At 71.7% G+C, this 48,269-nt stretch carries 45 protein-coding genes and 1 pseudogene; 34 read left to right on the forward strand and 12 right to left on the reverse strand.

The window, feature by feature from the left end:
* A pseudogene (locus ABZ945_RS29930) lies at window positions 1-244 on the reverse strand (rhomboid family intramembrane serine protease); the annotation flags it as partial.
* Window positions 245-550: 306 nt separating this feature from the next.
* Between ABZ945_RS29930 and ABZ945_RS29935 the strand changes: the two are divergent.
* The 7 genes from ABZ945_RS29935 to ABZ945_RS29965 all read left to right on the forward strand — a co-directional run bounded on the left by ABZ945_RS29935 (window position 551) and on the right by ABZ945_RS29965 (window position 6,771).
* A complete protein-coding gene (locus ABZ945_RS29935) occupies window positions 551-1,243 on the forward strand; it encodes a UbiX family flavin prenyltransferase (protein ID WP_361275956.1) in 693 nt (230 codons plus the stop codon).
* Window positions 1,244-1,385: 142 nt separating this feature from the next.
* Window positions 1,386-1,841, forward strand: a complete 456-nt coding sequence (locus ABZ945_RS29940) for an Lrp/AsnC family transcriptional regulator (RefSeq protein WP_361275870.1) — start codon at window positions 1,386-1,388, stop codon at window positions 1,839-1,841.
* A gap of 108 nt (window positions 1,842-1,949) precedes the next feature.
* Complete coding sequence (mqnE, locus tag ABZ945_RS29945) at window positions 1,950-3,113, forward strand: aminofutalosine synthase MqnE (protein WP_248637004.1); 1,164 nt, start codon at window positions 1,950-1,952, stop codon at window positions 3,111-3,113.
* A gap of 62 nt (window positions 3,114-3,175) precedes the next feature.
* On the forward strand, window positions 3,176-3,700 hold the full coding sequence (locus ABZ945_RS29950) for a GNAT family N-acetyltransferase (protein WP_361275873.1): 525 nt from the start codon (window positions 3,176-3,178) through the stop codon (window positions 3,698-3,700).
* A gap of 89 nt (window positions 3,701-3,789) precedes the next feature.
* A complete protein-coding gene (locus tag ABZ945_RS29955; RefSeq protein ID WP_361275876.1) occupies window positions 3,790-4,104 on the forward strand; it encodes a DUF4229 domain-containing protein in 315 nt (104 codons plus the stop codon).
* Between the two features lie 465 nt (window positions 4,105-4,569).
* The gene (locus ABZ945_RS29960; RefSeq protein ID WP_361275879.1) at window positions 4,570-5,916 is read left to right on the forward strand and encodes a dicarboxylate/amino acid:cation symporter; all 1,347 of its coding nucleotides are present in this window, start codon (window positions 4,570-4,572) and stop codon (window positions 5,914-5,916) included.
* A 204-nt stretch (window positions 5,917-6,120) separates the two neighbouring features.
* Entirely contained in the window at window positions 6,121-6,771 is a 651-nt protein-coding gene (locus ABZ945_RS29965; RefSeq protein WP_361275959.1) for a TetR/AcrR family transcriptional regulator, read from the forward strand.
* 14 nt (window positions 6,772-6,785) lie between these two features.
* Here ABZ945_RS29965 and ABZ945_RS29970 read toward each other — a convergent pair whose 3' ends face one another.
* Both ABZ945_RS29970 and ABZ945_RS29975 read right to left on the reverse strand, forming a co-directional pair.
* A complete protein-coding gene (locus ABZ945_RS29970; protein ID WP_361275885.1) occupies window positions 6,786-7,607 on the reverse strand; it encodes a MaoC/PaaZ C-terminal domain-containing protein in 822 nt (273 codons plus the stop codon).
* Between the two features lie 3 nt (window positions 7,608-7,610).
* Complete coding sequence (locus ABZ945_RS29975; protein ID WP_361275888.1) at window positions 7,611-8,933, reverse strand: 3-oxoacyl-ACP reductase; 1,323 nt, start codon at window positions 8,931-8,933, stop codon at window positions 7,611-7,613.
* Between the two features lie 71 nt (window positions 8,934-9,004).
* On the opposite strand from ABZ945_RS29975, the gene ABZ945_RS29980 reads away from it, so the two are divergent.
* From ABZ945_RS29980 to ABZ945_RS29990, 3 genes are all read left to right on the forward strand, one after another.
* A complete protein-coding gene (locus ABZ945_RS29980; RefSeq protein WP_361275890.1) occupies window positions 9,005-10,270 on the forward strand; it encodes an acetyl-CoA C-acetyltransferase in 1,266 nt (421 codons plus the stop codon).
* A 35-nt stretch (window positions 10,271-10,305) separates the two neighbouring features.
* Complete coding sequence (locus tag ABZ945_RS29985; protein WP_361275893.1) at window positions 10,306-12,210, forward strand: AMP-dependent synthetase/ligase; 1,905 nt, start codon at window positions 10,306-10,308, stop codon at window positions 12,208-12,210.
* A gap of 65 nt (window positions 12,211-12,275) precedes the next feature.
* Window positions 12,276-12,887 (forward strand): dihydrofolate reductase family protein, encoded by a 612-nt coding sequence (locus ABZ945_RS29990; protein WP_361275895.1) that lies wholly within the window; start codon window positions 12,276-12,278, stop codon window positions 12,885-12,887.
* A gap of 18 nt (window positions 12,888-12,905) precedes the next feature.
* Here the strand turns inward: ABZ945_RS29990 and ABZ945_RS29995 are convergent, their stop codons facing one another.
* Together ABZ945_RS29995 and ABZ945_RS30000 are read right to left on the reverse strand one after the other, a co-directional pair.
* Window positions 12,906-13,313: a DUF1992 domain-containing protein gene (locus ABZ945_RS29995; protein WP_361275897.1), complete on the reverse strand. Its 408-nt coding sequence runs from the start codon at window positions 13,311-13,313 to the stop codon at window positions 12,906-12,908.
* Between the two features lie 137 nt (window positions 13,314-13,450).
* The gene (locus tag ABZ945_RS30000; RefSeq protein ID WP_008738468.1) at window positions 13,451-13,654 is read right to left on the reverse strand and encodes a cold-shock protein; all 204 of its coding nucleotides are present in this window, start codon (window positions 13,652-13,654) and stop codon (window positions 13,451-13,453) included.
* A 260-nt stretch (window positions 13,655-13,914) separates the two neighbouring features.
* Between ABZ945_RS30000 and ABZ945_RS30005 the strand changes: the two genes are divergently transcribed.
* The 5 genes from ABZ945_RS30005 to ABZ945_RS30025 all read left to right on the forward strand — a co-directional run bounded on the left by ABZ945_RS30005 (window position 13,915) and on the right by ABZ945_RS30025 (window position 19,397).
* Window positions 13,915-14,781, forward strand: a complete 867-nt coding sequence (locus ABZ945_RS30005) for a menaquinone biosynthesis protein (RefSeq protein ID WP_361275900.1) — start codon at window positions 13,915-13,917, stop codon at window positions 14,779-14,781.
* Between the two features lie 265 nt (window positions 14,782-15,046).
* On the forward strand, window positions 15,047-16,798 hold the full coding sequence (locus tag ABZ945_RS30010) for a protein kinase (RefSeq protein WP_361275903.1): 1,752 nt from the start codon (window positions 15,047-15,049) through the stop codon (window positions 16,796-16,798).
* A 121-nt stretch (window positions 16,799-16,919) separates the two neighbouring features.
* Window positions 16,920-18,119, forward strand: coding sequence for a cyclic dehypoxanthinyl futalosine synthase (gene mqnC / locus ABZ945_RS30015; protein WP_248636051.1), 1,200 nt, complete (start codon window positions 16,920-16,922; stop codon window positions 18,117-18,119).
* Window positions 18,120-18,126: 7 nt separating this feature from the next.
* Window positions 18,127-18,642: a hypothetical protein gene (locus ABZ945_RS30020; RefSeq protein ID WP_361275906.1), complete on the forward strand. Its 516-nt coding sequence runs from the start codon at window positions 18,127-18,129 to the stop codon at window positions 18,640-18,642.
* Between the two features lie 56 nt (window positions 18,643-18,698).
* Window positions 18,699-19,397: a demethylmenaquinone methyltransferase gene (locus ABZ945_RS30025; RefSeq protein ID WP_361275908.1), complete on the forward strand. Its 699-nt coding sequence runs from the start codon at window positions 18,699-18,701 to the stop codon at window positions 19,395-19,397.
* Between the two features lie 61 nt (window positions 19,398-19,458).
* Here the strand turns inward: ABZ945_RS30025 and helR are convergent, their stop codons facing one another.
* Both helR and ABZ945_RS30035 read right to left on the reverse strand, forming a co-directional pair.
* Window positions 19,459-21,648 carry an RNA polymerase recycling motor ATPase HelR gene (helR, locus tag ABZ945_RS30030; RefSeq protein WP_361275961.1) on the reverse strand — a complete coding sequence of 730 codons (2,190 nt, stop codon included), beginning with the start codon at window positions 21,646-21,648 and terminating at the stop codon, window positions 19,459-19,461.
* A 159-nt stretch (window positions 21,649-21,807) separates the two neighbouring features.
* Window positions 21,808-22,353 (reverse strand): GNAT family N-acetyltransferase, encoded by a 546-nt coding sequence (locus ABZ945_RS30035; RefSeq protein ID WP_361275910.1) that lies wholly within the window; start codon window positions 22,351-22,353, stop codon window positions 21,808-21,810.
* Between the two features lie 95 nt (window positions 22,354-22,448).
* Here ABZ945_RS30035 and ABZ945_RS30040 point away from each other — a divergent pair, with 95 nt between their 5' ends.
* The 3 genes from ABZ945_RS30040 to ABZ945_RS30050 all read left to right on the forward strand — a co-directional run bounded on the left by ABZ945_RS30040 (window position 22,449) and on the right by ABZ945_RS30050 (window position 24,492).
* Window positions 22,449-23,741 carry a geranylgeranyl reductase family protein gene (locus ABZ945_RS30040; RefSeq protein ID WP_361275913.1) on the forward strand — a complete coding sequence of 431 codons (1,293 nt, stop codon included), beginning with the start codon at window positions 22,449-22,451 and terminating at the stop codon, window positions 23,739-23,741.
* Window positions 23,742-23,818: 77 nt separating this feature from the next.
* On the forward strand, window positions 23,819-24,097 hold the full coding sequence (locus ABZ945_RS30045) for a hypothetical protein (protein WP_361275915.1): 279 nt from the start codon (window positions 23,819-23,821) through the stop codon (window positions 24,095-24,097).
* The gene (locus ABZ945_RS30050) at window positions 24,094-24,492 is read left to right on the forward strand and encodes a DNA-binding protein (RefSeq protein WP_361275917.1); all 399 of its coding nucleotides are present in this window, start codon (window positions 24,094-24,096) and stop codon (window positions 24,490-24,492) included. The genes ABZ945_RS30045 and ABZ945_RS30050 overlap by 4 nt, the downstream gene beginning before the upstream one ends.
* Window positions 24,493-24,564: 72 nt before the next feature.
* Here the strand turns inward: ABZ945_RS30050 and ABZ945_RS30055 are convergent, their stop codons facing one another.
* A complete protein-coding gene (locus ABZ945_RS30055; RefSeq protein WP_361275919.1) occupies window positions 24,565-25,746 on the reverse strand; it encodes a hypothetical protein in 1,182 nt (393 codons plus the stop codon).
* A 148-nt stretch (window positions 25,747-25,894) separates the two neighbouring features.
* A complete protein-coding gene (locus ABZ945_RS30060; protein ID WP_361275921.1) occupies window positions 25,895-26,779 on the reverse strand; it encodes a C40 family peptidase in 885 nt (294 codons plus the stop codon).
* Window positions 26,780-27,573: 794 nt separating this feature from the next.
* On the opposite strand from ABZ945_RS30060, the gene ABZ945_RS30065 reads away from it, so the two are divergent.
* The 14 genes from ABZ945_RS30065 to nuoN all read left to right on the forward strand — a co-directional run bounded on the left by ABZ945_RS30065 (window position 27,574) and on the right by nuoN (window position 43,854).
* Entirely contained in the window at window positions 27,574-27,933 is a 360-nt protein-coding gene (locus ABZ945_RS30065) for an NADH-quinone oxidoreductase subunit A (protein ID WP_248636062.1), read from the forward strand.
* 21 nt (window positions 27,934-27,954) lie between these two features.
* A complete protein-coding gene (locus ABZ945_RS30070) occupies window positions 27,955-28,509 on the forward strand; it encodes an NADH-quinone oxidoreductase subunit B family protein (RefSeq protein ID WP_361275926.1) in 555 nt (184 codons plus the stop codon).
* A 145-nt stretch (window positions 28,510-28,654) separates the two neighbouring features.
* Window positions 28,655-29,386 (forward strand): NADH-quinone oxidoreductase subunit C, encoded by a 732-nt coding sequence (locus ABZ945_RS30075; RefSeq protein WP_361275928.1) that lies wholly within the window; start codon window positions 28,655-28,657, stop codon window positions 29,384-29,386.
* A complete protein-coding gene (locus ABZ945_RS30080; RefSeq protein ID WP_361275930.1) occupies window positions 29,383-30,723 on the forward strand; it encodes an NADH-quinone oxidoreductase subunit D in 1,341 nt (446 codons plus the stop codon). The genes ABZ945_RS30075 and ABZ945_RS30080 overlap by 4 nt, the downstream gene beginning before the upstream one ends.
* Window positions 30,724-30,749: 26 nt before the next feature.
* Complete coding sequence (gene nuoE, locus ABZ945_RS30085) at window positions 30,750-31,598, forward strand: NADH-quinone oxidoreductase subunit NuoE (protein ID WP_361275964.1); 849 nt, start codon at window positions 30,750-30,752, stop codon at window positions 31,596-31,598.
* Complete coding sequence (gene nuoF, locus ABZ945_RS30090) at window positions 31,595-32,953, forward strand: NADH-quinone oxidoreductase subunit NuoF (RefSeq protein ID WP_361275932.1); 1,359 nt, start codon at window positions 31,595-31,597, stop codon at window positions 32,951-32,953. The genes nuoE and nuoF overlap by 4 nt, the downstream gene beginning before the upstream one ends.
* On the forward strand, window positions 32,950-35,469 hold the full coding sequence (locus tag ABZ945_RS30095) for an NADH-quinone oxidoreductase subunit G (protein ID WP_361275935.1): 2,520 nt from the start codon (window positions 32,950-32,952) through the stop codon (window positions 35,467-35,469). Before nuoF ends, ABZ945_RS30095 begins: the two co-directional genes overlap by 4 nt.
* Entirely contained in the window at window positions 35,466-36,857 is a 1,392-nt protein-coding gene (gene nuoH / locus ABZ945_RS30100) for an NADH-quinone oxidoreductase subunit NuoH (protein WP_361275937.1), read from the forward strand. Before ABZ945_RS30095 ends, nuoH begins: the two co-directional genes overlap by 4 nt.
* Window positions 36,841-37,476, forward strand: a complete 636-nt coding sequence (gene nuoI / locus ABZ945_RS30105; RefSeq protein ID WP_361275967.1) for an NADH-quinone oxidoreductase subunit NuoI — start codon at window positions 36,841-36,843, stop codon at window positions 37,474-37,476. The genes nuoH and nuoI overlap by 17 nt, the downstream gene beginning before the upstream one ends.
* A complete protein-coding gene (locus ABZ945_RS30110; RefSeq protein ID WP_361275940.1) occupies window positions 37,473-38,366 on the forward strand; it encodes an NADH-quinone oxidoreductase subunit J in 894 nt (297 codons plus the stop codon). The genes nuoI and ABZ945_RS30110 overlap by 4 nt, the downstream gene beginning before the upstream one ends.
* Complete coding sequence (gene nuoK, locus ABZ945_RS30115; RefSeq protein WP_004927567.1) at window positions 38,363-38,662, forward strand: NADH-quinone oxidoreductase subunit NuoK; 300 nt, start codon at window positions 38,363-38,365, stop codon at window positions 38,660-38,662. Before ABZ945_RS30110 ends, nuoK begins: the two co-directional genes overlap by 4 nt.
* 11 nt (window positions 38,663-38,673) lie before the next feature.
* A complete protein-coding gene (gene nuoL, locus ABZ945_RS30120) occupies window positions 38,674-40,614 on the forward strand; it encodes an NADH-quinone oxidoreductase subunit L (protein WP_361275942.1) in 1,941 nt (646 codons plus the stop codon).
* 4 nt (window positions 40,615-40,618) lie between these two features.
* Window positions 40,619-42,190 (forward strand): NADH-quinone oxidoreductase subunit M, encoded by a 1,572-nt coding sequence (locus ABZ945_RS30125; protein ID WP_361275944.1) that lies wholly within the window; start codon window positions 40,619-40,621, stop codon window positions 42,188-42,190.
* Window positions 42,191-42,204: 14 nt separating this feature from the next.
* Entirely contained in the window at window positions 42,205-43,854 is a 1,650-nt protein-coding gene (nuoN, locus tag ABZ945_RS30130; RefSeq protein WP_361275969.1) for an NADH-quinone oxidoreductase subunit NuoN, read from the forward strand.
* 84 nt (window positions 43,855-43,938) lie between these two features.
* On the opposite strand, the gene ABZ945_RS30135 is transcribed toward nuoN, so the two are convergent.
* The gene (locus ABZ945_RS30135; protein WP_361275946.1) at window positions 43,939-45,321 is read right to left on the reverse strand and encodes a hypothetical protein; all 1,383 of its coding nucleotides are present in this window, start codon (window positions 45,319-45,321) and stop codon (window positions 43,939-43,941) included.
* 253 nt (window positions 45,322-45,574) lie between these two features.
* Between ABZ945_RS30135 and ABZ945_RS30140 the strand changes: the two genes are divergently transcribed.
* Window positions 45,575-45,970 (forward strand): hypothetical protein, encoded by a 396-nt coding sequence (locus ABZ945_RS30140; protein ID WP_361275949.1) that lies wholly within the window; start codon window positions 45,575-45,577, stop codon window positions 45,968-45,970.
* 21 nt (window positions 45,971-45,991) lie between these two features.
* Window positions 45,992-46,516, forward strand: coding sequence for a hypothetical protein (locus ABZ945_RS30145; RefSeq protein WP_361275952.1), 525 nt, complete (start codon window positions 45,992-45,994; stop codon window positions 46,514-46,516).
* A 9-nt stretch (window positions 46,517-46,525) separates the two neighbouring features.
* Here the strand turns inward: ABZ945_RS30145 and ABZ945_RS30150 are convergent, their stop codons facing one another.
* Window positions 46,526-46,945, reverse strand: a complete 420-nt coding sequence (locus ABZ945_RS30150; protein ID WP_361275971.1) for an NUDIX domain-containing protein — start codon at window positions 46,943-46,945, stop codon at window positions 46,526-46,528.
* A gap of 92 nt (window positions 46,946-47,037) precedes the next feature.
* A partial coding sequence (locus tag ABZ945_RS30155; RefSeq protein ID WP_361275954.1) for a tetratricopeptide repeat protein occupies window positions 47,038-48,269 on the reverse strand: 1,232 nt, incomplete at its 5' end.

The following is a 48,269-nucleotide window of genomic DNA, read 5'->3' on the forward strand; positions in this document are numbered from 1 at the left end:
GCGGGATGGTGTTGGCCATCAGATGGTCGAAGCCGTAGTGGAGGAAGGCGGAGGGCACGATGTCGCGCAGCTCGCCGGTGTCCCGCGGGCTGACCCCGTAGCCGTCCAGGGCGTGCCCGGTGGCCGTGTCCACCAGCTCCAGGGCCCAGAGCAGGGCGATCCAGCACGCCATCAGCCAGGCGGCGGCCTTCGCCCGGGAGACGTGCCTCCAGCCGGTGAGCTCGCCGGTCGTCGTCCGTGCCATGGAACCCCCTCGCGGCGTCGCGGTCGTCGCGGTCCTGTGTGCGGGGAACGTGCGGGCGGGGTGGGTGGTTCCCCCCGGGCGGTTCCCCCCCGGCGGTTCTCCCGGCGGTTCTCCTGGCGGTTCTCCCGGCGGTTCTCCTGGCGGTTCTCCTGGGGGTCCTCCCGGCGGTTCTCCCGGGGGTTCCCTCGGCGGGTCCCCCGGCGCGGCGGACCGCGCGTCCGGGGCGCCGACCCGGCGGATAGGCTCGGGGCCATGACCAGCAGCCCCGCCACCGGCCCCACCGCCGGCTCCGTCAGCGGCCCGCGTGTGCCCTGGGTCGTCGGCGTGTCCGGGGCCTCGGGGACCCCGTACGCCGCCGCCGTGCTGCGGGGGCTGCTCGCGGCCGGGGAGAGCGTGGACCTGGTGGTGTCCCGGGCCTCCCGGCTGACCCTGCTGGACGAGACCCGGATCGCCTTCCGCGACGCCCACTGGCAGGAAGACCTGCGCGAATGGCTGGCGCGCGGGGCGGACGGCAAGCCGGGCACCTTCGACGTGGACGTGGCGGCGGTACGCCACTGGGCGGCGGGCGACCTCGCGGCCGGGCCGTCCTCCGGCTCGTACCCGGTCAAGGGGATGCTGGTGGTGCCGGCCTCCACCGCCTGTGTGGCGGGCGTGGCGCTCGGCCTCTCCAAGGACCTGCTCCAGCGGGCCGCCAGCGTCACCCTCAAGGAGCGCCGCCCCCTGGTGATGGCGGTACGGGAGACCCCGCTGAACGGCCAGACCCTCCGGCACCTGGTGGCGCTGGACGAGGCGGGCGCGGTGGTGCTGCCGGCCTCCCCGGCGTTCTACGCGGGCGCCACCCATATCCAGGACCTGGTGGACTTCGTGGCCGGCCGGGTGCTGGACGCGGCGGGCGTGCGGCACGGGCTGTACCGGCGCTGGAAGGGTGAGCTGGGCGGCGGCTCGGCTCCGGGGCCGGGGCCGGGGTCGGAGCCGGAGCCGGGGGAGTCCCGCGACTGACGCCCCCGCGCGACCCGTACCGACTGCTTCGACGCCCCCGTCACGCCGGCGGGGCCAGGCGCGCACCGCGCGTGATCGCTGGGGCGCCTTTCTTTCTACACTTGTCCTGCCGGATCGATGAACAATGGAAGGCTTCACGTCTATGGACGCCGTGGATAGGCAGCTCATCCAGGCCCTTCGGGAGAACGGTCGCGCCTCGTACGCCGAGCTCGGCCGGCTCGTCGGGCTCTCCGGGCCCTCCGTCACCGACCGGATCAACCGCCTGGAGGCCGCGGGGGTCATCACCGGCTACCGGGCCACCGTGGACTCCGCCTCGCTGGGCCTCGGCGTGACCGCGCTGATCGGTATCTCGCTCTCCGACGCCGCCGACCACGAGGACGTGGCGCGCCGACTGCGGGACCTGGCGGAGATCGAGGACTGCTGGTTCATCGCCGGCGACGACTCGTACATGCTCAAGGTGCGGGTCAGCGATGTGGACGGGCTGGAGAAGACCATCCGCCGGCTCTCCGGCACCCGGGGCGTCTCCCGTACCCGTACCACCATCGTGCTCTCCACCAAGTGGGAGAACCGGGTCGGGGAGCTGCCCGAGGAGGAGTGACCTCCGGGGAGTACCGTGGGGACGGCCCGATCAGGACAGACGCGGGTGGACGCGGGCAGACGCAGGTAGACGCGGCAGACACGACACACGTAGGAGAGGCGGCCGGATATGGACGCGGGACTCAAGCGCGAGCTGGAGGAGAAGGTCCGGTCCGGGGAGCGGCTGACCCGCGAGGACGGCATCGCCCTCTACGAGTCCGACGATCTGGCCTGGCTCGGCGGCCTCGCCCACGAGGTGCGCACCCGCAAGAACGGTGACGTGGTCCACTTCAACGTCAACCGCCACCTCAACATGACGAACGTGTGCACCGCGTCCTGCGCGTACTGCTCCTTCCAGCGCAAGCCGGGCGAGAAGGACGCGTACACCATGCGCATCGAGGAGGCCGTCCGCCTCGCCAAGGCGATGGAGAACGAGAACCTCACCGAGCTGCACATCGTCAACGGGCTCCACCCCAACCTCCCCTGGCGCTACTACCCGCGCTCGCTCAGCGCCCTCAAGGAGGCGCTGCCGAACGTCTCGCTGAAGGCCTTCACCGCCACCGAGATCCACCACTTCGAGACCATCTCCGGCATGTCCGCCTCGGACATCCTGGACGAGCTGATCGAGGCCGGTCTGGAGTCGCTGACCGGCGGCGGCGCGGAGATCTTCGACTGGGAGGTCCGCCAGCACATCGTGGACCACCGCACCCACTGGGAGGACTGGTCCCGCATCCACCGCCTGGCGCACGAGAAGGGCCTGAAGACCCCGTCCACCATGCTGTACGGGCACATCGAGGAGCCCCGGCACCGGGTGGACCACGTGCTGCGGCTGCGCGAGCTCCAGGACGAGACGGGCGGCTTCCAGGTCTTCATCCCGCTGCGCTACCAGCACGACTTCGTGGACATGCAGGACGGCAAGGTCCGCAACAAGCTCCAGGCGCGGACGACCATGGCGACCGGGGCGGAGGCGCTGAAGACCTTCGCCGTCTCCCGGCTGCTCTTCGACAACGTCCCGCATGTGAAGGTCTTCTGGGTCATGCACGGGGTGCAGACCGCGCAGCTCGCACTCCAGCACGGCGCCGACGACATGGACGGCTCGGTGGTCGAGTACAAGATCACCCATGACGCCGACAACTACGGCACCCCGAACAAGCTGACCCGCGACGACCTGCTGGACCTCATCCGGGACGCCGGCTTCCGCCCGGTCGAGCGGAACACCCGCTACGAGATCATCCGCGAGTACCCGGGCCCGGACGCCGACCGCCGCGAGTCCCCGCAGCCGATGCGGGTCTGAGATCGTCGAGGGGGTGGGTGCGGCCCCGGTTGGGGTGCGCGGGCCCGGTTAGGGTCGGGGGCATGCCGCTCACCTTCCAGCTGGATCCGCCGGTGGACGGCGCGCTGCGCGACGGAGTGCTCGCCCTGTGGGCGGACGTCACCAACGCGGGCGGCGCCGTCGGTTTCGTCCCACCCGTCACCCCCGAGGACATCCGCCCCGAGTGGGTGCGCCACCTCACCGCCCTCTCCGAGGGCCGCAACCGGCTGCTGGTCGGCTGGGACGAGCGCGGCGCGGTGGCCGCCACCGCCGTCATCGCCTTCAACACCCACCGGCTGATGCGCCACTGGGTCTGGCTCTACACCGTGATGGTCCACCCCGCCCACCAGGGCAAGGGGTACGGGCGGGAGCTGATGGCGGCGGCCGAGAAGGCGGTTCGCGGCTTCGACTCCATCGAGGCGATCCGGCTCGGCTGCCGGGGCGGCCTCGGCCTGGAGCGGTTCTACGCCGCCTGCGGCTACCGCGAGGTCGGCCGGGTGCCCGGCGCCATCCGGGTCGCCGACGGCGACGACCGCGACGACATCCTGATGCTGCTGCCCCTGGGCTGACCGAAGTGCTCCAAAGGGGACGTGCTTCACTGGACGGGCGGTACCCCGCACCGCCACGAGAAGGAACACCAGAAGGAAGAGGCCCAGCCGTGCCCGCTGCCGATGCCGCTGCCGAAGCCAGGAAGAGCGCCACTCTCCGCTACACCCTGATGCGCTTCGGCGTGTTCGCCGGCTGCTTCCTCGCCGTCTGGGGCCTGGTCTACGCCGGTGTGATCCCGCGCGGCCTCGGCGACTCCAACCTGCTGTGGGTGCTGCTGCTCTCGCTGGTGGTCTCCGCCCCGCTCTCCTTCGTCCTGCTGCGCAAGCAGCGCGACGCCATGTCCCAGCGGATCGTCGAGCAGGTCGACACCGCCAAGGCGCGCCTGGAGGCCAACCGCAGCCGTGAGGACAGCGTCACCTCCTGAACACTCCCCCGCCGTCGCCGTACGGGCTCGTGACCTCGGTCACGCCCGCCTGCGGCCCACTCCGCACCCCAGCGCAGAAGCTCCGCTTTTGCCTGGGGTGTTGGTGTTCCTCCGCCCTTTCGGCCTTCGTTCCTGTCCCAAAGAAGTCCTTTGAGCTTCTCAAAGTACGGGTGTTACCGTGAGGGCATGACGACCGCAGTGCGCCTCCGCGAAGACGCCGCGAGCATCCCGCTCGTGGCGCGCCTGCACGTCGATCTCTGCCGCTGTATGTCCGCGGTCTGTTGCCGCGCCTCCTAGAAAGCCTTCCGAGCGGCCTGCTGGAAGGCCTCCTGGAGAACAACCGGCATCGCAGCGGCGCCACCCCCTCATCCACCCTCATCGCGAGAGCGCCGCACCCCTCCCCGTATTTCCCCGATACGCACCACTGGAGTGTGTCCGTTGTCCGCGTCCGCGAGCTCCGCCTCCGTGAGCCCCGAGCCCACCGCGACCCCCGCGCCGGCCCCCAAGCGCCGGCTGCCCAAGGTCCCGTTCTGGGCCCAGATCGTCGCCGGCCTCGTCCTCGGCGTCCTTCTCGGCTGGATCACCCGCAGCTACGAGGTGTCCTGGCTCTACACCACTCTCGACCAGGTGGGCTCGATCTTCGTCCAGCTGCTGAAGCTGGCCGTCGCCCCGCTCGTCTTCTTCGCGATCCTGGTGTCCATCACCAACCTCCGCAAGGTCAACAACGCGGCCCGGCTGGCCTCCCGCACCCTGCTCTGGTTCATGATCACCTCGCTGGTCGCGGTCGCCATCGGCCTCGCGATCGGCCTGCTCACCAACCCCGGCGCCGGCACCGGCCTCACCCCGGCCGACGGCAAGAAGCCCGAGAACGCCGGCTCCTGGCTGGACTTCCTCACCGGGATCATCCCCACCGACGTCATCACGCCGTTCACCGAGCTGAACGTCCTGCAGATCGTCTTCATGGCCGCCGTCGCCGGTATCGCCGCGCTGAAGCTCGGTGAGAAGGCGCAGCCCATCCTCACCTTCAGCGAGTCCGTGCTGGCGCTGCTCCAGAAGGCCCTGTGGTGGGTCATCCGGCTCGCCCCGATCGGCACCGTCGGCCTCATCGGCTACGCCATCGCCGACTACGGCTGGAACCTGATCGGCAAGTACGCCACGTTCACCGCCGACGTCTACATCGGCTGCGCGCTGGTCCTCTTCGGCGTCTACCCGCTGCTGCTGGCCACCGTCGCCAAGGTCAACCCGATCCAGTTCTTCCGCGGTGCCTGGCCCGCCATCCAGCTGGCCTTCGTCTCCCGCTCCTCGGTCGGCACCATGCCGGTCACCCAGCGGGTCACCGAGCGCCTCGGCGTGCCGAAGGAGTACACCTCCTTCGCCGTCCCGTTCGGCGCCACCACCAAGATGGACGGCTGCGCCGCGATCTACCCGGCGCTCGCCGCGATCTTCATCGCGCAGATCTTCGACGTGCAGCTGGGCATCAGCGACTACCTGCTGATCGCCTTCGTCTCGGTCGTCGGCTCCGCCGCCACCGCGGGCCTCACCGGCGCCACGGTCATGCTGACGCTGACCCTGTCCACGCTGGGCCTGCCGCTGGAGGGCGTCGGCCTGCTGCTGGCGATCGACCCGATCCTGGACATGATCCGCACCGCCACCAATGTGGCCGGGCAGGCGCTGGTCCCGGTGATCGTCGCCGCCCGCGAGAACATCCTCGACCGCGAGGCCTACGACCGCGCCACGTCCTCCCCGGTGGACGAGCGCGAGCCGGAGTCCGAGGACAGCCGTTCGGGGGCGGCGGTGCCGGCCGCCGCGTAGCGGTCCCGCCCGCGCCGCCCCTGACAGGCGCCCCTGCCGCGATGAGCGGCGGGGGCGCCTGTTCGCATACCGGTGCGGTCGGTTGCCGCGCCCCGTACGCTTACCGGTCGGTACGGGCGGCGGAAGTGCGGGTGCGCGGCCGCGGGGCGGGAAGGACGGGCTGGCGTGGGCGAGAGCAATGGGGACGGCGGGGTCGGTGGGGGCGTGCCGGGGGTCCGGGGCAAGCGGATGCCGCGGGCGGTGCGTGAGCGGCAGATGATGGACGCGGCGGTGCGGACCTTCGGGCAGCGCGGCTACCGGGCCGCCTCCATGGACGAGATCGCCGAACTCGCGGGAGTCTCGAAGCCGTTGGTGTATCTGTACCTCAACTCCAAGGAGGAGCTGTTCACCGCCTGCATCCGGCGGGAGGCGGCCGCGCTGGTCGCGGCGGTACGGGCCGGGGTGGACGGCGCCGACGGGGAGCCGGGTCTGACGGCCGACGGACAGCTCTGGGCGGGGCTCACCGCGTTCTTCACCCACACCGCCGAGCACCCGGACGGCTGGGCGGTCCTGCACCAGCAGGCCCGCACCCATGGGGAGCCCTTCGCCGCGGAGGTGGCGGTGATGCGGGACGAGCTGGTCGCCTTTGTGACCGGGCTGATCGGGGTCGCCGCGCGGGACGCCCGCCAGGACCCCGCCTTCACTGACCGCGACCTCTCCGGGCTGGCCCATGCCCTGGTCGGCGCGGCGGAGTCGCTGGCCGACTGGGCGAACCACCAGCCCGGCGTCACGGCCAAGGAGGCGGCGGGGACGCTGATGAACTTCGCCTGGACGGGGCTGGGCGGGTTGATGGAGGGGCGTCGCTGGTCGCGCTGAGCGAGGCGGGTCCTCTACGGGGCCGTCACCGCGCCCCGCAGGTGGGTTCGGCCGTCGGGTGAGCGGAGCTCGAAGGAGTGGGCGTCGGCGGCGTACACGGCCGTGCCGGGAAGGGGTACGGGGGCGGTGAAGGACGCCTCCACCCGTACTGCTTCCGGCAGTTGGTGCTGGGAGAGGCAGCGGGCGAGGGTGTACATGCCGTGGGCGATGGGGCGGCGGAAGCCGAAGGGGCGGGCGGTCAGGAGGTGCAGGTGGATGGGGTTGCGGTCGCCGGAGACGGCGCCGTAGCGGCGGCCGAGGTCGGGCGGTAGCCGCCATTCGGCAAGGGCGGGGAGGGGAGCGGGGGCCGACCGGTCGGTGCGCTCCAGGTCCTGGTCGGGGGTGGGATGGCGGGCCAGGTAGGAGCTGGTGGAGTCCCAGAGCAGGGTGCCGTCGGGGGAGTGGGCCTCGGTGGTGACGGTGGCTTCGGTGCCCCGGTGGTGGAGGGTGAGGCCGGTGAGGTGGACGGTGAGGTCCAAGGGGTCGGCGGGGGCCAAGGGGTGGTGGCGGGTGAGAGTGATGCGGGTGTGGACCAGGCCGAGCAGTGGGAGGGGGAAGGCGGGGGCGGCCATCAGGCGCATGGCGAGGGGGAAGCCCAGGAGGTGAGGGTAGGAGAGGGGGATCGTTTCGGCGGTCCCGTAGCCGCAGAGGTGGTTGTAGGTGTGGAGGCGGTGGGGGTCGGGGCGGACGCCCGGCAGATGCAGCCGCGCCGTGTGGCCGAGGGCCGCGGGGGTGGGTGGGAGCCGTTTGAAGGGGGAGCGTAGGGCGCCGGTGGCCAGGGTGAGGGGGAGGCTCATGGGTCACGCCCCCAGCAGGGACTGCCCGCAGACGCGGATGACCTGGCCGTTGACGGCGGCGGAGGCGGGGTCGGCGAGCCAGGCGGTGGTCTCGGCGACGTCCTCGGGCAGTCCGCCCTGGGCGAGGGAGTTCATTCGGCGGCCCGCCTCCCGGATGAGGAAGGGGACCTCGGCAGTCATCCGGGTCTCGATGAACCCGGGGGCGACCGCGTTGACGGTGACGCCGTGGTCGGCAGCGGCGCGCGGGGCGAGGGCGCGGACCAGGCCGATGATCCCGGCCTTGCTCGCCGCGTAGTTGGTCTGGCCGGTGTTGCCGGCGATACCCGCGATGGAGGCGGTGGCGATCACGGTGCCGCCCCGGCGTATCGCCCCGGTGGTCAGCAGCGCGTCGGTGGTGGTGAGGACGGCGGCGAGGTTGACGTCCAGCACGGTGTTCCAGCGCTCGGCGGGCATGTTGGCCAGCCGGCGGTCACGGGTGATGCCCGCGTTGTGGACCAGGGCGTGCAGGCCGTCGGGGGCGGCGGCCGCGATCTGCTCGGCGGCTTCGGGGGCGGTGATGTCGAGGGGAAGCGGGGTGCCGCCGAGGCGTTCGGCGGTGCGGGTGAGGGCGGCGCGGGCGCCGGGGACGTCGAGGCAGAGGACATGGGCCCCGTCCCGGGCGAGGGCGGTGGCGACGGCGGCGCCGATGCCCTGGGCGGCGCCGGTGACCAGGGCGGTGCGGCCGGCGAGGGGGCGGGCGGGGTCGCTCGGAGGGGCGGGGAGGGGCAGCGTGCCGGTGGTGTCGAGGACCTGGCCGCTGAGGTAGGCGGACTTCGGGGAGAGCAGGAAGCGGAGGGTGGACTCGGCGGCGGCCGGGTCGGTCAGCCGGAGCAGGTTGGCGGTGCTGCCGTGGCCGACCTCCTTGCCGAGGGAGCGGACGAACCCCTCCAACGCCTGCTGCGCGGCGGCCTGGTGGTGGTCGGTGGCGGAGAGCGGCGCACCGGCGAGGACGATCCGGCCGCTCGGGCGCAGCCGCCGGACGACCGGGTGGAGGGCGGCGTGCACCTCGGCGAGGTCGGCGGGGGTGGCGAGGTGGGTGGCGTCCAGCAGGACGGCCGCGTACCGCTCACCGGGGGTGTTGGAGGCGGGTGGGAGTCCGGCGCGGGCCGCGGTGTCGGCCAGTCCGTCCAGGCCCTTGGGGCCCGCGGTGAGGTGCAGCAGCGGGCCGTCCAGAGTGGGGGTCCGCTCGGACCACCGGCGCAGTGGGGCGGGTTGAGGCAGCCCGAGGCGCCGGGTCAGAAAGCGGCCCGGGGCGGTGGTGGTGAGACGCAGATAGCGGTCGGCCATTGTCGAAGCTCCCTGCCCGGTCGTAGATTTACTCCAGAGTAAGGTTACTCAGAGGTCAGGAGCTGGTCGAGATGAGGACGATGGGAACGCCTCGCAGGGTCGCTGTCCTCGGGGGCAGCCGTATCCCGTTCGCGCGCTCCGACGGGCCGTACGCCACCGCCTCCAACCAGCAGATGCTGACCGCCGCACTGGACGGTCTGGTCGAGCGGTTCGGGCTCCAAGGGCGGGGAGCGGTCGGCGAGTTCGTCGCCGGGGCGGTGCTCAAGCACAGCCGGGACTTCAATCTGGCGCGGGAGACCGTGCTGGGCTCGAAGCTGGACCCGCGTACGCCTGGCTACGACATCCAGCAGGCCTGCGGCACCGGGCTCCAGGCGGTGATCGCCGTCGCCAACAAGATCGCCCTCGGGGCGGTGGACGCCGCCGTGGCCGGGGGCGCCGACACCGCCAGCGACGCCCCGCTCGGGGTCAACGACCGCCTGCGCCGCCTGCTGCTGGAGGCTCGCCGCGCCAATAGCCTCCCGGCCCGGCTACGGGTACTGGCCCGCGTACGCCCGTCGCATCTCCTCCCCGAGATCCCGCGCAACGCCGAGCCGCGCACCGGGCTCTCCATGGGCGAGCACGCCGCGCGTACCGCCCGGGTGTCCGGGGTCGGCCGGGTGGAGCAGGACGAGTTGGCCGCCACCAGCCACCAACGGCTGGCCGCCGCGTACGAACGGGGCTTCTTCGACGGGTTGGTGGTGCCCTACCGTGGGTTGGAGCGCGACCAGAACCTCCGCCCGGGGTCGACTCCCGAGCAACTGGCGCGGCTCCGGCCGGTGTTCGGGACCGACCAGCCGGGCGCCACCATGACGGCCGGCAACTCCACCCCGCTCACCGACGGCGCCGCGGTGGTGCTGCTGGCGAGCGAGGAGTGGGCCCAGGCGCGCGGACTGGCACCGCAGGCCTACCTCACGCTCTACGAGAGCGGGGCGGTGGACCATGTGCACGGCGAGGACGGGCTGTTGATGGCCCCGGCGTACGCGGTGCCCCGGCTGCTGGAGCGGGCCGGGCTCGGGATCGAGGACTTCGACCTGGTCGAGATCCACGAGGCCTTCGCCTCCCAGGTGCTGGCCACCCTCGCGGCCTGGGAGAAGCAGGGCCTGGCGCCGGTGGACCGGGCCCGGCTCAATGTGGCGGGTTCCTCGCTCGCCACCGGACATCCGTTCGCGGCGACCGGGGCCCGGATCACCGCCACCCTTGCCGCGCTGCTGGCCGAGCGGGACCGCCCGGGACGCGGCCTGATCTCGATCTGCGCGGCCGGCGGCCTCGGGGTCACCGCCATCCTCGAACGCCCCTGAGGCCCCGTAATCCCCCCATGACGAAGGAGCCGCACGTGACCGTCCAGCTCGTTCCGCCGCACCGCCGCCATGTGGAGGGCGCGGTGCACGAGGTCTCCGTACCGCCGTTGGTGAAGCCCGTGGAGCACGGCTCGCTCGCCGACATCCCCTTCACCAACGCCCGCGAAGCCCCCACCGACGCCGTCCTCAGCCGCAAGGACGCCGAGGGCCGGTGGATCGACGTCACGGCGGAGGCCTTCGCCGCCGAGGTGCTGGCCGTGGCCAAGGGGCTGGTCGCGAACGGGCTGCGCCCCGGTGACCGGCTCGCCCTGATGGCCCGTACCACCTACGAGTGGACGCTGATCGACTTCGCCGCCTGGGCCGCCGGGCTGATCACCGTGCCCCTCTATCCCACCTCCTCCGCCTTCCAGGCCCGCTGGATCCTGGAGGACTCGGCCGCCGCGGCCTGTGTGGTGGAGTCCACCGCGCAGGCCCGGCTGATCAGCGCCGAGCGGCGGCAGCTGCCCGGGCTGCGCGAGCTGTGGGCGGTGGACACCGGAGCCGTGGACACCCTGAAGGCGGCCGGCAAGGACGTCCCCGACGAGGTGGTCACCGCCCGCCGGGCCGGGCTCGACCCGCAGTCGGTCGCCACCCTGATCTACACCTCCGGCACCACCGGCCGCCCCAAGGGCTGTGTGCTCACCCACAACAACTTCTTCGCCGAGGTGGACAACGCCGTCGAGCTGCTCCACCCGGTCTTCAAGTCGGTCAGCGCCGAGCCCGCCGCCACCCTGCTCTTCCTCCCCCTCAGCCATGTCTTCGGCCGGATGGTCGCCATCGGCTGCCTGCGCGCCCGGGTGCGGCTGGGCCACGCCCCGTCCATCCAGACCGAGGACCTCCTGGCCGACCTGGCCGGCTTCCGCCCCACCTTCCTGCTGGCCATCCCGTACGTCCTGGAGAAGGTCTACAACACCGGGCGGGCGACGGCCGAGAAGATGGGCCGGGCCTCCTCCTTCGACCGGGCCGCCGCCATCGCCCGCCGCTACGGGGAGGCGGTGGAGGCCGCCCAGCACGGCACCGGGCCGGGGCCGTCCTTCGCCCTGCGGGCCGCCCGGGCGCTCTACGACCCGCTGGTCTACCGCCGTATCCGCGCGGCGCTCGGCGGCAAGGTGCGGTACGCGATCTGCGGCGGCTCCCCGCTCGGGCGGCGGCTGGCCTCCTTCTACGCGGGCGCCGGGATCGACATCTTCGAGGGGTACGGGCTGACCGAGACCACCGCCGCCTCCACGGTCACCCCGCCGCTGAAGCCCCGGATGGGCACGGTCGGCTGGCCGCTGCCGGGGACCTCGGTGCGGATCGCGCCGGACGGGGAGGTGCTGCTCGGCGGGGAGCACGTCTTCACCGGCTACTGGGACGCCGAGAGCGGTACGGTCGTGCCGGCCACCGACCACGACGGCTGGTTCCCCACCGGTGACCTGGGCGCGCTGGACGAGGACGGCTACCTCACCATCACCGGCCGCAAGAAGGACATCATCGTCACCTCGGGCGGCAAGAACGTGGCCCCGGCCCCGCTGGAGGACTGGCTGCGCGCCCATCCGCTGGTCTCCCAGTGCATGGTCGTCGGCGACGACCGCCCCTATGTCACCGCCCTGCTCACCCTGGAGCCGGACGGCCTGGCCCACTGGCGCCGGATGCACAAGAAGGACGAGGTCCCGCTCCGCGAGCTGGTCACCGACCCCGAACTGCTGGCCGCGCTCCAGCGGGCGGTGGACGACGCCAACCGGCTGGTCTCCCGCGCCGAGTCCATCCGCGCCTTCCGGGTGCTGACCGCCGACTTCACCGAGGACGCCGGCCATCTCACGCCCTCGCTGAAACTGCGGCGGACGGCGATCGCCCGGGACTTCGCCGACGAGATAGCCGCGCTCTACGCCGGACGGGGGAAACCTCCGGCCGGCCGATGACTTCCGCCCCCGCCCCCGGTCCACCCTTCGGGGAACAGGCCCCGAGGACCGGACGGAGCGGGACGATGACCATGACCAAGGTGGTGACCGGGGCGAGCATGTCCCTGGACGGCTATGTCTCCGGGCCCGACTTCAGCGGCTTCGACCTGCTGTTCCAGTGGTACGAGCGGGGCGACGTGGTGGTGGAGACCGCCGACCCGGAGCTGACCTTCCGCCTCACCAAGGTCAGCTCCACCTACTGGCACCGGCTGATCGCCGAGACCGGGGCACTGGTGGTCGGCCGCACGCTCTTCGACTACGTGGAGGGGTGGGGCGGCCGCCACCCCATGGACGTCCCGGTCGTCCTGCTCAGCCACTCCGTCCCCGACGGCTGGCCCCGCGCCGACGCCCCCTTCCACTTCGTCACCGAAGGCGGCATCGAACGCGCCGTCGCCGTCGCCCGCGACCTGGCCGGCGACAAGAACGTCGTGCTCAACTCCGGCACCATCGCCAGCCAGGCCCTGGAGGCGGGCCTGCTGGACGAGGTCTGCGTCGACCTGGTCCCCGTCCTCCTCGGCTCCGGCACCCCCTTCTTCTCCACCCCGGCCGGCGCCCCCTACACCCTGGACGGCCCCCTCTCCGTCGCCGAGGGCGACCGGGTGACGCATCTGCGGTACCGGGTGCGGTACGGGGAGTAGTAGGCCGTACGCAGAGCCTCAGCCGCCCTTCCCCCGGGCCTCCCGCCACTCCCGGACCGCCGCTTCCACGTCGAAAGGGGCCAGGCCCAGGGGCGGGCCGGGTGGGGGGCGGCGGAGGGCGGTGGCGATCTTTTCGTTGACCGCCTCCAGGCGGCGGCGCACCTCGGCCTCGGTGCGGGCGGTGGCGACCGCCTCCAGGGCGTCCTCGGCCTCCTTGCGGAGGGCCAGGGCGGGGGGCAGGACCGAGACTCCCTCGCGGTGCATCTTGCCCTTGACCCACCACTGCTCGTCGTAGGGGGCGGAGTCGTCGGCCAGCGGTTTGCCGAAGCCGGGCAGGGCGCGGAAGTCGCCGCGCTCGGACGCCTCGCGGATCTGCCGGTCGACGAAGGACTCGAAGCTCACACCGGGCGGTTTGCGTTCGGTCATGAGGCCAAGAGTAGGGCGGCCCGGAAAGAAAGAGGGGGGCCGGGAAAGGCAGGAGCCCCCGCCGGTCGGCCGGGAAGGCCGAACGCGGAAGGGGCTCCTTGGGTACTGCTACGTCGTGGCGATCACGACCGGCCGAACTAGGCCGGGGTGACGTTCTCCGCCTGCGGACCCTTCGGGCCCTGGGTGACGTCGAAGTTCACCAGCTGGTTCTCCTCAAGGGAGCGGAAGCCGGAGGCGTTGATCGCGGAGTAGTGAACGAAGACATCCGGGCCGCCGCCGTCCTGGGCGATGAAGCCGAAGCCCTTTTCAGCGTTGAACCACTTGACGGTTCCGGTAGCCATAAGCCCTCCTTGGGCCAAAGGGTCGCCCTGCTCCAGAACCTGAAACAAGTCTGAAAATTACAAAAGCCTGCGGGTCACATGCTCCGCAGGCTCTGTACTGCAAGGGAAACCAAACTGCAACTTGCGATGAGCGTAGCACGCACGGTGCGCGCATGGGTAGAGGGAAAGATCACTTCACCCGGATGTTTGACGGAGTTCATGTGGGCTGACAGGCGCCCCCTGGGCGGGTCGGGACCGCGGCGGGGCTAGCCTGGTGAGTCGTGGACAATTCAACCGACGACCCCCAGCCCAGCCGGCCGCGCGTCGGGCACATCCAGTTCCTGAACTGCCTGCCCCTGTACTGGGGCCTCGCCCGCACCGGAACGCTCCTCGACCTGGAGCTCACCAAGGACACCCCGGAGAAGCTCAGCGAGCAGCTGGTGCGCGGTGATCTCGACATCGGCCCGGTCACCCTCGTCGAGTACCTGCGCCACGCCGACGAGCTGGTCGCCTTCCCGGACCTGGCGGTCGGCTGCGACGGGCCCGTCATGTCCTGTGTGATCGTCTCCCAGCGCCCGCTGACCGAGCTGGACGGGGCCAAGGTGGCCCTCGGCTCCACCTCGCGCACCTCCGTACGCCTGGCGCAGCTGCTGCTGGCCGAGCGGTACGAGGTGGCGCCCGACTACTTCAGCTGCCCCCCGGACCTGGGCACGATGATGCAGGAGGCCGAGGCCGCCGTACTGATCGGCGACGCCGCCCTGCGGGCCTCCCTCCATGACGCGCCGCGCCTGGGGCTCCAGGTCCACGACCTCGGGCAGCTGTGGAAGGAGTGGACCGGGCTGCCGTTCGTCTTCGCGGTCTGGGCGGTGCGCCGGGACTACCTGGCCCGCGAGCCCAAGACGGTGCGCCAGGTGCACGAGGCCTTCCTCGCCTCCCGCGACCTCTCGCTGGAGGAGGTCGCCAAGGTGGCCGAGCAGGCCGCCCGCTGGGAGGCGTTCGACGCCGAGCTGCTGGAGCGCTACTTCACCACCCTGGACTTCCGCTTCGCCGCCGAGCAGCTCGCCGGGGTAAGGGAGTTCGCCCGGCGCACCGGGCCGACGACCGGCTTCCCGGCGGACGTCCGGGTGGAACTGCTGGGCGCCCTCTGACACCCGACGGGAGTACGGGAATAGACGGCTGCAATGGCCGCTGGGCGGCGGGGGTAAAGAGGCGGTTGGGGGGAGTGGCGGTGCGCCGGGGGTAATGGCGGGGGAAAGCGAGGGATGAATTCCCCGGAATGCACGCCGTATTCGGCGCGGTCAGGGCCGGGCCGGTGTTCGTGAGACGACCGGTGCGTGCGGGCGCGGGGCCTCTACGCTGCTGGGGGGATCGCCATCGGCGGGCCCGGCGGGGCGGGACGGGGGAGGGGCGCGTATGCAGCCGTTGGAGGCCGGGGAGCCGGCCGTGATCGGGCCGTTCCGGCTGCTCGGCAGGCTGGGCGCGGGCGGCATGGGCCGGGTGTACCTGGCCCGCAGCGGTGGCGGCCGGACCGTGGCCGTGAAGGTGGTGCACCCGCACTTCGCGATGGACGACGAGTTCCGGGCCCGGTTCCGGCGCGAGGTCGCCTCGGCGCGGGCGGTCGGCGGGCGCTGGACCGCCCCGGTCATCGACGCCGACCCCGAGGCCCCGGTGCCCTGGGTGGCGACGGCGTACGTGGCGGGCCCGCCGCTCGGCCGGGCGGTCGCCGCACACGGCCCGCTGCCCGAGCGGGCGGTACGGGTGCTGGGCGCCGGACTCGCCGAGGCGCTGTCCGCCGTGCACGGCCTGGGCCTGGTCCACCGGGACGTCAAGCCGTCCAACGTACTGCTCGCCCTGGACGGGCCCCGGCTCATCGACTTCGGTATCGCCCGGGCCACCGAGGGCACCGCCTCACTCACCTCCACCGGTGTGTCCGTCGGCTCGCCCGGCTATATGGCGCCCGAGCAGATCCTCGGCAAGGGGGTCACCGCCGCGGCCGACGTCTTCTCACTGGGCGCCGTCCTCGCCTACGCGGCCTGCGGCACCGCCCCGTTCCCCGGCGACTCCTCCGCGGCCCTGCTGTACAAGGTCGTCCACGAGGAGGCGGAGCTCGGCGCGGGGCTGACCGGGGAGCTGCGGGAGCTGGTCGCCGGCTGCCTGGCCAAGGACCCGGCGGCCCGCCCCGACCCGGCCGCGCTCGCCCGCGCACTGCTGCCGGAGGGGCTGGACGCGGCTATCGGGGGCGGCTGGCTGCCGGGGCCCCTGGTGGCGGAGGTGAGCCACACCGCCGTACGCCTGCTGGATCTGGAGCCGGGGGGAGGGGCAGATACGGGACCGGCCGGGCACTCCGGGCCGGTGCCGTTCAGCAGCCCGGCGCTCGGGGTCTTCGGCCCGCCCACCGAGCCCTCGGGCCCGCCCTCCGGGGCCTTTATGCCCGAGGACCCGCCTTCCGGGGCCTTTGCGCCCGGTGTTCCACCGCGTCCCGCCGCGCCCCCGGAGGTGCACGGGCTGCCGACCGCGTCTGTTGCCTCCGGCCCACGTGGACCCCTCGCGCTGTCGGTGACCACCGAGAGCGAGCGCGGCCCGGGCCGGGGCCGACGGCTGAGCTGCACGGTCGTGCTGGCGGTCGCCGGGGCGCTGGCCGCGGTGACGGTGGGCGGCGGCTGGCTGCTGGGGGTGCTGCGCCAGGAGCAGGGACGCTCCTCGGACACCGCCGGGCGGCCCCCGGCGGCCACGGGCTCCCGGACACCGAGCCCCTCGCCGAGCTCCGAGTCGCCGGGGGACAGTGACCTGGCCGCCGTACCGGAGGGGTTCATTGGCACCTGGAAGGGGCCGTTCGAGTTCGCGTTCCTCGGCGACTATGTGCGGGGCGGCACCTTCACCCTCACGCTCGACGGCGGCAAGTCCGGCAGTCAGGTCGGCACCGCCGACCAGTACGACGCCCTCGGCAACCTCTCCTGCCAGGACCGGCTGGTGCTGCGCCGTGCCACCGCCACCGAACTCGTCCTCGACGGCTCCTCCACCGGGAAGCCGGAGGGCAACAAGTGCACCTCCGGCACCCACACCGTCACCCTCACCCTGAAGGACGGGAAGCTGGCGTACGCCTCCGAGGAGCAGCGGGCCGGTAACCCGCGCGCGACCCTCACCCGGGAGGCCGGTGGCAGGTGACCGGGCGCCAGCGGGGCGCGCCGGGGGCTGGCGTAGGCTGGTCCGGTCCGTGTAGAGGCCCTGGAAAGCCCCGCACGGCCCCCGCACCACCCTGCAACCCGCGCCGAAAGGTGAGACGCCGGTGACCGAGAAGGCCGACCTCCAGTCCGTCCTCGACCGCGCCGCCGAAGGCGGGCGGATCACCCCCGAGGAGGCGCTCGACCTCTACCGGTCGGCCCCGCTGCACGCGCTCGGCGCGGCCGCGGACGCCGTACGGCGGCGGCGCTACGCCGGTACGGAGCACATCGCGACGTACATCATCGAGCGCAACATCAACTACACCAACGTCTGCGTCACCGCCTGCCGCTTCTGCGCCTTCTACGCGCCGCCGAAGGCCGTCGACAAGGGCTGGACCCGCGACCTCGACGACATCCTGCGCCGCTGCGCGGAGACCGTGGAGCTGGGCGGCACCCAGATCATGTTCCAGGGCGGGCACCACCCGGACTACGGCGTGGAGTACTACGAGGAGCACTTCTCCGCGATCAAGAAGGCCTTCCCGCAGCTGGTCATCCACTCCCTCGGCGCCTCCGAGGTGGAGCACATGGCCCGGATCTCCGGGGTCTCCGCCGAGGAGGCGATCACCCGGATCCACGCCGCCGGACTGGACTCCTTCGCGGGCGCCGGCGCGGAGCTGCTGCCGGCCCGCCCGCGCAAGGCGATCGCCCCGCTGAAGGAGTCCGGCGAGCGCTGGCTGGAGATCATGGAGATCGCCCACCGGCTGGGCGTGGAGTCCACCTCCACCATGCTGATGGGCACCGGCGAGACCAACGCCGAGCGCATCGAGCACCTGCGGATGATCCGGGACGTGCAGGACCGCACCGGCGGCTTCCGCGCCTTCATCCCGTACACCTACCAGCCGGAGAACAACCATCTGAAGGGCCGCACCCAGGCGACCCTCTTCGAGTACCTGCGCATGATCGCCATCGCGCGCCTGTTCCTGGACAACGTGGCGCACATCCAGGGCTCCTGGCTCACCACCGGCAAGGAGGTCGGCCAGCTCTCCCTGCACTACGGGGCCGACGACCTGGGCTCGATCATGCTGGAGGAGAACGTGGTCTCCTCGGCCGGTGCCAAGCACCGCTCCAACCGGCTGGAGATCATCGACCTGATCCGCAAGGCGGGCCGCGTCCCCGCCCAGCGGACCACCACCTACGAGCACATCACCGTGCACGAGGACCCGGCGGACGACCCGGTGGACGAGCGGGTGGTCTCGCATATCTCCTCCACCGCGATCGAGGGCGGCACCGCGCACCCCGAGCTGAAGCTGCTCAACGCCAACTGAGGCGGAGATGCTGACTGTTCACCGTCCGGCGGCCGGGGACTGCGTGCTGGTGGACGGCGGCCTGGTCCTCGCCCTCGGGCCGTACGGGGAGCTGGATCCGGGGCCGGGCGCGCGGGTACGCGAGTGGGCGGGCACGCTGCTGCCCGGGCGCCATGAGCCGGACGCCGTACGGCTGCTGGAGACGCTCTACTGGCCCGACCCGCGCGAGGCGGACGAGCTGGGTACGGAGCCGCTGCCGGCCGGTGCGGTGGCGATGACGGACACCCGCTGGGGCGCCAGCGCCCGGCGCGGGTTGCAGCGGATGCTGGGGCGCGGGGTGACCGCGGTCGCCGGGCCGTTCACCCGGGCCCCGGTGCGTACCGCCGTCCAGCGCTCCGGTGTGCTGGTCGCCCCGGCCGCCCCGGGCGTCCTCGCCCCCGGTGGGCGGGCGGACTTCACCGTGGTGGACTTCACCGTGGCGGCGGAGGACGGGAGTTGCCTGGTCACGGTGGTCGGCGGGCGGCTGGTGTACCGGAGGGCGTGAGCCCGGGGCGCGGGGCGCGCTGCGAGGTGTACGTACACCTGCTGCACAATGGCCGGGTGACCCGCGCATCCCTGGACAAGAAGCCGAACGACGTCGCCTCGATGTTCGACGCCGTCGCGGAACGGTACGACCTCACCAACGACGTCCTCTCGCTCGGCCAGGACCGCCGCTGGCGCAAGGAGGTCGCGCGCGCAGTGGACGCCCGGCCCGGCCAGCGGGTGCTGGACCTGGCCGCCGGCACCGGCACCTCCTCGCTGCCGTTCGCGCTGGCGGGCGCCTTCACCGTGCCGTGCGACTTCTCGCTGGGCATGCTCCGGGAGGGCCGCAGGCGGCACGGCTGGCTGCCGCTGACCGCGGGGGACGCCACCCGGCTGCCGTTCAAGGACGGCGTCTTCGACGCGGTGACGATCTCCTTCGGGCTGCGCAACGTCCAGGACACCGACGCCGCGCTGGCCGAGCTGTTCCGGGTGACCCGGCCCGGCGGGCGGGTGGTGATCTGCGAGTTCTCCCACCCCACCTGGGCGCCGTTCCGCACGGTGTACGAGGAGTACCTGATGCGCGCGCTGCCGCCGGTGGCCCGCGCGGTGTCCTCCAGCCCGGACGCGTACGTCTACCTGGCCGAGTCCATCCAGTCCTGGCCGGACCAGCCGGAGCTGGCCCGGCGCCTGCAGAAGGCCGGCTGGTCCAAGGTCGCCTGGCGCAACCTCTCCGGCGGCATCGTCGCCCTGCACCGGGGCACCAAGGCCAAGGGCTGACGGCTCAGCCCGTGCGGACGACCAGGCGCCGGGTGGGGCACCGAGCCCCAGGGCCGACGGCTCAGCTGCTGAGGACGACCAGGCGCTGGGTGGCGCGGGTCATCGCCACATAGCGGTCCACCGCGCCCCGGACGCCCTGCCCGAACCTCTCCGGGTCGACCAGCACCACCAGGTCGAACTCCAGCCCCTTGGAGAGCTCCGGGGTCAGCGAGCGGACCCGGGGGGTGGCCCGGAACGAGGGGTCGCCGATGACACAGGCGATCCCGTTCCCGTCCTCGTGCTCGGCGAGCCAGTCGCGGAGGATCGCGTCCCGGTCGGCGGGGGAGCCATGGGTGACGGGGATACCGCTACGGCGTACGGAGGTGGGCACATTGGCGTCCGGGAGTACGGCGCGGATGACCGGCTCCGCCTCCGCCATGACCTCCTCGGGCGTCCGGTAGTTGACGCTCAGCGAGGCCACCTCGATCCGGTCCAGACCGACCCGGGCCAGCCGTTCCCGCCAGGACTCGGTGAAGCCCTGCCGGGCCTGGGCGCGGTCCCCGACGATGGTGAAGCTGCGGGACGGGCAGCGCGCCAGCAGCATCTGCCACTCGGCATCGGTCAGTTCCTGGGCCTCGTCCACCACGACATGGGCGAACGGGCCGTCCAGCGGCTCCCGTTCGGCGGTGGGCAGCGCCCCCTCGTCCACCAGGCTCTCGCGCAGGTCGGCGCCGCGCAGCATGGTCACCGCGCCCTCGCCGTCCTGGTCGGCGGCGAGCACGTTGTCGATGACCCCGGCCATCCGCTCGCGTTCGGCGGCCATGGCGGCCCGGTGGCGGCGGTTGCGCCGGGAGGCCCCCGGGTCGCCGAGCCGCTGCCGGGCGGCGTCGAGCAGCGGCAGGTCGGACACCGTCCAGGCGTGGGCCTCCGCCCGGCGCAGCGTCCGCACCTCCTCGGGGCTCAACCAGGGGGCGCACAGCCGCAGATAGGCGGGCACCGACCAGAGGTCGCCGACCAGGTCGGTGGCCTCCAGCAGCGGCCAGGCCCGCCCCAGGGCGCCGACCAGCTCCTGGTCGTGCTCCAGCGCCCGCCGGAACAGCTCGACCGGCACCCGCTCGCCGTCCTCCCCGTCCGGCCCGTGCCCGGCCGCCGGCAGCCGGTCGTACAGCATCGCGACCAGCTCGTCCCAGATCCGGTCCCGGCCCTCGTTGTGCGGGGTGCCCGGCTCCGGGGCGCCGAACGCCTCCGCCCAGTCCTCGGCGCCGAGGCGCAGCTCGGCCCAGGGGGTGCTGACCTTCAGCGCCTCGGTGGGCGGATCCTCGTAGAACCGCACGGCCTTCTCGATCGCCCGCACCAACTCCGCGGAGGACTTCAGCCGGGCCGCCTCCGGGTCGGTCTCCTCCACCGCCGCCGCGCCCTCGGCGACCAGGTCCCGCAGGGTGCAGGTGCGCACCCCCTCCTCGCCGAGGCTGGGCAGCACATCGGCGACGTAGTTGAGATACGGCTGGTGGGGGCCGACGAAGAGCACCCCGCCCCTGCGGTGGCCGAGCCGGGGGTCGGAGTAGAGGAGGTACGCCGAGCGGTGCAGGGCGACCACGGTCTTGCCCGTGCCGGGGCCGCCGTCCACCACCAGGGCACCCCGGGAACCGGCCCGGATGACGGCGTCCTGGTCGGTCTGGATGGTGGCGAGCACATCCCGCATCCGGTCGGAGCGGTTGGCGCCCAGACTGGCGATGAAGGCCGACTGGTCGTCCAGCGCGGCCCGGCTGCGCAGCGCCTCCTCGGTGAACACCTCGTCCCAGTAGTCGCTGATCCGGCCGCCGGTCCAGCGGTAGCGGCGGCGGCTCGCCAGGCCCATCGGGCGGGCGTGGGTCGCCGCGAAGAACGGCTCGGCCGCCGGGGAGCGCCAGTCCAGCAGCAACCGGCGCCCGGCGCTGTCGGTGAGCCCGAGCCGTCCCACGTACACCGGCTCGGAGCCGTCCTCGGCCACCATCCGCCCCAGGCACAGATCCAGTCCGAACCGGCGCAGCGCACGCAGCCTGGCGCCCAGCCGGTGGACCTCCTGGTCCCGCTCCAGCGCCTCCCGTCCGGCGCCGCCGGGTGCCCGGAGCGCGGTCGCGAGCTGGTCGGACAGTTCGGCGACGGTCTCCTCCAGGCTCCGGGCGATCGCCGCGAAGTGGAGCTCGTCCCCGGCGATCGACTCCGGCTCGGCCTTGGCGGCCAGCCGCTCCGGCAGCGCGAACACCCCCGCGCCCTCGACAGATGAACGCACCACACGCATCGCCATACTCCCCGCCATCCCGTTGCCCCGCTTCCGACCTGGGATTTTGCGGGATGAGGGGGGCCTTGCCGCAAGTCCCCCCATGCGCTATACGTTGAGAGTGGAAAGAGTCGGGCGCGCGATCCGCGGCGCCCCTCGTCCTCTTTGTGGCTACAACGCCAGCCGGAAGCAGCGCGCCTCCTCGCCCTCGTGTCCCGGGATCGGGATCGTCTCGCCCGGCTCCATGCCCAGCCTGCGGGCGACCGCCAGGGACCGCTCGTTGCGGGTGTTGACCATGGCGACCACCCGCTCCACCCCGGCCGCCCGCAGCCGCTCCAGCGTCATCCGGGCCGCGGCGGTGGCGTATCCCCGGCCCCAGGCGGTACGGGCCAGCCGCCAGCCGATCTCGATCTCCCCGGCCGGGCCCCAGGGGTGCGGCCAGGGCTGGGCGCCGGTGAAGCCGACGACCTGACCGGCCTCGTCCAGCACCGTCCACAGGCAGAAGCCGTGCTCGGCGTCATGGCGGCGCTGACGGGCGGTGAACTCGTAGTACAGCGACAGCTCCGAGGACCGTCCGCCGAGGAACTCCATGACCTCGGGGTGGTCGAACACCTGGTGCCAGGCGTAGGCGTCCTCCTCGGTCGGCACCCGCAGCGTCAGCGGCGCTGGGGCCGGGTCGGGAGTGGCGGGCGGGGCGTCGGGAAGCAGCTCGGTCATCGGGTGGCCCTCCGGTTCGGCGTCGGCTCGCCCCCATAGACTGCCCTTGACCTGTGCCGTCCGATACGCAGTTTCGACATTTCGGGAGACCCGCCGTGGCCGAGCAGCAGCCCCTCTCCGAGCACACCGCCGATGTGATCGTGGTCGGTGCGGGCCCGGCCGGCTCCACCACCGCGTACTACCTGGCCAAGGCGGGTCTGGACGTCCTGCTGCTGGAGAAGACCGCGTTCCCCCGGGAGAAGGTCTGCGGCGACGGACTGACCCCGCGCGCCACCAAGCAGCTGGTGGCCATGGGCATCGACATCTCCGAAGAGGCCGGCTGGCTGCGGAACAAGGGGCTGCGGATCATCGGCGGCGGGGTACGGCTCCAGCTGGACTGGCCGGAACTCGCCAGCTACCCGGACTACGGACTGGTCCGCAAGCGCGACGACTTCGACGAGCAGCTGGCCCGGCAGGCGCAGAAGGCCGGGGCGCGGCTGTACGAGCGGTGCAACGTCGGCGCCCCGGTGATCGACGAGCGCACGGGCCGGATCACCGGGGTGCACGCCAAACTGGGCGAGGAGAAGCGGAAGGTGGTCTTCTCCGCCCCGCTGGTGGTCGCCGCCGACGGCAACTCCTCGCGGATCTCGCTCGCCATGGGCCTGCACCGGCGCGAGGACCGCCCGATGGGCGTGGCCGTCCGGACGTACTTCACCAGCCCGCGCCACGAGGACGACTACCTGGAGTCCTGGCTGGAGCTGTGGGACCGCCGCGGCCCCGGCGAGGACCGGCTGCTGCCCGGCTACGGCTGGATCTTCGGCATGGGCGACGGCACCTCCAACGTCGGTCTCGGCGTGCTCAACACCTCCGCCTCCTTCAAGGAGCTGGACTGGCGCGAGGTGCTGAAGGCCTGGTGCGCCTCGATGCCGGCGGACTGGGGCTACACCGAGGAGAACATGACCGGCCCGATCCGCGGGGCCGCGCTGCCGATGGCCTTCAACCGCCAGCCCCACTACACCCGCGGGCTGCTGCTGGTCGGCGACGCGGGCGGCCTGGTCAACCCCTTCAACGGCGAGGGCATCGCGTACGCCATGGAGTCCGGGCAGCTCGCCGCCGACGTCATCGTCCAGGCCCACGCCCGCGCCACCCCCGCCCAGCGCGAACGCGCCCTCCTGGCCTACCCGCAGGTCCTCAAGGACACCTACGGCGGCTACTACACCCTGGGCCGCGCCTTCGTGAAGCTCATCGGCAACCCCAAGGTCATGAAGATCGCCACCCAGCGCGGCCTGACCCACCCGCTGCTGATGCGCTTCACCCTCAAGATGCTGGCCAACCTCACCGACCCCACCGGCGGCGACGCCATGGACCGCATCATCAACGGCCTGTCGAAGGTGGCCCCCAAGGCCTGAGCGGCCGATCCGACGCGAGCCCGCCGGGCAGCGCTGTGCGATAGCCATTGTGGCATTGCGAATGCCACAATGGCCGGGTGGCCGATGACGAGGATTTCCTTCCCGGTGACGGACCCAGTAGCGGCATCTCCGTGTCGCTGACGGCGGGCACCCTGCAAGCCATCCGCGAGCGGGTGGGCAAGCGCGGCGTGTCCGCCTATCTGGAACGGGCCGCACAGCGCCAGATCGAGCGGGACGGGCTCGCGGAGCTCATCGCGGACTTCGAGAAGGCCAACGGTCCCGCCGACCCCGCGGCTGTGGCCGCCAAGCAGGCCAGACTCACGGGACACGGTCCGGAAGCCGAGGCCGCCGCGTGAGCGGTGCTCTGTTTCTGGACAGCGAGGGCCTGGCGAAGGCCGTACAGCGCGACATCGACGTCCAGGAATGGTTGACGGCGGCCCAGGCCGCAGATCTGCCGGTCCTCACTTCGGCCGCGGTGCTGGTCGAGGTGATCCACCCGAGGATCAATGACGCCGCCCTCCGCTGGACCCTCTCCCGGCTCCGTGTCGAGCCGGTGACGCAGACGATCGCCCAGTCCGCCTCGGCGCTGCTGCGAGCGGCGGGTCTCCACGGCCACAAGTACGCCATCGACGCCATGGCCTGCGCGACCGCACTGGCTCACCCGGGCCGTGTGACGATCCTGACCTCGGACGTCGAGGACATCGAGCTCCTCACGGCGGACAACGCCCGGATCATCGCCGAGAAGGTCTGACTCACCGACGCCCGGCCGTGATTCGGGCATGACCCGGACTCCCAAGGCCCCCCGCCCCCTACGAGCCGCCCCCTACGACCGCGTCACCGTCCCGCACTCGCCGTCCGCGGACACCTCCGCGCTCTTGTCCACCGGCCGGCTGCGGTCGTACGGGTCCACCGCCGGGGTGCCGTCGCCCGTCGCGGCCGACCGTTCGGCGGCGGACTCCGGGCGGAAGAGGCCGGTGACGGCGCCGTCCCCGCACCCGCCGCCGTTGGTGATGTCGACCGCGTACGAGAGGAGGCGGAAGGTCCCCGGCTCGGTCTTGACCCTCTCCGGGTCGTCCCAGCTCAGCACCAGCTCGCGCCGTACGATCGTGCGCGTCACCTCCCCCTCGCCGCCGGCCGCCGCCGCCCGGGTCGTGGGGTAGACGAAGGTGACATCGGCGGTCACCTCCAGGGCGCCGTCCCTGCCCTTCTCGTAGGAGAGCCGGCCCCGGGTCCTGATGTCGTCCCCGACCAGGCGCACCGCCCGGGTGTCGAACCGGCTGAACAGCAGCAGCGGGTCGTCCTCCGCGGCCGGGGGCTTGGCGCCCGGTGCGGGGAAGGCGGCCGCCAGGGACTTCTGTACGCCGGACTGGTGCGGGTTGATCAGCGCGATCGCGGCCTTCGGGCGCTCTCCGCGCAGTACGGCCGGGTCCAGGTTGGCGGCGGCGAGGAAGTCGCGGGTGCGGGACAGGGCCCGGGCCACCTCCGCCTGGTCCATCCAGCCGGTCGCCTTGGCCGCGGGGACGGTGATCCCGTTCGTACCGCTCGCCCAACGGGCCGCGGGCGACCCCTTGTACGGCTCGTCCAGGGTGGGCCGCCGGGCCTCTTCCTCGCCGGGCGCCCGGTCCGGACGGGCCGTCTCGGCCGCGAGCGGCGCCCCGCCGGACGTAGCGCCGTCCGCGCCGAACCAGCCGAGCAGGCGGTCGGGGAAGAGGGCGAGCAGCAGCAGGGCGCACGCCGCCAGCAGCCCGGCGACGGCGCGGGCGGTCCGCCGACGCTGCGGGGGCGGTGTGTGGGCGCGCCAGACGGGCGGCGCCTCGCGGGTGTCGCGGCGCCGCCCGGTCACCTTCCGGGCCCGCGAGGTGTCGCGGAGCCGCCCGGTCACCTCCCGGGCCCGCGCCGACGGCTCCTTGGGTGCGCCCGCCGCGCCCCGCGCCGACTCCCGCAGGAACCGCTCCCACTCCTCGTCCGGCACCGACGAACCGTCCTGGCCCCCCACCGCGTTCACTGCCGCACCTCTTCCGTTCCCCGCCGCCCCGGCACCGCGCCGGAGGATCGAACGCATGATCGCACGGGGGATCGGAAGGGGGCACGGCGAAGGGCCGTCGCTCCCACCCCGAGCGGGGGAGCGACGGCCCTTCGAGCCGAGCGAGTGCTTAGAGGACGCGGACCGCGCCCGACGGCTGGTCGTAGTCGAGCGAGCGCTCCACCACACCGGTGCCGGGGTTCTGCGCGCCGACGAAGTTGCCGCCGCCGACGTAGATCGCCACGTGGTACGAGCCGCTGCGGCTGCCCCAGTAGAGGATGTCGCCGGGCTGGAGGTTGCTCAGCGAGACCTCGGTGCCGCGGCTGGACTGGTCGCCGGAGATCCGCGGCAGGTCGATGCCGGCCTGGCGGTAGGCGGCCTGCACCAGGCCCGAGCAGTCCCACGAGTTGGGGCCGGTGCTGCCCATCACATACGCGTCGCCGACCTGGGCGCGGGCGAAGGCGACGATCGCCGCGGCCGAGCCGCTGGGGAGCGAGTCCTTGACGGAGGAGCCGCCCGAGTCCGAGGAGGAGCCGGAGTCGGAGGAGGAGCCGGAGTCCGAACCCGAGTCGGACGAGGCGGCGGTGAGCGTGGTGCGCTCGGCGGTACGGGAGGCGCGCTCGGCGGCGGCCTCCGCCTGCGCCTTGGCCTCGGCCTTGCGCTTGGCCTCGGCTTCCGCCGCCTTGCGGTCCGCCTCGGCCTTGGCCTTCTTGGCGTCCTTCGCGGCCTTGGCGGCCGAGGCGTCCTCCAGGGACTGGAGTTCCTGGTCCAGGGCGATCTGGTGGGTGGTCTCCGCGGAGGCGGCGACGGCGCTGGAGAGGCCGCCACCCGCGAGGTCCGCGTTGAGCGTGGGCATCTCGATGGTCTCGGTCACCGGTTCGGCGCTCGCCGGCCCGGCGGCGCCGGCCACCGCGATGGTGCTGAGGACGCCACCGGCAACTCCGGCCCGCAGCGCGAGCTTCGAGGCGCTGCGCCGGGGCTTCCGGTGGCTGGGTATGTGAGCGGTGTGGGACATGGGTACAACCGCTATCAGGGAGAGACGGTTCCCTTCAAGAAACGTGTGCTGCGCCACAGTTGCGGGCGGAACGCGTGAATCCGGTTCCATCCGGGTCCGATTGACGCCGTAACGGACAATGCGGACGCTAGTGATCAACGCCGTGATCATGTGCTTTCTATAAAAGGTCCGAATTGCCGCGCGCTTACCACCCCTTCACCTCGGTGGCCAAGCCCGCTTTCGCGCACACCCCGGGCGAGTGACGGAGGTCACGAGCGGGTCACCGAATCCCGCCCCACTCCCGTCCGGGGGCTGTCCGAAAGATCGTGAACGCGCGCACGTGTCCACTTCGCTCCCTGGAAACCGCTCGGTGGAGTGAGGTCGGGAGCGGGTCGGTCGACGGCTTCGGAGGGGCGGTTCGGGGCGGCTCAGGCCAGGAAGGGTCCCCTTACCACCCGCTCCGGTCCACCGCGAATTTGCTTGTAGGGGCCAACCCTTGATAGGGCACCCCCGCGCTGACCAGCGGTAACCAAGGTCCATATCACGTCACGTGAGCAACTGGACACGTCTGGTACGAAGATCGCCGTTCTGTCGGTTCCATGATCCTTCGTCAGGTGGTGGAGATCACAAAGTCCCTCCCGTACCCCGTGTCGCAGATCACAGAACGACGGGCATAGGATGCGAGGCAGTCGGGCTTGTGAACTGCCTCACATACGCGTGATCTTCGCGGTACCCGCGAGGTCCGCGGCGGAGGCGGCGAGAACGGAAGCCCGGTGCGGTCCAACGGTCAAGGACGACTGGAAGGAGCGAGGAGCGTGAATGCCTACGCGCCCATCCTCGTGCTCGGCGCCCTCGGGGCAGGGTTTGCGATCTTCTCCGTGGTCATGGCCACGCTTGTCGGCCCCAAGAGGTACAACCGGGCCAAGTTGGAGGCCTATGAGTGCGGCATCGAACCGACGCCCACTCCCGCCGGAGGCGGCCGCTTCCCGATCAAGTACTACCTGACGGCGATGCTCTTCATCATTTTCGACATCGAGATCGTCTTCCTCTATCCCTGGGCCGTCAGCTTCGACGCCCTGGGGCTTTTCGGGCTCGTGGAGATGCTGCTCTTCGTGCTCACCGTCTTCGTCGCCTACGCGTACGTGTGGCGGCGCGGCGGCCTGGACTGGGACTGACCAAGGAGCTGAAGGCACCTCATGGGACTCGAAGAGAAACTGCCGAGCGGCTTTCTGCTGACGACCGTCGAACAGGCCGCGGGCTGGGTGCGCAAGGCGTCCGTCTTCCCGGCGACCTTCGGCCTCGCCTGCTGCGCCATCGAGATGATGACCACCGGCGCCGGGCGGTACGACCTCGCCCGGTTCGGCATGGAGGTCTTCCGCGGCTCACCGCGCCAGGCGGACCTGATGATCGTCGCGGGCCGGGTCAGCCAGAAGATGGCCCCCGTGCTGCGCCAGGTCTACGACCAGATGCCCAGCCCGAAGTGGGTCATCTCCATGGGCGTCTGCGCCTCCTCCGGCGGGATGTTCAACAACTACGCGATCGTGCAGGGCGTCGACCACGTCGTCCCCGTCGACATCTACCTGCCCGGCTGCCCGCCGCGGCCCGAGATGCTGATCGACGCCATCCTCAAGCTCCACCAGAAGATCCAGGGTTCCAAGCTCGGCGTGAACGCCGAGGAGGCGGCCCGGGAGGCGGAGGAAGCGGCGCTCAAGGCCCTGCCCACGATCGAGATGAAGGGGCTGCTGAGGTGAGCGACGCACCCGCGGCCACCGGGCCGCAGACTCCCGCGGTCTCCGGGCCGCAGACGAGGACGATTCCGGCGCCGCCGCGCCGCGCGGGCGCAGAAGTGAAGCTTCCGCCGCGCCGCGCGGGCGCAGAAGCGAAGAGGTGTACGCGATGAGCACGGGTGAACCCAACCCGGAGAAGGACCTCAGCGCCCAGAACCTCCCCGGCCAGCGCGGCGACGCCGGCGAGGAGGTCCGCGTCCAGCGCGGCATGTTCGGCGCGAACAACGGCGGCGACACCTCCGGCTATGGCGGCCTGGTCCGCTCCGTACGCCTCCCGGGCCCGGCCACCCGCCCCTACGGCGGTTGGTTCGACGAGGTGGCCGACGAGCTGGAGGGCGCCCTGGAGGAGCAGGACCTGCTCCCGGCCAGCGCCATCGAGAAGACCGTGGTGGACCGCGGCGAGCTGACCTTCCACATCGAGCGCGAGCACCTGCTCCGCGTCGCCCGCACCCTGCGCGACGACCCGGCGCTCCGCTTCGAGCTGTGCACCGGGGTCAGCGGGGTGCACTACCCCGGCGACAGGGGCCGCGAGCTGCACGCCGTCTACCATCTGCGCTCGCTCACCCACGGCCGGGTGATCCGGCTGGAGGTCTCCGCCCCGGACAGCGACCCGCACGTGCCCTCGCTGGTCTCCGTCTACCCGACCAACGACTGGCACGAGCGGGAGACCTACGACTTCTTCGGGCTCATCTTCGACGGCCACCCCGCTCTCACCCGGATCATGATGCCGGACGACTGGCAGGGCTTCCCGCAGCGCAAGGACTACCCCCTCGGCGGCATCGCGGTCGAGTACAAGGGCGCCCAGATCCCGGCTCCGGACCAGCGGAGGTCCTACTCATGAGCACCGACCACCTCTCCGACGCCCGGGAGACCACCTCCCGGGAGACCACCGAGGGCACCGTCTACACGGTCACCGGCGGCGACTGGGACGAGGTCGCCGAGGCCGCGGCCAAGGCCGACGACGAGCGGATCGTCGTCAACATGGGCCCCCAGCACCCGTCCACCCACGGAGTACTCCGGCTGATCCTGGAGATCGACGGCGAGACCGTCACCGAGGCCCGCTGCGGCATCGGCTACCTGCACACCGGTATCGAGAAGAACCTCGAATTCCGCACCTGGACGCAGGGCACCACCTTCGTGACGCGGATGGACTACCTCACGTCCTTCTTCAACGAGACCGCCTACTGCCTCGGCGTGGAGCGGCTGCTCGGCATCGAGGACCAGATCCCCGACCGCGCCTCGGTGATCCGGGTCCTGCTGATGGAGCTCAACCGGCTCTCCTCGCACCTGGTCTGCATCGCCACCGGCGGTATGGAGCTGGGCGCCACCACGATCATGATCTACGGGTTCCGGGACCGCGAGCTGATCCTCGACCTCTACGAGCTGATCACCGGCCTGCGCATGAACCACGCCTACATCCGCCCCGGCGGGCTGGCCCAGGACCTGCCGCCCGGCGCGGTGGACCGGCTGCGCGAGTTCGTGAAGACCATGCAGAAGAACCTGCCGGAGTACGACAAGCTCGCCACCGGCAACCCGATCTTCAAGGCCCGGATGCAGGGCATCGGCCACCTCGACCTGGCCGGCTGCATGGCGCTCGGCGCCACCGGCCCGATCCTGCGCGCCACCGGGCTGCCGCACGACCTGCGCAAGACCGACCCGTACTGCGGCTACCAGGACTACGAATTCGAGGTCCCTACCGCCGACAGCTGCGACGCCTACGGCCGCTTCCTGATCCGGCTGGAGGAGATGCGCCAGTCGCTGCGCATCGTCGAGCAGTGCCTGGACCGGCTGGAGCCCGGCCCGGTGATGGTCGCCGACAAGAAGATCGCCTGGCCCGCGCAGCTCGCGATGGGCCCCGACGGGCTCGGCAACAGCCTGGACCACATCAAGAAGATCATGGGCACCTCCATGGAGGCCCTGATCCACCACTTCAAGCTGGTCACCGAGGGCTTCCGGGTCCCGCCCGGCCAGGCGTACGCCGCGGTCGAGTCCCCCAAGGGCGAGCTGGGCGCGCATGTCGTCTCCGACGGCGGCACCCGCCCCTACCGGGTCCACTTCCGCGACCCGTCCTTCACCAATCTGCAGTCCATGGCGGCGATGTGCGAGGGCGGCCAGGTCGCCGACGTCATCGTCGCCGTCGCGTCCATCGACCCCGTGATGGGAGGCGTCGACCGGTGACCGCCAACCAAGAGGTGAGCCTCGGGATGCCGGAGCTCCCGGCCCCCGAGTACCCGGCCGAGGTCCGGGCCCGGCTCGAAGCGGACGCGAAGGAGGTCATCGCCCGCTACCCCGGCAGTCGCTCCGCGCTGCTGCCGCTGCTGCACCTGGTGCAGTCCGAGGAGGGCTATGTCTCCCGCACCGGGATGCGGTTCTGCGCCGATCTGCTGGGCCTGACCACCGCCGAGGTCACCGCGGTGGCCACCTTCTACACCATGTACCGGCGCAAGGCCTCCGGCGACTACCAGGTCGGGGTGTGCACCAACACCCTCTGCGCGGTGATGGGCGGCGACGCCATCTTCGACGAGCTCAAGGAGCACCTGGGCGTCGGCAACGGCGAGACCACCGAGGACGGCGCGGTCACCCTGGAGCACATCGAGTGCAACGCGGCCTGCGACTTCGCCCCGGTGGTGATGGTCAACTGGGAGTTCTTCGACAACCAGACCCCCGAGTCGGCCCGCGCCCTGGTGGACGACCTGCGCGCCGGCCGCCCGGTCGAGCCGACCCGCGGCGCCCCGCTCTGCACATACAAGGAGACCGCCCGGATCCTGGCCGGCTTCCCCGACCAGCGCCCCGGCGCGGTCGCCGCGACCGGCGGCGCCGGACCCGCCTCGCTGATCGGCCTGCGACTGGCCAAGGGCGAGACCGCCCCCGCCCGGGTGGTCCACCCCCGCCCGGCCGCCCCCGGCGACGCCGTACCGCCCTCCCAGCCGGACGACCCGGCGAAGACCACCCCGAACCGCGAGCACCTCAGCTCGCACGAGGGCTCCCAGCCGACCTCGGCCTCCGACCCGAGCAACCCGGCCGCCAGCCCGACCGCCGAGGAGGGGGAGTGATGACCGTGGCCACCGAGACCCACAGCCCCGACAAGCTGCTGGCACCGGTCCTGTCGGCGTTCTGGGACCAGCCCGACGCCTGGACCCTGGAGACCTACCTCCGCCACGACGGCTACGAGGGCCTGAAGAAGGCCCTCGCCATGACGCCGGACGACCTCATCGCGTACGTCAAGGACTCCGGACTGCGCGGCCGCGGCGGCGCCGGCTTCCCCACCGGGATGAAGTGGCAGTTCATCCCCCAGGGCGACGGCAAGCCGCACTACCTGGTGGTCAACGCCGACGAGTCCGAGCCCGGCACCTGCAAGGACATCCCGCTCCTCTTCGCCAACCCGCACTCCCTCATCGAGGGCATCGTGATCGCCTGCTACGCGATCCGCTCCTCGCACGCCTTCATCTATCTGCGCGGCGAGGTCGTCCCCGTACTGCGCCGGCTGCACGAGGCCGTACGGGAGGCGTACGCGGCCGGCTACCTCGGGCACAACATCCTCGGCAGCGGGCTGGATCTCGAACTGACCGTGCACGCCGGCGCCGGCGCGTACATCTGCGGCGAGGAGACCGCGCTGCTCGACTCCCTGGAGGGCCGCCGCGGCCAGCCCCGGCTGCGGCCCCCCTTCCCCGCGGTCGCCGGCCTCTACGCCTGCCCCACCGTGGTGAACAACGTCGAGTCCATCGCGTCCGTTCCCGCGATCCTGCACCGCGGCAAGGACTGGTTCCGCTCCATGGGCAGCGAGAAGTCCCCCGGCTTCACGCTCTACTCGCTCAGCGGCCATGTCGCCTCGCCCGGCCAGTACGAGGCCCCGCTCGGCATCACCCTGCGCCAGCTGCTCGACCTCAGCGGCGGCATCCGCCCCGGCCACCGCCTCAAGTTCTGGACCCCGGGCGGCTCTTCCACCCCGCTGCTCACCGACGAGCACCTGGACGTGCCGCTGGACTACGAGGGCGTCGGCGCCGCCGGCTCCATGCTCGGCACCAAGGCCCTCCAGTGCTTCGACGAGACCACCTGCGTGGTGCGGGCCGTCACCCGCTGGACCGAGTTCTACGCTCATGAGTCCTGCGGCAAGTGCACCCCCTGCCGCGAGGGCACCTACTGGCTGGTCCAGCTGCTGCGCGACATCGAGGCCGGCAAGGGCGCCATGAGCGACCTCGACAAACTCAACGACATCGCCGACAACATCAACGGCAAGTCCTTCTGCGCCCTCGGCGACGGCGCCGCCTCGCCGATCTTCTCCTCGCTCCAGTACTTCCGCGAGGAGTACGAGCAGCACATCACCGGCCGCGGCTGCCCCTTCGACCCGGCGAAGTCCACCGCCTGGGCCGACAACCCCCATGGTCACACCCCGGAGGTGACGGCATGACGGTCACGACGTCCAACCCCGCCGGGGGCGGCGCCGCCGCCGTCCCGCCCGAGGACCTGGTCACCCTGACCATCGACGGCATCCAGGTCTCCGTACCCAAGGGCACCCTGGTCATCCGGGCCGCCGAGCAGCTCGGCATCGAGATCCCCCGGTTCTGCGACCACCCGCTGCTCGACCCGGCCGGTGCCTGCCGCCAGTGCATCGTGGAGGTGGAGGGCCAGCGCAAGCCGATGGCCTCCTGCACCATCACCTGCACCGACGGGATGGTGGTCAAGTCCCAGCTCACCTCGCCGGTCGCCGAGAAGGCGCAGGTCGGTGTGATGGAGCTGCTGCTGATCAACCACCCGCTGGACTGCCCGGTCTGCGACAAGGGCGGCGAGTGCCCGCTGCAGAACCAGGCCGTCTCGCACGGCCAGTCCGACTCCCGCTTCGAGGGCCGCAAGCGGACGTACGAGAAGCCGGTGCCGATCTCCACCCAGGTGCTGCTGGACCGCGAGCGCTGTGTGCTCTGCGCCCGCTGCACCCGCTTCTCCAACCAGGTCGCCGGCGACCCGATGATCGAACTGGTCGAGCGGGGCGCCCTCCAGCAGGTCGGCACCGGCGAGGGCGACCCCTTCCAGTCGTACTTCTCCGGCAACACCATCCAGATCTGCCCGGTCGGCGCCCTCACCTCGGCCGCCTACCGCTTCCGCTCCCGCCCCTTCGACCTGGTCTCCAGCCCCTCGGTCTGCGAGCACTGCGCCGGCGGCTGCGCCACCCGCACCGACCACCGCCGCGGCAAGGTCATGCGCAAGCTGGCCGCCGACGATCCGGCGGTCAACGAGGAGTGGATCTGCGACAAGGGCCGCTTCGCCTTCCGCTACGCCCAGCAGCGCGACCGCCTCACCACCCCGCTGGTACGGGGAGCGGACGGCGTACTCGCCCCCGCCTCCTGGCCGGAGGCGCTGGAGGCCGCCGCCCGCGGGCTGGTCCGGGGCCGCACCGGGGTGCTCACCGGCGGCCGGCTGACCGTCGAGGACGCCTACGCCTACGCCAAGTTCGCCCGGGTCGCGCTGGACACCAACGACATCGACTTCCGGGCCCGGGTGCACAGCGGCGAGGAGGCCGACTTCCTGGCCGCCCATGTCGCCGCGCACGGCACGGACCTGGACGGGCTCGGCGTCACCTACACCGCCCTGGAGAAGGCCCCCGCCGTCCTCCTGGCCGGGATCGAGGCCGAAGAAGAGGCCCCCGGCGTCTTCCTGCGGCTGCGCAAGGCCTGGCGCAAGCACGGCCAGCGGACCTTCGCCCTCGCCGCGTACGCCACCCCCGGGCTGGCCAAGGCCGGCGGCACCCTGCTGCCGGCCGCGCCCGGCACCGAGACCGAGTGGCTGGACGCGCTGGCCACCCGGGACGGGTTGGAGGAGTCCGGCACGGCCGCCGCCGAGGCGCTACGGGCCGAGGGCGCGGTGATCGTGGTCGGTGAGCGGCTGGCCGGGGTGCCGGGCGCGCTGACCGCCGCCGTGGCCACCGCCGCCGCCACCGGCGCCGCCCTGGTGTGGATTCCGCGCCGGGCCGGTGAGCGGGCGGCGCTCTGGGCGGGCGCCATCCCGGCGCTGCTGCCCGGCGGCCGACCGGCCACCGACCCGCGGGCCCGCGAGGACGTGGCGCTGGCCTGGGGCGTACGCGAACTGCCCACCGGCTACGGGCGGGACACCGGCCAGATCGTGGAGGCCGCCGCCACCGGTGAGCTGGGCGCGCTGCTGGTCGGCGGCGTGGACGTGGCCGACCTGCCCGATCCGGCCCGCGCCCGCGAGGCGCTGGACGCGGCCTTCGTGGTCTCGCTGGAGCTGCGCCCCGGCGAGGTCACCGACCGGGCGGACGTGGTCCTTCCGGTCGCCGCGGTGGCCGAGAAGGCGGGCACCTTCCTCAACTGGGAGGGCCGGGTGCGGATGTTCGAGGCCGCGCTGAAGCCCGAGCAGCTGACCCGGGCGCTGCCCCCGACCGACGCCCGCGTCCTCCACATGCTGGCCGACGCGCTCGCCCGCGCCGGAGGCGCTGATGCACTGAGTCACTTCGGACTGCCGGACGCCCGCTCCGTCCGCCGCGAACTGGACCGGCTCGGCCCCTGGGACGGCGCCGCCTCGGCCGGACCGTCCGAGTCCGCCGTACCGCTGCCCCGGGCCGGGGAGGGCGAGGCCGTCCTCGCGGGCCACCGGATGCTGCTGGACCTCGGCCGCCTCCAGGAGGGCGACGAGGCACTGGCCGGCACCCGCCGGGCCCCGGTGGCCCGGCTGTCGGCCGCCACCGCCGCCGAGACCGGCGTCAAGGACGGCGACCTGCTCGCCGTCAGCGGCCCGGCCGGCTCCGTGGAACTCCCGCTGCACATCACCGAGATGCCGGACCGGGTGGTGTGGCTGCCGCTGCGGTCCACCGGTGGCGGGGTGCTCTCCGACACCGGAGCCGTACCCGGCCGGCTGGTCCGTATCGCCCCGGCCGCCCCCGCCCCCGCGGGCCCCACGGAGGTGGAGGAATGAGCCCGTCCCTGAGCTCGTACACGAGCTCCTACATCCTGGCCGCTGAGGACCTGTCCCTGTTCGGCCGTGACCCCTGGTGGCTGGTGGCCGTCAAGGCGGTCTTCTGCTTCGCCTTCCTCATGGTGACCGTGCTGTTCTCCATTGTGTGGGAGCGCAAGGTGGTCGCCTGGATGCAGCTGCGCATCGGCCCCAACCGGCACGGCCCCTGGGGACTGCTCCAGTCGCTCGCCGACGGCGTCAAGCTGATGCTCAAGGAGGACGTGATCGTCCGCCGCGCGGACAAGGCGGTCTACGTCCTGGCGCCGATCGTGGCCGCCATCCCGGCGTTCATGGCGATCGCGGTCATCCCGTTCGGTCCGGCCGGCAACGAGGTGTCGATCTTCGGCCAGCGCACCACGATGCAGCTCACCGACCTGCCGATCGCGATGCTCTACATCCTCGCGGTCGCCTCGGTCGGCATCTACGGCATCGTGCTGGCCGGCTGGTCCTCCGGCTCGACGTATCCGCTGCTCGGCGGGCTCCGCTCCTGCGCACAGATGATCAGCTACGAGATCGCCATGGGCGCCGCGTTCGCCTCGGTGTTCCTCTACTCCGGCTCGATGTCCACCTCCACCATCGTGGAGGCGCAGGCCGACCGCTGGTACATCGTGCTGCTGCCGGTCTCCTTCATCATCTACGTGGTGACCATGGTCGGCGAGACCAACCGGGCCCCGTTCGACATGCCGGAGTCCGAGGGCGACCTGGTCGGCGGCTTCAACACCGAGTACAGCTCCATCAAGTTCGCGATGTTCATGCTCGCCGAGTACGTGAACATGGTGACGGTCTCCGCGGTGTCGGTGACCCTCTTCCTCGGCGGCTGGCGCGCCCCCTGGCCCATCTCCGGCTTCTGGGAGGGCGCCAACCACGGCTGGTGGCCGCTGCTCTGGTTCACCCTCAAGGTGCAGCTGCTGCTCTTCTTCTTCATCTGGCTGCGCGGCACCCTGCCCCGGGTCCGCTACGACCAGCTGATGAAGCTCGGCTGGAAGGTGCTCATCCCGGCCTCGGTGGTCTGGCTGATGCTGGTCGCCACCGTGCGGGCGCTGCGCAACGAGAACTACGACTTCACCGAGATCGTGCTCTACGTGGGCGGGGCGGTCCTCGCCGTGCTGCTGCTGTCCTTCGTGGCGGACGCCTTCCGCGACCGGGGGCGGGGCAAGGGCGAGGAGGCCGAGGCCGAACCGCCCGCCTTCGACCCGATGGCCGGCGGCTACCCCGTACCGCCGCTGCCCGGGCAGACCCTCCCACCGGTCCCACGCAGGCGTCCGCGCGGGGACCGGGAACTGATTGTCAGTGGTGGCCCCGATACTCGTACGGAGAGTGACGGAAAGGAGGCTGACGGTGTCCGATAGCGACTTCCAGAACCCGGTCGCCGGCTTCGGCGTGACCTTCAAGGCCATGTTCAAGAAGCGGCTCACCGAGCAGTACCCGGAGCAGCAGAAGACCACGGCGCCGCGCTTCCACGGCCGCCACCAGCTCAACCGGCACCCGGACGGGCTGGAGAAGTGCGTCGGCTGCGAGCTGTGCGCCTGGGCCTGTCCGGCCGATGCCATCTATGTGGAGGGCGCGGACAACACCGAGGAGGAGCGGTACTCGCCGGGCGAGCGGTACGGGCGGGTCTACCAGATCAACTACGCCCGCTGCATCCTGTGCGGGCTGTGCATCGAGGCCTGCCCCACCCGCGCGCTCACCATGACCAACGAGTTCGAGCTCGCCGACAGCTCCCGGCAGAACCTCATCTACACCAAGGAGCAGCTGCTGGCGGGCTTGGAGGAGGGCATGGTCGACTCCCCGCACGCCATCTTCCCCGGCATGGACGAGCAGGACTACTACCGGGGCCTGGTCACCGAGGCCGCCCCGGGCACCGTCCCGCAGCAGGCCGTCTCCAAGGACGTGGACGCCAAGCCCCAGGAGGCCGCGGCCGACTTCGGCGAGGACGAGCCCGCGTCGAGGAAGGTGATCGAGCCATGAGCGCCGCCACCGACTCCCTCTCGCTCGCCGCGTCCGACACGGTGACGCTCGCCGCGTCCACCACTTCCACTGGCGAGGCCGTCCAGTTCTGGGTCCTCGGCACCATCGCCGTGGTCGGCGCCCTGTGCACCATCCTGATGAGGAAGGCCGTGCACAGCGCCCTCTGCCTGGCCGGCACCATGGTCATCCTGGCGATCTTCTACCTCGCCAACGGGGCCTACTTCCTGGGCATCGTGCAGATCGTCGTCTACACCGGCGCGATCATGATGCTCTTCCTCTTCGTGGTCATGCTGGTCGGCGTCACCGCCGCCGACTCGCTGAAGGAGACCATCAAGGGCCAGCGCTGGCTGGCCGCGCTCTGCGCGCTGGGCTTCGGCGCCCTGCTGATCGCCGGCATCAGCCGGGCCTCGCTCGGAACCTCCAACGGCCTGGGCACCGCCAACGCCGGAGGCAACGTCGAGGGTCTGGCCGCCCTGATCTTCACCAAGTACGTCTTCGCCTTCGAGATCACCGGCGCCCTGCTGATCACCGCCGCCGTCGGCGCGATGGTGCTCACCCACCGGGAGCGCACCGAGAAGGCCGCCACCCAGCGGGAGCTGGCCGAGCGCCGGGTCCGCGAGGGCAAGCACCTGCCGCCCCTCCCGGCCCCCGGTGTCTACGCCCGGCACAACGCGGTGGACGTCGCCGGACTGCTGCCGGACGGCACCCCCTCGGAGCTGACCGTCAGCCAGACCCTGCGCGCCCGCGGCCAGGTCCGCGATGTCTCCACCGAGGCGCTGAACGACCTTGCGGCCCTGGAGCAGCGGTCCGAGGACCGCCTCGGCCGCCGCCCGGCCCCCGCGGGCACCGCCCGCCGGGCTGGGGCGCACAAGGAGGAGAACGACCAGTGAACCCCGTCAACTATCTCTACCTGGCCGCGCTGCTGTTCACCATCGGCGCGACCGGGGTGCTGATCCGGCGGAACGCCATCGTGGTGTTCATGTGCGTGGAGCTGATGCTCAACGCCTGCAACCTCGCGTTCGTCGCCTTCTCCCGGATGCACGGCAATCTCGACGGCCAGATCATCGCCTTCTTCACGATGGTGGTCGCCGCCGCGGAGGTCGTCGTCGGGCTGGCGATCATCGTGTCGCTGTTCCGTTCCCGCCACTCGGCCTCGGTCGACGACGCCAGCCTGATGAAGCTGTGAGGGGCTGAAACGTGGAGAACCTGATCGCGCTGCTCGTCGCGGCGCCGCTGCTGGGAGCGGCCGTACTGCTGTGCGGCGGCCGCCGGCTGGACCGGTACGGGCATCTGCTCGGCACCGTGCTGGCCGCCGCCTCCTTCGTCATCGGGGCGGTGCTCTTCTTCGACATGCTGGGCCGGGGCGCCGAGGAACGCGCCCTCTACCAGACGCTGTTCGCCTGGGTCCCGGTGGAAGGCTTCCAGGCCAACATCGCCTTCCAGCTCGACCAGCTGTCGATGACCTTCGTCCTGCTGATCACCGGTGTCGGCACCCTCATCCATGTCTACTCCATCGGCTATATGGAGCACGACGAGCGCCGCCGCCGCTTCTTCGGCTATCTCAACCTCTTCCTCGCGGCCATGCTGCTCCTCGTCCTGGCCGACAACTACCTGCTGCTGTACTTCGGCTGGGAGGGTGTGGGCCTCGCCTCCTACCTGCTGATCGGCTTCTGGCAGCACAAGCCCTCGGCCGCGACCGCCGCCAAGAAGGCCTTCCTGGTCAACCGGGTCGGTGACATCGGCCTCTCCATCGCGATCATGCTGATGTTCACCACCTTCGGCACCTTCACCTTCGGGCCGGTGTTCCAGGAGCTGGACGGCGCGAGCGAGGGGACCCTCAACGCCATCGCCCTGATGCTGCTGCTGGCCGCCTGCGGCAAGTCCGCCCAGGTGCCGCTGCAGTCCTGGCTGGGAGACGCGATGGAGGGCCCGACCCCGGTCTCGGCCCTGATCCACGCGGCCACCATGGTCACCGCCGGCGTCTATCTGATCACTCGCTCCGGCGCCATCTTCAACGCCGCCCCGGACGCCCAGCTGGTGGTGGTCGTGGTCGGCGCGGTCACCCTGCTCTTCGGTGCGATCGTCGGTTGCGCCAAGGACGACATCAAGAAGGCGCTGGCCGGCTCGACCATGTCGCAGATCGGCTACATGGTGCTGGCCGCCGGGCTGGGCCCGATCGGCTATGTCTTCGCCATCATGCACCTGGTCACCCACGGCTTCTTCAAGGCCGGGCTGTTCCTCGGCGCGGGGTCGGTGATGCACGCCATGAACGACGAGGTCGACATGCGCAAGTACGGCGGCCTGCGCAAGTACATGCCGGTCACCTTCGTCACCTTCGGCCTCGGCTATCTGGCGATCATCGGCTTCCCGGGGCTCTCCGGCTTCTGGTCCAAGGACAAGATCATCGAGGCGGCGTTCGCCAAGGGCGGCGCGGAGGGCTGGATCCTCGGCGCGGTCACGCTCCTGGGCGCTGGCATCACCGCGTACTACATGACCCGCGTGATGCTGATGACCTTCTTCGGCGAGAAGCGCTGGCAGCCCGCCCCGGCGGCGGACGCCGCCACCGACGTCGAGCCCTCCGCCGACCACCACCCCGGCGAACTGCCGCACCCCCACGAGTCCCCGAAGTCCATGACGGTCCCGATGATCGTGCTCGCCTTCGGCTCGGTCTTCGCAGGCGCCCTGTTCTCCTTCAACAGCTCCTTCGTCCACTGGCTGGAGCCGGTCACCCAGTTCGAGCACGGCCACCCGCCGGTCGGCGCCGCCGTGATCACCACCGCCACCATCGTCGTCCTGCTGATCGGCGCCGGCATCGCCTACGCCCAGTACGGGCGCAAGCCGGTGCCGGTCACCGCCCCGCGCGGCTCGCTGCTCACCCGGGCCGCCCGCCGCGACCTGCTCCAGGACGACTTCAACCATGTGGTCCTGGTCCGCGGCGGCGAGCACCTCACCCGCTCCCTGGTCTATCTGGACCACTCCCTGGTGGACGGGGTGGTCAACGGCACCGCCGCCTCCGTCGGCGGACTCTCCGGCCGGCTGCGCAAGCTGCAGAACGGCTTCGCCCGCTCCTACGCGCTCTCGATGTTCGGAGGTACGGCGGTGCTCATCGCCGCGACCCTGCTGATGAGGGGAGTGTGACCCGATGTCCTTCCCCCTGCTGACGGCAACGGCTGCTCTCCCGGCGCTCGGCGCGGTGCTCACCGCCGCCGTCCCCGCCGCCCGGCACACCGCCGCCAAGTGGCTGGCGCTGGTCTTCTCGCTGGCCACCCTGGGTCTGGCCGCGCTCGTCGCGGTCCGCTTCGACCCGGGCGGCGCCCGCTACCAGCTCACCGAATCCCACGCCTGGATCGCCGACTTCGGCGTCCGCTACGAACTGGGCGTGGACGGCATCGGGGTGGCGCTGATCGCGCTCACCGCGCTGCTCATCCCCTTCGTCATCGTGGCCGGCTGGCACGACGCCGACCCGGACCAGAAGTCGAACCGCCGCTGGCGCCCCACCCAGGGCTTCTTCGCCCTGATCCTGGCCGTCGAGGCGATGGTGATCCTCTCCTTCGAGGCCACCGACGTCTTCCTCTTCTACATCCTCTTCGAAGCCATGCTCATCCCGATGTACTTCCTCATCGGCGGCTTCGGAGACCGCGCGCACAGCGGCAGCGACGAGAACGCGGCCGCCCAGCGCTCCTACGCGGCGGTCAAGTTCCTCCTCTACAACCTGGTCGGCGGCCTGATCATGCTCGCCGCCGTCATCGGCCTCTATGTCGTGGCGGGGAACTTCTCCCTCACCGAGATCGCCGAGGCCCGCGCCAGCGGTGACCTGACCATGGCCACCAACACCGAACGCTGGCTGTTCCTCGGCTTCTTCTTCGCCTTCGCGGTCAAGGCCCCGCTCTGGCCGCTGCACACCTGGCTCCCCAACGCCATGGGCGAGGCCACCGCCCCGGTCGCCGTCCTGATCACCGCCGTGGTGGACAAGGTCGGCACCTTCGCGATGCTCCGCTTCTGCCTCCAGCTCCTCCCCGAGGCGTCCAAGTGGGCCACCCCCGTGATCATCGTGTTGGCCCTGGTCAGCATCATCTACGGCGCCCTGCTCGCGGTCGGCCAACGCGACATCAAACGCCTGGTCGCCTACGCCTCGATCTCCCACTTCGGCTTCATCATCCTGGGCATCTTCGCGATGACCAGTCAGGGCCAGAGCGGCGCCACCCTCTATATGGTCAACCACGGCATCTCCACCGCCGCGTTGATGCTGGTCGCCGGCTTCCTGATCACCCGCCGGGGCTCCCGTCTGATCGCCGACTACGGCGGCGTCCAGAAGGTCGCCCCGATCCTGGCCGGGACCTTCCTGATCGGCGGCCTGGCCACCCTCTCCCTCCCCGGACTGGCCCCCTTCGTCTCCGAGTTCCTGGTCCTGGTCGGCACCTTCGCCCGCTACCCCGCGGCCGGAATCGTCGCCACCGTCGGCATCGTGCTCGCCGCGCTCTACGTCCTGGTCCTCTACCAGCGGACCATGACCGGCCCGGTCAAGCCCGAGGTCCGCGCCATGCCCGACCTCCGTGCGCGCGAACTGGCGGTGGTGGCCCCCCTGATCGCCCTCCTCATCCTCCTCGGCGTCTTCCCCAAGCCCCTCACCGAGATCGTCGATCCCGCCGTGCGGCACACCATGTCCGACGTCCAGCAGAAGGACCCCCGGCCCGAAGTGGAGGCGGCCAAGTGAGCACCGCAGCCGTCCTGAGCGCCCCCGCCGTCCACAGCCTGTGGACGACGGCCGCCGAACCGGTCGACAAGATCCCCGCCCCCACCATCGAGTACGCCCAACTGGCGCCCATCCTGATCATCGTCGGCGCCGCCGTCCTCGGCATCCTGCTGGAGGCGTTCGTCCCCCGCCGGGCCCGCTACTACGCCCAGCTCTTCCTCTCCGTGGTCGGCCTGGCCGCCGCCTTCGCCGCCACGGTGGGCCTGGCCGCCTCCGGCCATGCCTCCACCGAGGCGCGGATCGCCGCCATGGGCGCCATCGCCGTGGACGGCCCCGCCCTCTTCCTCCAGGGCACCATCCTCCTCACCGCCCTGGTCGCCGTCTTCACCTTCGCCGAACGGCGGCTCGACCCGGCCCACCACGGCCACCGGGTCGACTCCTTCGCCGCCGAAGCGGCCGCCGTGCCGGGCAGCGAGCACGAGAAGTCGGCCGTCAAGGCGGGCTTCACCACCACCGAGGTCTTCCCGCTCGCCCTGTTCGCGGTCGCCGGCATGCTGGTCTTCCCGGCCGCCAACGACCTGCTGACCCTCTTCATCGCCCTGGAGGTCTTCTCCCTCCCCCTCTACCTCCTCTGCGCGGTGGCCCGCCGCAAGCGCCTGATGTCCCAAGAGGCAGCCGTCAAGTACTTCCTCCTTGGCGCCTTCTCCTCCGCCTTCCTTCTCTTCGGCATCGCCCTGCTCTACGGCTACGCGGGCTCGGTCTCCTACGCCCGGATCGCCGACGTGGTGGACGGCGCCGTCACCGATGTGGACCCGGCGCTCGCCTCCACCATGGGCAACGACGTCCTGCTCCTGATCGGCTTCGCCCTCCTGCTGATGGGCCTGCTCTTCAAGGTCGGCGCCGTCCCCTTCCATATGTGGACCCCGGACGTCTACCAGGGCGCCCCGACCCCGGTCACCGGCTTCATGGCCGCCGCCACCAAGGTCGCCGCCTTCGGTGCCATGCTCCGCCTGCTCTACGTGGTGCTCCCCGGCCTCGCCTGGGACTGGCGGCCCGTCATGTGGGGCGTCGCCATCGTCACCATGCTGGGCGGCGCGGTGGTCGCGATCACCCAGACCGACATCAAGCGGCTGCTCGCCTACTCCTCCATCGCCCACGCCGGCTTCATCCTCGCCGGTGTCATCGCGGCCACCCCCGAGGGCGTCTCCTCCGTCCTCTTCTATCTGGCCGCCTACTCCTTCGTGACCATCGGCGCCTTCGCCGTGGTCACCCTGGTCCGCGACGCCGGCGGCGAGGCCACCCACCTCTCCAAGTGGGCGGGCCTCGGCCGCCGCTCCCCCCTGGTGGCCGCCGTCTTCGCCGTCTTCCTGCTCGCCTTCGCCGGCATCCCGCTGACCTCCGGCTTCTCCGGCAAGTTCGCCGTCTTCAAGGCGGCGGCGGAGGGCGGCGCCGGCGCCCTGGTCGTCGTCGGCGTCATCGCCTCCGCCATCGCGGCCTTCTTCTACATCCGGGTCATCGTGCTGATGTTCTTCAGCGAACCGAAGCCCGAGGGGCCCACCGTCGCCGTCCCCTCCCCCCTCACCATGACCGCCATCGGCGTCGGTGTCGCCGTCACCCTGGTCCTGGGCCTGGCCCCCCAGTACTTCCTGGACCTGGCCGGCTCGGCCGGCACCTTCGTCCGCTGACGACCGGAGTAATGCCGACGGCGGGGCACCCCTTCCCCGGGATGCCCCGCCGTCCGTCGTATACCGGCGCCTATCAGGCACTCCTCACCGTCGGCGGTGCACCGCGAAGACATCGGAAACGCCGTTGCTGTCCCCAGACACCAGCCGATCGAATTCCGAGTCGAAGACCACCGTGCGGGCCCGGGCATCCAGCGCGACGGACCCGGTCCACCCGTCGAAGGGGCCGTCCACCGCCCTGGTCAGCAACTCCACCGCGCCCGTGCGCAGATCCCGGGCGAACAGGTCGTAGCCGTCGTTGGTGTCACCGGGCGCCAGGTTGGCGGCGGCGGACTCGAAGACCACGGTGCGCCCGTCGGCGGAGAGTTGGCCGAGGTGGCTGGGGCCGCCCTCGGCCTGACCGCCGCCGGGGGCGAGGCTGATCCGCGTGGTCGTAGAGCTCCGCAGGTCGCGGAGAAAGACATCACTCTGGCCGTTGGTGTCACCCGGCACCAGGTCGGTATACGTCGACGCGAAGACCGCGTACCGCCCGTCCTCGCTGAGGAAGGGACCGGTGGCTCCCGCGCTGCTGCCGTCCAGCGACACACTGGCGGCGACGGTCCGCCCGGAGCGCAGATCGTGGACGAACATCGGATACGTACGCGGCTTGCGCATCTCGCCGTCCGCGGGCCCCTCGGGCTCGTCCGGCACCGGAGCCGCCAGATCCGTACGGGAGTTGAAGCCGACCCGGCGGCCGTCCGCGCTGATCGTCGGCGAGGCCGCGGCCCGGGCGGCCTGGGTGCCGTCGCTGTAGACGTTCACCCGCCGGGTCGTACCGCGCCGGAGGTCGTGCACGAAGATGTCGGCCACCTTGTTGGTGTCGCCCGGCACCAGATCGGAGCGGGCCGACTGGAAGGCGACGAACCGCCCGTCGGCGCTGACCACGGCCTGGCCGGAGCCCGCCGTGGCGGGGTTCTCCGGGAGCAGCGGGCGGGTCCGCCCGGTACGGCGGTCGTGCACCAGCAGCTCGTCCCGTAGCTCTCCGGTGTCCGGATCGCGGTGGTACACCTCCACCACCAGTGTCCGCCCGTCCGCGCTCACGGACGCCGACACCGGCTCCGCCCCCGGCCGGCCGAGCTCGACCCGCTCCACCCGCCCGGTCGACAAGGAGCGCGCGAAGACATCGGCGACCCCGTTGGTGTCCCCCGGCACCAGATTGTCGGCCTCGGACAGGAACGTGACCGTCCGCCCGCCGGGGCTGACGTCGACGGTGTACGAGGGCCCGTTCCCCTGCACCCCGCCCGTGCCGAGACTGACCCGCTCCGTCGTGAACGCGGCCCGCCCCGCCGTACCACCGTCCGCCGAGCGAGCCGTGGCCGAGCCGGGGGCGAGAACGCCCGCCGCCAGACCGGCGCCGACCAGAACGGCCAGCGCCGCACGTGTCCCCCGGCACTTCCGGCTTCTCCCGCCGGTGAGCGTGAAGTGCCGCATACAGTCCCCCTCCTCCACCGCGAGACACACCACGGCGCCCCGCGCACACCGCCCCCGACCCGGCCGGTGCCCCGAGCCGGAGCCAAGCCGCGTACGGCCGCGCGGTCAACCGGTTGGGCCGACAACCGGCCATCGGCCCGGGAGAAGACCGTTGTCAGTGGGGCGTGCCACGATGCGGCTCGTCGACCGGACGTGCAGCATTCGGCGGGCCGCCGCCGGAAGTACCATCCCGACAACCGACCTGGGGCCACCTATGAGCTGGGACGTTCTTCTCCTTCGCCTGCCCGAGGGCATCACCTCCATGGAAGACATGGGCAGCGACACCACCCCGCCACCGCTCGGCCCTCGGCCGGGGGTGCTGGCGTCTCTCCGCCGAGCCGCCCCAGTCGTGGACCTCTCGGACCCCAGCTGGGGCGAACTCGGCGGCCCGGGCTGGTCCATGGAGCTCAACATGGGCTCCGACGAACCGGTCGGCATGATCATGCTGCATATCCGCGGCGGTGGTGATGACGTCCTCCCGGTCGCCTTCCGTATCGCGGCCGAGCTGGACTGCCGGGTGTTCGACTGCTCCGCGGGCGAGCTGATCTCGGCGGGCGATACATCGGGCTGGCAGGCCTTCCAGCAATACCGCGACCGGGTGGTGGAGTGACCGACCGGGCAGACTGGCCAGGTGTTCGACTTCGCATTCGACTTCGGGATCGAGGGCTTCCGGCCCGAGTGGCGGCAGGGTGTACGTGACGTGAAGCATGGCCACGGCCACCGCCTCGGCGCTCTGGTGGGCCGCCCGTTGACCCGCACCTGGCTGGTCTGGGACCTCGAAGACGACCGGTGGTTCGCCGACTGCCCGCTGCTGCTGGACTTCGACGGACAGCAGGTCGAGCTGGTGCACAACACGTTCGACGACCTCTCCGTCACCTGGTCCACCGTCGACCCACGGCGGCCGGTGCGCTGGCCCGGCACCGACTTCGTACTGGAGTGGCGGCCGGATCCCCTCCCCGAGCTCCAGGCCCTGTGCGGCTCGGTGCTCCACCGGGTAGAGCTGCTGGAATGGACGGGGCCTGGTGCGGGTCACGGCAACGTGGAGGTGAGCTTCGTCTTCTCCGGCGGTCGGATCGGCGTCTTCAACGCCATGGACGAGAACGGGCTGACCTTCGACCCGCCCCTGCCGGAGCTGCGAGTGCACGGGCTGGAGTGAGGCGGCTGGTCAGGCCCAGCCGTCAAGGGACACCTCGGGCCCGCCGCTCAGGTACCGGCGGAGAGCGGTGGCCGTGGTGTCCACGAAGGCGTCGGGGATGGCCCCGGCGTCGACCCAGCGGACCTGGGAGTGCTTGTGCGGCTCGCGGTTCTCCGGCTCACCGGTCCATTGGTCAGCGGCGAAGACGATGGTGAGGAAGCCATTGGGAGCTTCGACGCCCCAGGCGCTGTGGATGACGTGGGCCACCCTGAGGGACTCGGGCTTCACCGTGAGGCCGGTCTCCTCATGCAGTTCGCGGACGGCGGTCTCGGTGATCGGTTCACCGGGTTCGCTCTTGCCGACGGGAAGGTCCCATAAGCCCTGGGCGAACTTGGCGTTCTCGCTGCGTTGGAGGAGGACGACGCGGTTGTTGGCCTTGTCGTGGACGATGACGGCGGCGACCGGCCCGAACCCATTGAGTGCAGGGGTGGTAAGGCCGGAGGAAGCCTCAGCAGTCCCCTCCTTGTGCGGATCCCGGTCCGTCAGGTGAGGGCCTCGCGAGCGCGTCGCACGAGGTCGGCGGTACCAGGCACACGACGGCGCTGGTAGACCGCCAGGGTGGGGCGAATCGAGGTGATCGCCATACGGGCGCGGTCCGACGTCATGCCCTCCATGAGACTGAGAGCCTGGGTCCACGAGGCCACCGCTTCGTCGGCGCGGGCCTGGGCGGCAAGACTGTCACCCAGATCGGCGTACGTGAGGACGTGCACCCGCTTGAACTGGATCGGGTCCCAGCGAGTGAGAGCGTCACGGTGCTGCTGTTCCGTACCGAGGAAGTCCTTCATCTCCGTCAGGGCCTTGGCCGTATGACTCGCGACGGTGCCTGCGGCCGGACCGCTCAGGAGGGAGTAGCTGGGCTGTGGGCCGTCGTCCCGGAGCAGCGCATCCTCTGCCGCAAGAAGAGCACGGCTGGCGGAGGCGTTCTCGCCGACGGCGGCGCAGGCGCGGGCATGCGTGATGTGGAGGAGCGCCTCGGTCTGGCCGTCGACACGGCCGATTCCTCGGGCCAGCGCCCCTTCCACCAGGTCGACGCAGTGGCGAGGCTGTTTGAGTTTCAGAGCTTGGTGAGCCAAGGAGCGCATCATCCAAGCCGCGTGGCCATGTGGGTCGGCCTCGCAGGCGAGTTGGTAGCCCACCTGGTAATAGCGCTGGGCCACGCCTTCGTGCCCCAGGTCGTGGTGTTTCCACCCGGCCAGGTAGGCCAGCTCCGCGACGGCGCCGAAAGCAGCCCCGCGTAAAGCCTCCGAGAGGAAGCGCCCACGGAGCATCGGTGCCGCGGTGTCGGCGAGATACGCGGTGACCGTAGTCAGACCGTGGCCGCCACCGAGGCGCTCGTCGGCGGCGCTGAACGCCGCTGTGATCTGCCGTACGACATCGATGTCCTCCGCTCCGACAAGGGAACGGCCAGTGCGGGCACGGAGGACACGGGCGGTGGCCTCATGGTCATGGAGCAGCGGCATCGCGACGCCGGCGGTGGAGAACGCCGCGATAGCGAGAAAGCGGCGCCGTTCGACATCGGCACGGCCGAGTTCGGTGGCTGTCGCGACCGGGTCGCCGGTCGGGACGGGTGCAGCGTCACCATGCGCGAGGCCGATCTCGGTAGATGTGACGATGCGGCCGAGGCGGCGCGAGAGGGCTTCGGCGAGATACTGCCCGGCCCGACCGGACGGAGTGCGGGTGCCGTTCGCCCAGTGGGAGATGGCTGACTTGTTGG

The sequence above is a fragment of the Streptomyces sp. NPDC046887 genome, assembly GCF_040644755.1.
Taxonomy (GTDB): domain Bacteria; phylum Actinomycetota; class Actinomycetes; order Streptomycetales; family Streptomycetaceae; genus Streptomyces; species Streptomyces lichenis.

Bases quoted from the DNA above. Each gene is read 5' to 3' on its own strand.
- ABZ945_RS29940 (WP_361275870.1), top strand. From the start codon at position 1,386: ATGGACGCCGTGGATAGGCAGCTCATCCAGGCCCTTCGGGAGAACGGT.
- mqnE (WP_248637004.1), top strand. From the start codon at position 1,950: ATGGACGCGGGACTCAAGCGCGAGCTGGAGGAGAAGGTCCGGTCCGGG.
- ABZ945_RS29950 (WP_361275873.1), top strand. From the start codon at position 3,176: ATGCCGCTCACCTTCCAGCTGGATCCGCCGGTGGACGGCGCGCTGCGC.
- ABZ945_RS29970 (WP_361275885.1), bottom strand. From the start codon at position 7,607: ATGAGCCTCCCCCTCACCCTGGCCACCGGCGCCCTACGCTCCCCCTTC.
- ABZ945_RS29975 (WP_361275888.1), bottom strand. From the start codon at position 8,933: ATGGCCGACCGCTATCTGCGTCTCACCACCACCGCCCCGGGCCGCTTT.
- ABZ945_RS29980 (WP_361275890.1), top strand. From the start codon at position 9,005: ATGAGGACGATGGGAACGCCTCGCAGGGTCGCTGTCCTCGGGGGCAGC.
- ABZ945_RS29990 (WP_361275895.1), top strand. From the start codon at position 12,276: ATGACCATGACCAAGGTGGTGACCGGGGCGAGCATGTCCCTGGACGGC.
- ABZ945_RS29995 (WP_361275897.1), bottom strand. From the start codon at position 13,313: ATGACCGAACGCAAACCGCCCGGTGTGAGCTTCGAGTCCTTCGTCGAC.
- ABZ945_RS30000 (WP_008738468.1), bottom strand. From the start codon at position 13,654: ATGGCTACCGGAACCGTCAAGTGGTTCAACGCTGAAAAGGGCTTCGGC.
- ABZ945_RS30010 (WP_361275903.1), top strand. From the start codon at position 15,047: ATGCAGCCGTTGGAGGCCGGGGAGCCGGCCGTGATCGGGCCGTTCCGG.
- ABZ945_RS30020 (WP_361275906.1), top strand. From the start codon at position 18,127: ATGCTGACTGTTCACCGTCCGGCGGCCGGGGACTGCGTGCTGGTGGAC.
- ABZ945_RS30035 (WP_361275910.1), bottom strand. From the start codon at position 22,353: ATGACCGAGCTGCTTCCCGACGCCCCGCCCGCCACTCCCGACCCGGCC.
- ABZ945_RS30060 (WP_361275921.1), bottom strand. From the start codon at position 26,779: ATGTCCCACACCGCTCACATACCCAGCCACCGGAAGCCCCGGCGCAGC.
- ABZ945_RS30070 (WP_361275926.1), top strand. From the start codon at position 27,955: ATGGGACTCGAAGAGAAACTGCCGAGCGGCTTTCTGCTGACGACCGTC.
- ABZ945_RS30075 (WP_361275928.1), top strand. From the start codon at position 28,655: ATGAGCACGGGTGAACCCAACCCGGAGAAGGACCTCAGCGCCCAGAAC.
- ABZ945_RS30080 (WP_361275930.1), top strand. From the start codon at position 29,383: ATGAGCACCGACCACCTCTCCGACGCCCGGGAGACCACCTCCCGGGAG.
- nuoE (WP_361275964.1), top strand. From the start codon at position 30,750: ATGCCGGAGCTCCCGGCCCCCGAGTACCCGGCCGAGGTCCGGGCCCGG.
- ABZ945_RS30095 (WP_361275935.1), top strand. From the start codon at position 32,950: ATGACGGTCACGACGTCCAACCCCGCCGGGGGCGGCGCCGCCGCCGTC.
- nuoH (WP_361275937.1), top strand. From the start codon at position 35,466: ATGAGCCCGTCCCTGAGCTCGTACACGAGCTCCTACATCCTGGCCGCT.
- ABZ945_RS30110 (WP_361275940.1), top strand. From the start codon at position 37,473: ATGAGCGCCGCCACCGACTCCCTCTCGCTCGCCGCGTCCGACACGGTG.
- ABZ945_RS30125 (WP_361275944.1), top strand. From the start codon at position 40,619: ATGTCCTTCCCCCTGCTGACGGCAACGGCTGCTCTCCCGGCGCTCGGC.
- ABZ945_RS30135 (WP_361275946.1), bottom strand. From the start codon at position 45,321: ATGCGGCACTTCACGCTCACCGGCGGGAGAAGCCGGAAGTGCCGGGGG.
- ABZ945_RS30140 (WP_361275949.1), top strand. From the start codon at position 45,575: ATGAGCTGGGACGTTCTTCTCCTTCGCCTGCCCGAGGGCATCACCTCC.